This is a genomic window from Nonomuraea sp. LPB2021202275-12-8 (assembly GCF_037044575.1).
In the GTDB taxonomy this organism is placed as follows: Bacteria; Actinomycetota; Actinomycetes; order Streptosporangiales; family Streptosporangiaceae; genus Nonomuraea.
In genome coordinates this window covers 54,860-103,978 of sequence record NZ_JBAHWD010000031.1, presented here as the reverse complement: position 1 = coordinate 103,978, position 49,119 = coordinate 54,860, and the positions used below count along the sequence as shown (strand labels likewise).

Sequence of the window (49,119 nt, the reverse complement as noted above, 5' to 3'; positions counted from 1 at the left end):
GCGCGGCCAGAGCTCCGGTCATGTAACGCGATAACATCCATAAGACGTTACGCCAGTCGTACCTGTCCGGAGCCGTCCGGAGGTGTGACGCGCCGAGGCGGGGGCAGTGGGGCGTCCGGCGGGAAAGGGACGCCGGACACGAGAGCCCGTGGGGCTGGTCGGGTGTCCGGTCCATGCGGACTGCGTGCCGCGCGGACCGGACGTCCCTCCGGCCCCACGGGCGTCCGCTCGCTTCGGGGATCTCCAGAGGCGAAGTGCCCTCGGGGATGACCGGTCCGCCTCACGTGCGGGCTCGCCGGACGACGACGGCTCCGCGAGTCGTGTCGTGTGGACGCCCCACGCCTCCCGGTCCGTACGGCGACGCGTCGTACGGACCGGGGGCGTTGTCAGGCGGAGCTGGTGATGACCGCGAAGCGGGCGCCGTGCGGGTCGTTGACGAAGGCCAGGCGGCCCACGTCTTCGATGTCCATCGGCGGGGCCAGTGCCGTGCCGCCGAGCTGCTGGCTCTTGGCGACGGCGGCGTCGCAGTCGGACACCTCGAAGAAGGACAGCCAGTGGGGGTGGTCGCCGGGCTGGAGCTCGGCGAGGCCGGCCATCGAGGTCTCCTCCTGGTCGCCTTCGGCCGGTGAGACCACCGGGTAGACGAAGTCGTCCCCCATGGGCACGTCCTGGATCCTCCAGCCGAACACCGACTGGTAGAACTCGCGGACGGCGGCGGGGTCGGGGACGTAGAGCTCGGCCCAGGCCAGCGAGCGGGGGGCGGTGACCAGGTCGAGGCCGGCGTTGCCGCCGGGCTGCCAGACGGCGAACTCGGCGCCCGCCGGGTCGGTGAACTGGGCCAGCCGGCCCTGCCCTTCGATCTCCATCGGCTGGACGCGCACGGTGCCGCCCGCGAGCTCGACGGCCTTGGTGGTGGCGTCGCAGTCGGGTGACTGGAAGTAGAGCATCCAGGCCGGCTTGGCGCCTTCGTCGGTGCTCGAGCCGATCGCGGCCACCGTCTTGCCGTCGGCCTTGAACAGGCCGTAGTCGGGGGCCATGGACTCGAACCGCCAGTCGAACACGCCGGTGTAGAACCGTGCCGAGGCTTCGAGGTCGTGGCTGCCGAGGTCGATCCAGCACGGGGTGCCGGGCAGGAACTGAGTGGTGAGCATGATGTGCTCCTTCGTCACGAAGTGGTGGGTGGCCCGTCCCTGGTGCGGCCTGAGGCGACGCCACTCGTTTCCGTTGACTCCGAGCCTCGCACGGACCACCGGCAAAAGCAGCACGACACGCACAGTCGAATGTGTGTTTGAACGATGACATATACTCGAAGGCATGACGGCTGTATTCCAAGCGTCTTTGCTGGGGCTTGACGAGGAGCTCGGCGTCGGCGCGCTCGGCTCGACGGTCCGGAGGACGACCCTGGACCGTGGCGCGTGGCTCGATGTGCGCCCCGGCTGGCTGTCCGGGGCCGATGTGCTGTTCGAGCGGCTGGCCGAGGTGGTGCCGTGGCGGGCGGAGCGGCGCAGGATGTACGACAGGGTGGTCGACGTGCCGAGGCTGCTGAAGTTCTACGACGAGGGCGAGAGCCTGCCGGATCCGGTGCTCGACGACGCCCTGCGCGCTCTCGACGGCCATTACGCCGAGGAGCTCGGCGAGCCGTTCCGCACCGCGGGCCTGTGCCTCTACCGCGACGGCCGCGACAGCGTGGCCTGGCACGGCGACACGATGGGGCGGGGCAGCGCCGAGGACACCATGGTGGCGATCATCTCGGTCGGCTGCCCGCGCCCGCTGCTGCTGCGCCCGCGCGGCGGCGGGCCGTCGATCCGCCACGACCTGGGCCACGGCGACCTGATCGTGATGGGCGGCAGTTGCCAGCGCACCTGGGAGCACGCGATCCCCAAGACGGCCCGCCCGGCCGGGCCGCGGATCAGCATCCAGTTCCGCCCCAGGGGCGTGCGCTAGCGGTGCCTGAAGGTGAGGCGGGCCAGGCGGCCTTGCTCGCCGGAGGCCCAGCAGGACAGATCCGGCGTGCATGACACCGTGTCGAACGAGCCGGTGTCGAAGGTCTGCCACGCCTTCCCGCTCGTGTAGGTGACGTCGCTGCCGGACGGCCCGACGGCGATCGCGGCGAACGGCAGATACGGAATCCAGGTCACGCCCGACCGGTAGGCCGGAGGCGGCGCGGCGGCGGCCTGCCAGGTGGTGCCGCCGTCCCTGGACAGGGCGGCCGCGCTGGGCGACGGCTGGTCGGGCCGGTAGTCGCCGCCCACCGCGACGCCGTGGCGCGGGTCGCGGAAGGCCACCGCGAAGACGCCGCGCGCCGGGTCGGCGGCCGGGATCGGCGTGTCGGCGACCGTCCAGGTGCGGCCCCGGTCACCCGAGTGGAACACCCGCGAGCGCTCGGCCCCGCCGCTGGCCAGCCAGACGTCCCGCCTGCCGGAGGTGACCAGGCACTGCCCGCTCGCCGCGAACCCGGCCTCGCCGGGCAGCGCGTCGGGCATGCCGTCGGCGGGCAGCACCTGCCAGCTCTGCCCGCCGTCCTCGGTGGCGAGGATCCTGAACCTGCCGTCCACCGGGTCGCTCATCGCCAGCCCGTGCCGCCTGTCGAAGAACGCCACGCAGTCGTAGAAGGCTCTCGGCTCGTCGTTCCTGAAGGTCTCGGTCCAGGTACGGCCGCCGTCCTCGGTCCGGTAGATCCGCGAGTCGGCGCCCTCGCCGATGGACAGCACCACGGCCCGGCGCGAGTCGAACGCCGCCACGTCGCGGAACTGCAGGGCCGCGGTGCCGGGCGGGGAGACGTTCTGCCAGGTCCGCCCGCCGTCGACGGTGCGGACCACGGTGCCTTCCGACCCGGAGGCCCACACCACGTCGCGGCTGACCGGTGACAGGCCCCGCAGCCGCGCGGTCACCCCGGTCTCCTTCAGCTCCCAGCCGAGAGCCGGGGTGGTGGCGTGGGCGGTCAGCGGGGTGGCGGCGACCAGGCAGGCCGCCGACAGGACGCTCAGCGCGAATCGAAGCCTCATGCCGGGCAAACTAACCCAAAGGATCAGTACCGTCCATGGCCCACCTCTTCAGGGAGTGGTGGTCCGCACGAGATGCTCCAGCACCCGCCGCGTCTTGGTCTCCTGGGTGAGGTCGAGCTCGACGCCGTGCCGCCGGACGAGATCCTCCAGCGCGGTCTTGGCTTCCGCCGCGCTTTCCGGGCCGACCCGGAGCGACAACTCCAGGAAGTCCAGGGCGTCGTCGACGGTCCAGCGCTCGGCCATGACGGTGAGTTTCCGGTCCTCGGCGGGCAGCTCCATCGGTCCCCAGCGGGTCGCCGCGACGGGCGGGAGCAGTTTGAGGGTGCGCAGGTTGACGTGCAGGGCCGCGCAGGTCTTGAGGAAGCGTTCCTGCTTGTCCGTGAAGAGGCCCTTGATCGGCCGGCCGCCGGAGTAGACGGTCTGGATGCGTTCGGAGGATCGGAGTGCGGTGCAGGAGGCGGTGAGCAATTTGCGGTCGCCGGACCAGTCGGCCTCGAGCGCGAACTCCCAGCCGTCACCGTGCGTGGCGCCGAGCCAGTAGTCGTTGAGCTGTGAGCGCCGGCAGGGGCGCAGCTTGATCGTGGAGTCGCTCTTACGGTCTCCGAGGTCGCGGGCACGTAAGATCACGCCCGCGTCCAGAAGGGGTGTGCTGGGGGCGAGGCCGTCCGCCACGTCCTCACAGAAGTAGATCTTCAGCTCGTGGCCGTCTTCCGGCGTCAGCGCCAGGGCCCGCATGACCGCCGCCACGTGCGGGCCGTCGACAGTTACCTTGATCTCCACCGCGTTGGGTCGCATGGGTGCCACGTCCCCCTTTCTTCGGCCGATCACACCGCCGAAGAGGGACAACGAAAAAGCCCCATGCTGTGAGCTGGGGCTTTGTTCGTGGTGGACGATACTGGGATTGAACCAGTGACCTCTTCCGTGTCAGGGAAGCGCTCTCCCGCTGAGCTAATCGTCCTTGGAGGTGGAGACGGGATTCGAACCCGTGTGGACGGCTTTGCAGGCCGCTGCCTCGCCTCTCGGCCACTCCACCAGGAGACTCAGAGCGGAAGACGGGATTCGAACCCGCGACCCTCACCTTGGCAAGGTGATGCTCTACCACTGAGCCACTTCCGCGTTGCCCACCAACTCTAGCGGGTTTCGCGACCGGATGCTTACTTGCGGAGCTGGCGGGCCACACTTCGCTCGGTCGCGGGCAGGCTGAGAAAGATCTCCAGGATGCGGGTGAGGCGGTGCACCTCGATGCGATGGAAGGCGGGGCCTTCGGAGCGGGCCAGCAGGAGCGTGAGGGCGAGCGGCGGCAGCGGGGCGTGGATGACGTGCAGGCCGCCTTCGAGCGTGCTGGCCGTCGGGCGGGCGGGGACCGGCTGCGGCAGCGGCACCTGCGACGGGGCGCGCCAGCTCGCGTAGACGACGCCGCGCTCGGCCGCCGTGGCCGCCCAGTCGGCGCTGAACAGCACCGGCAGCGAGTCGACGAGCGTGGTCAGCGCCCGGTCGCCCGCGGTCGTGATGTATTTGAGTATCTCCAGCTCGGGGTAGGTGCCGGGCGCCTCGCGGGTGCTCCAGACGCCCTCGACCGTGACCTCCGCCACGCTCTCCAGCCGCTCGCGCAGCGCCTGCTTGGACAGCTCGTCGGGGCAGTAGACCGTCAGGTCGTCCACGGCCCGGCCGGCGCCTCTTTCGAGGACGGTGACCTGAGTGATGTCGGTTCCGGCGGCGCCGAGCACCTTGGTGATCTGCGCCAGCGATCCTGGCTTGTCGGGCAGCGCGACGCGCACGCGAAGAAGCATCCATCCCCTCCCGAGCGAGATGCCAGTTCACAGACTATCCGGCGAATACCGCTCCGGGCTCGACCTGCGCTACAACTGACGGGGTGAAGATTGGGCCGATCGGGGTGTGGCCGCCCGTGGTGCTGGCGCCGATGGCGGGCATCACGAACGCGCCGTTCAGGGTGCTCTGCCGCGAGCAGGGCGGCGGGTTGTTCGTGTGCGAGATGATCACCACGCGGGCTCTGGTGGAGCGCAATCCGAAGACGTTCAGGATGATCAGGTTCGCCGAGTCGGAGAAGCCCAGGAGCATCCAGCTCTACGGCGTGGACCCCGCCGTCGTGGGCCGCGCGGTCAAGATGATCGTCGAGGAGGACCTGGCCGATCACGTCGACCTCAACTTCGGCTGCCCGGTGCCCAAGGTGACCAGGCGCGGGGGCGGATCCGCGCTGCCGTACAAGCGCAACCTGCTGCGGCGGATCCTGCGCGAGGCCGTCGCCAACGCCGGCTCCCTGCCTGTGACGATGAAGATGCGCAAGGGCATCGACGACGACCATCTCACCTACCTCGACGCCGGACGCATCGCGGCCGAGGAGGGGGTGGCGGCGATCGCGCTGCACGCCCGCACCGCGCGCCAGCACTACGGCGGGGTCGCCGACTGGGAGGCGATCGCGCGACTCAAGGAGGCGGTGCCGGACGTCCCGGTGCTGGGCAACGGCGACATCTGGTGCGCCGACGACGCGCTGCGCATGGTGGCGCGTACGGGGTGCGACGGCGTGGTCGTGGGGCGAGGCTGCCTGGGGCGGCCGTGGCTGTTCAAGGACCTGGCCAACGCGTTCGACGGCGACCCCGAGCGGGCCAGGCCGACGCTCGGCGAGGTGGCGGCGGTGATGGCCAGGCACGCCGAAGGGCTCGCCGAGTGCTTCGACATCGAGCGCTACGCGGTGGCCGACTTCCGCAAGCACGTGGGGTGGTATCTCAAGGGGTTCACCGTCGGCGCCGAGCTGCGCCGCGAGCTGGGCACCGCCGAGTCGCTCGACGGGCTGCGCGAGAGCCTGGCCAAGCTGGACCACGACCAGCCGTGGCCCGCCAACACCGACACGCCGCGCGGCAAGTCGGGCGAACGGACCAAGGTGCACCTGCCGGACGGATGGCTGGACGACCCGTGGGACTGCGTCGTCCCGCAGGACGCGGAGTCGGACATCTCCGGCGGCTAATGCGGGCCGACGGCCTCGGTCCCGCACGGTCCGCCTCCGACGGCGGGCTCCAGCCGTACGGGTGCGCCCGACATGGTGAGCGTGGGGTAGTAGGCGGCGATGCGCTCCGCCGAGCGGCCCACGTAGTGGCAGATGAAGCTGCGCCTGAAGCGGTCGGCCGTGCTGTTGGGCTCCGAGCCGTGGACCAGGCTGCCGTTGAAGAACAGCACGTCGCCGGGGTTCATGTCGACCGGCACCCGGTCGAGGCCGGGCGGCGGCGGCACGTACTCGCGGGTGAAGGAGAGGTCGAGGTCGGCCTCCTCCGGGCAGAACAGGTCCATCAGGTGCGTGCCCGGCACCACTTCCAGGCCGCCGTTGGCCCGGTCCACCCGGTCCAGCGCCACCCAAGCCGCCACGCAGGTGCCGGGCTCGACCCGCAGGTAGAAGTTGTCCTGGTGCAGCGCCTGCCCCCTGGCTCCCGGCGGCTTGAAGTAGAACATGCTCTGGGCTGCTATCGGCTCCTCTCCGAGCAGGTCCTCGACGATGGCGCCGATCCGGGAGTCGAGCAGATAGCGCAGTGCGACGTCGTTCACCCGGTGGGGGTGCATGATGCGCGGGTAGTCGCGCAGGATGTCGTACGGCCGGTCGGGCTCCTGCGGCTGGGGGGTGAAATGGCCGGGGATGGGACCGCCGGCGTGCAGCGCCATGAACTCCTCGCGCAGGTCGGCCACCTCGTCCGAGGTCAGCAGGCCGGGGGCCAGGACGTAGCCGCGGTCGTGGAAGTCGGTGAGCTTCATGCCGTTCACGCTAGGCGGCGGGCCCGTGCGAGGGTATGACCGTGACCGCTGAGGACATGTCCGTTCCTGCTGCCGAGCTCACGATCGTGGGGCACTACGACCAGCCGTCCGGCTACGCCACCCGGCGCGCGGCGGGGTCGCCGAGCTGGCTGCTCGGTCGCCTCGCTCGCGCGGGCGGTGGCGCTGTCGCCGTCGCGCTTCGCGCATCTGTTCGCCGCCGAGACCGGCCGTACCCCGATGCGGGCCGTGCGGGAGGCCCGGATGCGGCACGCGGCCACCCTTCTGGAGGCGACGGACCTGGACATCGGGCGGGTCGCCGCCGCGTCCGGCTTCGTCAGCCCGTTCCACTTCAGCCGCGCCTTCAGGCGGGAGTACGGCGTGCCGCCCCGCGACTACCGGGCCCGCGGCAGGATCGGCGGGTGATGGGCGTCCTGCGCCGCTAGACGTCCACCGGCCCGCCGCTGCGCCAGTAGACGTTGTTCTCCCTGGACAGCAGGCACTCGTCGATGAGGTAGCGGCGCAGGGCGGCGTAGTCGTCGTGGAAGGCCCGCAGGCTCACGTTCACGTCCTTCTCCGCATAGCGCACGCCGGGCTCGAACACCCGCACGATGTAGCGCAGCACCACCAGGCGCTTGTCACGCTTCATCGGCATCGTCCGCAGCCGCCCGTCCACGAGGTAGTTGCGCAGCAGCCGGTCCTCCTCGTTCAGCTCGGGCGCGGGCCCGGCCTGCGCCCGCAGCAGCTCGCGGAACCGCTCGGGCCTGGCCCGCCACGACCCGTCCTCGTCCTGAACCGCCAGGCCGCCGCTGACCAGCCGGTCGAGCACCTTGGTCGGGACGTCTCCGGTGTCGCCGAGCACCAACGAGGCGAACGCCCGCAAGGTGTCGTCCTGGGACAGCAAGCCGAGCACTCGCCTGATCTCCACGTCAGTCATTCGTATCATTTTGGACCATGGTCTCAATTTTGCTGTTATCCGCCGCTCTCGCCACCTCGGCCACCGTCGGGATCCCCAACGGGTTCATGCTGTACGAGAAGGCGGCGGCCAAGAAGGACGACAACCCGGAGCACAGCTGGCGGGTGAGCGCCAAGAAGAGCGCCGCACTCGTCGTCAACCCCTGCCAGAAGCGCGGGCTCGGCCAGAGCGGGCGCAAGGCGGCCAAGACCCTCGTCTACACCGCGGTCCCGGACTACTCCAAGTCCGAGCAGGTCATCCTCTACTCCTCCCGGTCGGCGGCCAAGAAGGCGCTGCGCGACCTGCACAAGGCCGCGCGTGTCTGCGGCACGTCCGACTACCGCTACTCCAGCCGCGCCGTGCGGCTCGGCGACGAGGCGCTGGCCGTCACCGGCCAGGCCTACCAGGCCAGGCGGCCGGCCATCGGCGGCGAGCGCGGCCTCGTCACCCGCCGCGGCAACGCGCTGCTGGTCTACACCGTGGCGGGAGAGTGGGGCAAGCCCGCCACCGCCGACTTCAAGCAGCAGACGAAGGACAGCAAGCGGATGCTGGACAAGATCTGCCGCATCGCCGCCTGCTGATCAGGCGCCGGGCGAATGTCTCGATCTTGGGACATTGTCATGACGCTACGCCGAACTTCCTGACGGGAAACTGAAGGAACAGGCGTGTGCCGGGGCGCCCTTGCCAGTCCGTTCCGGCACACGGCTTACTCATGTCTAGAGCCTGTTGAGCCCGACGACGTGGACGACCGCCCGGCCCTCCTCGTCGGAGGCGGCCAGGTCGATCTGCGCGTCGATGCCCCAGTCGCCGTCGCCCGCCGGATCCTTGATCGTCTGGCGGATCTTCCACAGGCCGCTCTCCTCCTCGACGCGCAGCAGCGCGGGCCCCCGCGCGTCGGCGTCGGTGAGGATCTCCTCGTGCTCGTCGTAGTAGGCGTCCAGCGCCGCGCCCCAGTCGACGTCCGGCGCCAGCTCCGCCAGCTCCGCCTCCTTCTCCAGCGAGCAGAGCTCCACCAGCCGGAACATCGCGTTGCGCACCAGCACCCGGAACGCCCGCGGGTTGCCGGTCACCGGGCGGACCTTGGTCTCCAGCGCCTGGCGCTGCTCCAGCGCCTCGTCCGGGTTGGCCAGCTTCTCCCACTCGTCGATCAGGCTGGAGTCGACCTGGCGGACCAGCTCGCCGAGCCACTCGATCAGGTCGACCAGGTCCTCGGTCTTGAGGTGCTCGGGCACCGTCCGCGAGAGCGTGCGGTAGGCGTCGGCCAGGTAGCGCAGCACCGTGCCCTCCGACCTGGCCAGCTCGTAGAACTGGATGTACTCGCCGAACGTCATCGCCCGCTCGTACATGTCCCGCACCACCGACTTGGGGCTGACCGTGTAGTCGCCCACCCACGGATGGCCCCGCCGGTAGGTCTCGTACGCGCCGAGCAGCAGGTCGTCAAGCGGCATCGGGTACATCACCTCGGCGAGCGCCTCCATGCGCTCCTCGTACTCGATGCCGTCGGCCTTCATCTGCCCGATCGCCTCGCCCCTGGCCTTCTTGAGCTGGGCCGACAGGATCTGGCGCGGGTCGTCCAGGATGGACTCCACGATCGAGACCATGTCCAGCGCGTAGGCCGGCGACTCCCTGTCGAGCAGGTCGAAGGCGGCCAGCGCGAACGTGGACAGCGCCTGGTTGAGGGCGAAGTCCTCCTGCAGGTCGATCGTCAGCCTGGCCCGCCTGCCCTGCTCGTCGGGCTCGGCGAGCTGCTCGACCACGCCGCCCGCCAGCAGCGACCGGTAGATGGCGATGGCCTGGCTGATGTGCCGCCGCTGCCACTTGCGGTCCTCGTGGTTGTCGGTCAGCAGGTGCTTCATCGCCTGGAAGCAGTCGCCCGGCCGGTTGATCACCGCCAGCAGCATCGCGTTGCTCACCTTGAACCGCGAGTTGAGCGGCTCGGGCTCGGCGCTCTGCAGCTTCTCGAAGGTCTCCTGGCTCCAGCCGACGAAGCCCTCCGGCGGCTTCTTGCGGGCATAGCCGCGCCGCCGCTTGGGGTCGTCGCCGATCTTCGCCAGCGCCTTGGCGTTCTCGACGTCGTGCTCGGGCGCCTGGCAGGAGACGTAGCCGATCGTGTCGAAGCCCGCCCGGCCGGCCCGGCCGGCGATCTGGTGGAACTCGCGGGCGCGCAGCCGGCGCACCTTGTTGCCGTCGTACTTCGACAGCGCGGTGAACAGCACCGTCCTGATCGGCACGTTGACGCCCACCCCGAGCGTGTCGGTGCCGCAGATGACCTTCAGCAGCCCGGCCTGCGCCAGCCGCTCGACCAGCCGCCGGTATTTGGGCAGCATCCCGGCGTGGTGCACGCCGATGCCGTGGCGCACCAGCCGCGACAGCGCCCGGCCGAAGCGGGTGGTGAACCGGAAGCCGCCGATCATCGCGGAGATGGCCTCCTTCTCCGCCTTCGTCGCGATGTTGATGCTCATCAGCGACTGCGCCCGCTCCATCGCCGCGGCCTGGGTGAAGTGCACCACGTAGACGGGCGCCTGGCCGGTGCTGAGCATCTCCTCGAGCGTCTCGTGCAGCGGGGTCATCCGGTAGGAGTAGACCAGCGGCACCGGCCGCTCGGCGTGCTTGACCACCGCGGTCGGCCGCCCGGTGCGCCTGGTCAGGTCGCGCTCGAACATCGACACCTCGCCGAGCGTCGCCGACATCAGGACGAACTGCACGTTCGGCAGCTCCAGCAGCGGCACCTGCCACGCCCAGCCGCGGTCGGGCTCGGCGTAGAAGTGGAACTCGTCCATCACCACCTGGCCGATGTCGGCCGTCGCGCCGTCGCGCAGCGCCACGTTGGCGAGGATCTCGGCGGTGCAGCAGATGATCGGCGCGCCCGGGTTGACGCTGGCGTCGCCGGTCATCATGCCGACGTTCGCGGTGCCGAAGACCGCGCAGAGGTCGAAGAACTTCTCCGACACCAGCGCCTTGATCGGAGCGGTGTAGAAGGTACGGATGTCCCTGGTCAGGGCGGCGAAGTGGGCGCCCTGGGCGACGAGGCTCTTGCCCGATCCGGTGGGTGTGGCCAGGATCAGGTTGCTCCCGGACACGACCTCGATCAGCGCCTCCTCCTGGGCCGGATAGAGGGTGAGCCCCCGTTCGGAGTTCCACGAAACGAACGCGTCGAAGATGGCGTCGGGATCGGCATCGATCTCTTCGGGCAGGCGGTCAACGAGAAGGCTCACACACCTATCCTGCCGAAGTTCACCGCGTGGTCGAACCGGTCTTACCGTCTCAGGTCGAGTTGGAGCAGAACGGTGTCGATCCACCGGCCGTGTTTGAACCCCACATTCCGCAGCCGGCCGGCCTCGGCGAACCCGAAGGCCGCGTGCAGTTTCCGCGATGTCTCCTCGCCGCCGTCGGCGATCACCGCGACGATCTGCCGTGCCTCGGTCCGCGAGACGGCGGCGATCAGCTCGCCCAGCAGCAGCCGCCCCAGCCCCCGCCCGGTCGCCTCCGGCGCCAGGTAGATGCTGTCCTCCAGGGTGTGCCGGTAGGCGGGTTTGGGCCGGTACTGGGCGGCGTAGGCGTAGCCCAGCACCTGGCCGCCGCTCTCGGCGACGATGAAAGGCAGGCCCGCCGCCGCGATCGCGTCCGCCTTCGCCCGCCAGTCCTCCGGCGACGGCGGCGTCTCGTCGAAGGTGACCACGCTGTCGGTCACGTAGTGGGCGTAGATCGCGGCCACAGCGGGCAGATCGGCATCCGAAATCTGGCGAATAGTCGTCATAGCGGGGCATTCTCTCGGATGCTCACAGCTGGGCGCGCGGCCCCGTCACCAGCAGCCCGCCCAGGATCGCCAGCAGCGCCAGGATCGGCGTGAGGCCGGGCGCGAACCCCGCGACCGTCAGCGCCAGCAGCCCGCCCGCGACCAGCCCGGTCGCGGCCAGCGCACCGCCCCAGGTGGCCTTCCCGTACGGCAGTGCGGGCGGCTCCTCGAACCGGGCGAAGCCCTTGAGCAGCGGCCACATCGCCAGGCCGAGCAGCGCCAGCCAGACCGGCCAGCCGGCGAGCCAGAAGGCGCCGCCGGGAACGGGTGTGTCGAGGCGGAGTCCGACCACGACCACGCCGGTCGCCGCGAACAGCGCCGGCATGTGCCACAGGTACGCCGTCATGATCCGCGGTCCCGCCCAGGTCAGCACCCGCTGGAATGGCAGGCGCAGGATCCACGGCCGCAGCAGCGCCGCCAGCCCGATCTGCCCGAACGCGACCGCCAGCATCGCCAGCGTGGGCGGCGCCATGTTCGACACCTCGGCCCCCGGCAGGCCGATCATGCTGCCCGGGTAGGGGCCGAACGCCACGAGCAGCACCGCCGCGCCGAAGCCGCCGGCCGCCATCAGCCACGGCGCCGGGCCGCGCCGGCTCAGCCGTCCCTCGGCGTACAGGAAGCCGAGCTGGTGGACCGCCAGCCAGACGAACACGATGTTCAGATAGCCGAGCGCGTCGAACCCGGTCGAGAAGCGCAGCACGTCCGTCAGCACCGCCCCGGCCGCCAGCGCCGCCGGCACCCGCATGCCGTACCGGCCGTGCAGCCGCAGCATGTACGGCGTGGCCGCGACGGCGATCAGGTAGACCGCCAGGAACCACAGGAGCTGGCCGGTGAGCTTGGCCCCCACCTCCAGCGGCTGCGCGGGGACGCCGAGCGCGAGCAGCACGTGGGGGAGCGGGATCCACACCGCCGCCAGCGGGAGCAACGGCCAGGCCAGCCGCCGCAGCCGGGTGACCAGCCACTGCGGGCCGCCGTGCGCGGCGCGGCCGAAGCTGATCGCGTTGGCCGCGCCGCCCGCGAAGAACACCAGCGGCATCACCTGGCTGATCCACGTGACCACCCACACGCCGGGCGTCGACAGCGCGTTGCCCGTCGTCAACCGGCTGCCGTCGAAGGCCAGCACCGGGATCGTCCAGTGCTGCAACACCACCAGCGCCATGCCGAACACCCGCAGGACGTCGATGAACGGGTCCCTGACCGGCGCCGGGGACGCCGTGCGGACCGGTGCGGGCCGTTCCAGCAGGACGGTCATGGGGGCCTCGATTCGGTGGGGGAGCAGTGACCCAAGGCTCCCGCCGGGCCCGCTCCGGCACACTGCCGCGAGCCGCCGTCTTCCGGTCGCCTTCGCACCACCCGCCCCGGTAGGGCTGGCCCTACCCCGGAAGACGGGTACGCCGGGTCGAAAAGGGAACCGGAGAGCTCTAGCGTGTGGGACATGCGCTCCCTGACGAGGCGTGTCCTGCTGGACACCCGCTACACGCTGGTGGGGTTCCCCACGACCGTCATCACCTTCGTGCTCATGATCGCCGGTGTGGCCGCCGGTGTGGGCACCGCCGTCGTGTGGATCGGCGTGCCGCTGCTCGCCGGCACCCTCATGGTCGCGCGTGGCTTCGCCGACGCGGAGCGCGGCTGGCTCTCCGACGTGCTCAAGCGCCCGCCCGTGCGGCCCCGCTACAGGCCCGCCCCGGCGGGCGCGGGCCGCTTCCGCAGATTGATCAACCCGCTCACCAGCGGGCAGTCATGGCTCGACCTGCTGCACGGCATCCTGAACTTCCCGCTGGCGCTCGTCGCGTTCGTGCTCACGGTGGTCTTCTGGGCGGTGCCGCTCGCCGGGCTGACCTATCCGATCTACGGGATCGTCACCTCGCGCATCCCCGGCAGCGTGGAACTGCCCGAGCTGCTGGGCTTCGGCACCGGCTACCTGACGAACTCGATCTTCTACGTGTGCCTCGGCCTGTTCTTCGTGCTCGTCATGCCGTTCGCGGTGCGCGGCGCGGCGCTGCTGCGGGCCGCGCTCGGCAGGGCGCTGCTGACCGGCGTCGCCGAGTTGCACGAGCGCATCGACGACCTGGCGGAAGGGCGGGCCGCCGCCGTGTCCGCCGAGGCCAACGCGCTGCGCAAGCTGGAGCGCGACATCCACGACGGCCCGCAGCAGCGACTGGTGTCGCTGGCCATGGAGCTGTCCAGGGCACAGCGCCAGATGCAGAAGGACCCCCAGGCGGCGCAGGCCACGATCGGCTCCGCGATCACCGCCACCCGCGAGACGCTCGACGAGCTGCGCGCCCTGTCCCGCGGCATCGCCCCGCCCGTGCTGTCCGACCGGGGCCTGGCCCCCGCTCTGGCGGCCCTCGCCGGGCGCTGCACCGTGCCGGTCGACCTGGACGTGCAGGGCGGCGAGCGTTACGAGGCCGCGATCGAGAACGCCATCTACTTCGTCGTCGCCGAGACCCTGACGAACGTGGCCAAGCACAGCAAGGCCAGCGTCTGCACCATCCAGCTCATCAGCACCGGTAGCTCACTGATGCTCACCATCGGGGATGATGGGGTCGGCGGCGCACACGTCGCCAAGGGACACGGTCTCGCCGGGCTGGCCGACCGGCTCCGCGCCGTCGACGGGGAGCTCATGGTGCGCTCGCCCGACGGAGGCCCGACAGTGATCTTTGCGGAGGTGCCGTGCGCGTAGTCGTGGCCGATGACGCGGTTCTGATCAGGGAGGGCCTGGTCAGGCTGCTGGAAGAGTTCGGCTGCGAGGTGGTCGCCACCGTCGGGGACGGCGACGGCCTCGTCGAGGCGGTCGCCGAGCACCGGCCCGACGTGTCGGTGGTGGACGTGCGGATGCCGCCGTCCTTCACCGACGAGGGGCTGCGGGCCGCCGTCGAGGCGCGGCGCCGGGTGCCCGGGGCGCCCGTGCTGATCCTGTCGCAGTACGTCGAGGTGTCCTACGCCGACGACCTGCTCGCCGACGCCAGAGGCGCGGTGGGCTATCTGCTCAAGGACCGCGTCGTCGACGTGGACGAGTTCCTGGAGGGCCTGCGGCGGGTCGCCGCGGGCGGGACCGTGTTCGACCCGCAGGTGGTGTCGCAGTTGATGGTGCGCAGGCGCAGGGACGATCCGCTCGCCCAGCTGACGCCCCGCGAGCGCGAGGTGCTCGGGCTGATGGCGGAGGGCAAGTCCAATCCCGCCATCGGCAGGCAGCTCGTGATCAGCGACGGGGCGGTGGAGAAGCACATCAGGAGCATCTTCAGCAAGCTCGGCCTCTACGCGGACGACAGCGACCAGCATCGCCGAGTGCTCGCCGTGCTGGCCTACCTGCGCTCCTAGCGGTCCTCGCCCCGGAAGCCTCGGCCTGGCGCCCGGGCCCTGGTGGGCCACGCGGCCCTCGCCGGTCCGCTGGGCCGAGCTCGTGTGCCTGTGGTGACCGCCGGCCTACCCCGGCGTCAGCCGGAGTAGCTGGCGCGCCAACGGTCGCGCGGCCGGAGCCTGGCCCGCTCACAGGCGGTGGGGTCCGCCTGCCAGCCCCTCCTCGGCCCGCTGTCCGGCCCGCACTTCACGGGTTCGGGGTGCTGGCCGGTCCGCGCGGCACTGCGCGCGGACCTGGCCGCCCGGCATCAGCCGAGCGCGTCGACCAGCTTCTTGCGCTGCTGGGCGCCCAGGCCGCCGAGGCGGCGCTTCTCGTCGACGCCCGCCTCCTCCATCAGCGCGGTGGCCTTGGCCGGTCCGACGCCCTTGACGGCGCGCAGGGCCTGCGACACCTTGATCTTCTTGGCGATGTCGTCATCGCGCTCGAGCAACTGGGAGAAGCTCAGTTCGCCGGCCTTGACCTTGGCGAGCAGGGCGGTGCGGGCGGCGCGTGCCTCCGCGGCCTTCTCCAGCGCTGCCTTGCGCTGCTCTGGGGTGAGAGTGGGAAGTGCCATCTTGTGTTCTCTCCTCGGGGAGTTAACGATCGGGGATTCCTGTTACCCGTAGTGCAGTGGCTAATCATGGCGGATACCAGCGGTTCGTGTTGCGGAAAGCGCCGCTCAACGTGTCCGCCAGACCGAGGCGGCCGCTTCGGCGCACGCCTCGTCCTGCTCGGGCGTGCCGCCGCTGACCCCTACGCCGCCGGCCACGCGTTCTCCCTCACCGTAGTCCGCCCAGAGCGGGAGTCCACCTCCAACGCCCGCGAAACGGTCATGCCGCCCCTCGTCGCCGTAGGGGGGCGGAGACGCCAGTTCGGCCGTCGGCCTGCGGTGGGCCGCCGCGGTGCACGCCCTGCCCGGCGCCAGGGACGCTCCGGCGAAGCCCGCACCCTCCATACGCTGGAAAGACACCAGATGTCCGCCCGAGTCGACCACGGCCACGGAGATCGCCGCGCCTTCGCGCGCCGCCTGCTTCAGCGCCGCCTCGCACATGCGCAACGCGAGTTCCAGATCCACGCACGACTCCCCGGCTCCAGGTCTTCCGTCCCCCGCCCGACGCCTCATGCGTACCGTCCGGGCATCGGCTGCGCAAGATCGCCGCGTTCCCCCGTACGGCACGCGTACCGGATGGGGCTTTTCGGCCCTTGCGCGTGGTATGCGTCACATCGTGCGCTCGGGCGTGTCGCGCCTCAGGATCGCACCGAAAGCCAGGTCGCGAGGCCCTCCGGGGTGAGGAAGGCGTCGAAGACCGACTCCATGGCGCCCAGCAGGGAGCCGCGCCGGCCCAGGGCCGAAGGGATGATCCGGGGCGGGCGGTCGCGGCGGATGGTCATCAGGCCGTCCTCGAACGCCCGGGAGAGCGCGGGCGCGGCCCGGTCGTGCAGGTCGGGGGCGAGGCCGGAGAGCGTGACCACCTCGGGATCGTGCGCGTTGACCAGCGCGGCGATCCCCCTCCCGAGCGCGCGGGAGTTGGCCGTGACGGCGGCCGAGGCCGCCTCCTCGCCCGCCGCGGCCCGGGCGAGCAGGAGCCGGGCCTGGTCGCGGCCCCTGCCGCCGCCGTAGGCCAGGCCCAGGTGACGCAGCAGGGCGTTCGCCCCGACCTCCAGGGCCCAGCAGCCGTGCGCCCCGCACATGCACGGCTCGCTGCCGCCGGTGAGCGGCATGTGGCCGAACTCGGCGCCCATCCCGCTCGCCCCGCCCAGCGGGTGGCCGCCGACGACCAGCACGCCACCCAGGTCGAAGTCGACGTGCAGGTGCAACGCCACCTGTACGCCGCGCAGCAGCCCCCGGCGGGCCTCGGCGAGCCCGGCGAGCGCGGTGTCGTTGCCCACCCGCACCCAGCCGTCCGGCAGGCCGAGCAGCTCCGGCACGTTCACCGAACGCCAGCGCAGGTGCGGCACGTCCACCAGCCCGCCCGCGCGCACCGGCCCCGCCACCGCCACGCCGGCCCCGACCACCCGCCCACGCGGCGATCCGCGCTGGGCGCGGATCGCCGCGCCCAGCGGCAGGAGCGCGCCCTCCGGGGTCCCGTCGTGATCCTGCTCGGCCAGCACGGTGACCCGCCCGCCCAGCTCGCAGGCCGCCAGCTCCCAGGCGTCCTCCCGAAGGTCGGCGGCCAGGACGAGCGGGCCCCTCGGGTGCGGCCCGGGCACCAGCGTGGGGCGTCCGCGGGGGTGCTCGGGCGCCGGCTTCTCATGCAGCAGCTCGTCCTCGACCAGGCCGCCGACCAGGACCGAGGCCGTGCCCCTGGCGAGATCCAGGCCGCGGGTGAGCCGCGACCTGGTCAGGGTCGCGCCGCAGTCGTGGACGGCGCGCAGCAACCGCACCCGGTTGTGCGCGCGGAGCTCGCCGCTTGTCGTCGCCATATTCCCAGACATCGTGACACTCATTATGCTCTAGCCGTGAACAAAAAACTTGCTGATGCCGAACGTGCCCGTGTCGGAGTGTTCGTCTTCTTCTTCCTGTGCGGGCTGGTGATGGGCCTGTGGGCGGCGGGGCTGCCCTCGCTGAACGACCGGCTGGATCTGGGGCCGGCCCGGCTCGGCAGCGTCCTCCTGCTCATCTCGGGCGGCGCTCTGGTGTCGATGCTGGCGGCCGGGCCCCTGGTGGACAGGTGGTCGAGCCGGGCCGTCTGCTGGTTCGCGGGCCCGTTCTCGGCGGTGGTCCTGCTCGGTCCCGCCCTCGCGCCGAACTATCCTGCGCTGGCCGTGCTGGCCGTCGTCTTCGGTCTCGGGCTGGGGGTGACCGAGGTCGCCATGAACGCCCACTCCGTCGAGGTCGAGCGCCGTTACGCCCGGCCGATCATCTCCGCCTTCCACGGCACGTGGAGCCTCGGCGGCGCGGCGGGCGGCGCCGTGACCGCGCTCGTCCTGCAGGCCGGGCTGGATGCCCAGACATTGCTGGTGGTGGCCGCGATCGTGGTGCCGTTCCTGTACCTCCCGGCGGCGAGGCTGCTGCTGCCCGGCCCGCCCCGGCACGCGGCGGCGGACTCGCCCGCCGGCCAGAACCGGTCCGCCACCTCCCTGAAGTGGGGGCTGATCGCGCTGCTGGGCGCCGCCGCGTTCGCCGGGCATCTGGCCGAGGGCGCGGCCATCGACTGGGCCGCCCTGCACGCCCGCTGGGTGCTCGACGCCGACCCGGCCGCCGCGCCGCTGGCCTACACGGTCTTCGCGGTCGCCATGACCACCATCCGGCTGCTCGGTGACCCCATCCGGGCCCGCCTCGGCTCGGTGCGCACGATCCATCTCGCGGGCCTGCTGGCCACCTGCGGCTACGGTCTCGTCCTGCTGGCCCCCCTGGCGGACGCCCTGGCCATCGTGTGCGCCTGGACCGGCTGGGCGCTGGCGGGAGTCGGGCTCGCCACCGTGGTGCCGGTCATCTTCAGCGCGGTCGGCGCCGCCGGCGGTCCCGTCGGCCGCGCGCTGGCGCTGGTGACCGCGTTCGGCTACAGCGGCCTGCTGGTCGGGCCCGCCGTGCTCGGGTACGTCGCGGAGGCGTCGTCGCTGCCCGTCGCCCTGATCGTGCCCGCGGTCCTGGCCGCCGCCGTGGCCCTCACGGGCGCTCCCGCCATCCGCGCCCTCGACGGGGTTCGGGCGCCGCTTGAACCCGCCGGGGCCGGCGCGCGGGACTGACGTGACCATAGGCCCGCTGACCAGGCGTTATGTGATCGTGACTTGACCCTGGGGTTACATCAATGTTTCATGTCCCAAACGCCGTAAACGTTTACAGAGTGTGCTCTGAAATCGTTTACGTTCCTGGAAGGACAGCCTTGGCCGACGGACCCACGATCACCACGATCGCCGAGCGCGCCGGTGTCTCCATCGCCTCGGTCTCGCGGGTGCTGAACGGCCTGCCCACCAGGCAGGACACCGTGCGCAAGGTTATGGCGGCCGCCGACGAGCTCGGGTATGTGCGCAATGCCGTCGCCCGCTCCCTCAAGTCGCGCCGCACCCACCAGGTCGCCTTCGCCATGGCCGACGTCGGCAACCCAGCGTACCTGGCCATGTTGCGCCAGATTCAGCCCGTTCTCAAGGCCGCCGGGTACCGGCTGGTGCTGCACTCCACCGACGCGGTCGTCGCCGACGAGATCGACGTGCTGCACAGCCTCGGCGAGCGCTACGTGGACGGGCTGATCATGAGCCCGCTGCGGGTCACCGGCCAGCACCTGGAGATGCTGGCAGCGGCCAGGGCTCCGGTGGTGATCATCGGTTCGGTGCCCGAGGGGACGCGCGTCGACAACGTGCGCGCCGACTCCCGCACCGGCGTCAAGCTGGCGATCGACCACCTGCACAGCCTGGGCCGCCGCAGGATCGGGATGGTCAACGGCCCGCCGGACACCGTTCCGGGCGCCGCTCGCGGCGCCGCCTACGTGGAGGCGCTCGGAGCACTCGGCCTGCCCTACGACGAGGAGCTCGTCCAGATCGGCGACTTCTACCGCGCCGAAGGCGGCAGGGCCGTCGCGGCGCTGCTCGACCGGGTGCCCGACCTGGACGCGCTGATGTGCGCCAACGACCTGATCGCGCTCGGCGCGCTGGACGTGCTGCGCGCCGCCGGCCGGCGGGTGCCGCAGGACGTGGCCGTGGTCGGCATGGACGACACCGACCTGGCCGCGGCCTCCTGGCCGTCGCTCACCAGCGTCTCGCTGGGCTCGGCCGAGCGCGGCAAGGCCGCCGCCGAGCTGCTGCTCGACCGGCTCCAGCACGGCGAGCGCGAGCCGCGGCTGGTGACCGTGCCACCACGCCTCGTGGTGCGCGCCTCGACCAGCGCCTCGGCCACCGGCCCGGCGGCCGTGCCGTACGACATGACCGGACGTACCGACAAGGAGGGGGGCAGGTCGTGACGGCCACCGCGACCAGACCGGCGCCGCCCGCGCGGCACGCGCGAAACGGCGGCGGATCCCGGCGCAACCGCGAGATGTGGGTGCTCATGCTGCCCGCGCTCGTGCCCGTGCTGCTGTTCAGCGTGGGCCCGCTGCTGTACGGGATCGGGCTGGCGTTCACCGACGCCGAGTCCGGCAAGAACCACGTCACCGGCTTCGTCGGCCTGGAGAACTTCGGCGACCTGCTCGCCGACGAGAACTTCTGGTCCTCCATGCAGGTCGGCCTGATCTGGGCCGTGACGGTGACGGTGCTGCAGTTCCTCGCCTCGCTCGGGCTCGCGATGCTGCTCAACCAGAAGCTCTGGCTCAGAGGGCTGGCCCGGGTGCTCACCGTGGTGCCCTGGGCGATGCCCCCGGTGGTCATCGGCCTGATGTGGCGGCTGGTCTACCACCCGGACGCCGGCATCGTGAACAGCACGCTCGGCACCGACATCAACTGGCTGGCCGACTTCAGCTGGGCGCTGCCCGCCGTCATCGTCATGGGCGTGTGGAGCGGCATGCCGCAGACCACGATCGTCCTGCTGGCCGGCCTGCAGACCATCCCCAAGGAGCTGTACGAGGCGGGCGAGATGGACGGGGCCGGCACCTGGCGCCGGTTCTGGAGCATCACGCTGCCGCAGCTTCGCCCCATCATCGTCACCATCACCTCGCTCGACTTCGTGTGGAACGTCAACCAGTTCAGCCTGGTCTACGTGCTCACGCAGGGCGGTCCCGGCGGGCGGACCAGGCTGCCGATGCTCTTCGCCTATGAGGAGGCGTTCCGCTACGGCTTCTTCGGCTACGCGGCCGCGCTCGGCGTCAGCATCGTGATCGTCGTGCTCGCCCTGCTCGGCGTCTATCTGTGGCGGCAACTGAGGGAGGCGTCATGAGAAAGATCCCCCAGTACGTCGCGCTGCTGGCGTACATGGTGTTCCTGGCCTTCCCGCTGGTGTGGCTGCTGTCCACGTCGCTGAAGACGCCGCAGGAGATGGCGAGCCTGGATCCGGCCTGGATCCCGGCCGCGCCCACGCTGTCCAACTTCGCCGACGCGTTCGGCGAGCAGGACCTGGTCGGCGCGGGCATGCGCAGCCTGGTCGTGGCTCTGGCGAGCTCGCTGCTGACGGTCACCGTCGCGCTGCCGGCCTCCTACGCGCTGGCCCGCTACCGCGGCACGCTCAAGCAGATCGCCCTCGGCTGGGTGCTGGTCAGCCAGGTGTTCCCGTTCATCCTGATCATCATCCCGCTGTTCATGGTGCTGCGGCAGCTCGACCTGACCAACACGCTGACGGGCCTGGTGGTCGTGCACGTGACGTTCACGCTGCCGTTCGCGCTGTGGATGCTCCAGGGATACGTGCGGTCGGTGCCGCGCGAGCTGGAGGAGGCCGCGGCCGTGGACGGCGCCACCCGCATCCGGTCGATCATCAGCGTCGTGGCGCCGCTGCTGGCGCCCGGCGTGGTGGCGACCCTGCTCTTCTCGTTCATCTCTTCCTGGAACGAGTTCCTGTTCGCGCTGGTGGTCCTCAAGGACCCCGACGTGATGACGCTCCCGCTCACGCTGGTGAGGTTCACCGGCCCCGAGGGGGTGTCGAGGCTCGGCCCGCTGGCCGCGGCGTCGCTGATGGCGACGATCCCGAGCCTGATCTTTTTCGCAATCATCCAGCGACGGCTGAGGTCCGGCCTGATGGCCGGCGCTGTGAAGGGCTAGGAGGCTCTCATGCGTATCAAATCCGCGTTGGCGGCGGCGGCTGTCGTCGCCTTGGCCGCCGGTTGCGGCGGCGGGGGCGGTGCGGACGGCGGGTCCGCGGCCGACCCCAGCGAGCCGGTCAAGCTCAACTTCCTCAGCCTCGCCTGGCAGAAGGAGTCGGTGGCGGCCAACAAGCAGCTCGTCGAGGAGTGGAACAAGGCCAACCCGAACGTCCAGGTCACCTACGTCCAGGGCAGCTGGGACAACGTCAACGACCAGCTCGTCACCTCCTTCGAGGGCGGCGACGCGCCGGACGTCATCCACGACGACTCCCCGGCGCTGTCCGGCTTCGCCTCCAAGGGCTACCTGCTGGACCTGAAGGACAAGGTGCCGGCCGAGCTCAAGAGCGACATCCCGCAGACCGCCTGGGACACCGTCACCTTCGACGACGGCAAGGGCAACCAGGGCGTGTACGGCGTGCCGTTCCTGCAGGAGTCGCAGGTCATCATCGCCAACAAGAAGCTGCTGGACGCCGCCAAGGTGCGCATCCCCACCGCGGCGGAGCCGTGGACGTGGGACGAGTTCGCCACCATCAGCAAGAAGCTCACCAAGGGCGACACCTACGGCGTGGCCTGGCCGATGAAGTCGCCGGTCAACAAGACGCTGAACCTCGCGCTGAACTTCGGCGGCACCTTCTTCCAGACCGGGGCCGACGGCAAGACCACGGTCAAGGTCGGCCCCGAGGAGAAGGAGGTCCTGCAGCGCATCCACGACCAGCTCTACAAGGACAAGTCCGCCGACACCTCGGCGCTCGGCATGGGCACCGCCGACCCGCTGCCCGGTTTCTTCGCCGACAAGTACGCGATGCTGCCCGTCGGCGTCTACCTGCGCCAGCAGGTGGCCGAGCAGGCGCCCGACGGCTTCGAGTGGGTGACGCTCCCGCCGCTCAAGGGCACCAGCTCCGAGCAGGGCGCCGTCTCCCAGACGTTGTCGGTCGCCGCGGACAGCAAGCACCCGGACGAGGCGCTGAAGTTCATCGCCTTCTTCCTGAACGGCCCCAACCAGGCCAAGCTCGCCAAGGGTGACTGGCTGCTGCCGACCTCGCAGAAGGCCGCCGCCGACCCCGCGATCACCACCGAGGAGGACGGCTGGGACGTGGCCACCGCCTCCGCCAAGAGCCTCGTCGTGGCGCCGTTCCTCAAGGTGAACGGGTTCGACGAGTGGAAGAGCAAGGTGGCGACGCCGGCGCTGCAGGAGTTCTTCGCCAACAAGATCAGCATCGACGAGGCGGCCAAGAAGCTCGTCGAGGACGGCAACGAGGTCCTGGAGCGGTACCAGCGGTGACATATCGGGACAGAGCCCGGGGGTGTCTGCTCGGCCTCGCGGCCGGCGACGCCCTCGGGGCACCCGCCGAAAACCTCTCACCGGCGCAGATCCGCCAGAAGTGGGGGCGCCTCACCGAGATCGAGGGCGGCGGCACGGACGACACCGAGTACGCCATCTTCGCCGCCTCCCTGCTGGTCGCGCACGGGCACGAGCTGACCTCGGCCCTGGTGGCCGCCGCCTACCGGGAGCAGATCATCCCGCTGGTCGACGGGCCGATGCGCGGGGCCGGCTTCTCCGAACTTGGCACGGTCCAGGCGCTGCGGCGGGGGCTGGAGCCGCCGCTGAGCGGCCTGGCGCACCAGCACGGCTGGTCCGACGGACTGGCCATGCGGGCCGCGCCGTACGGGATCTTCTGTCCCGGCGATCCGGGCGAGGCGGCCCGGCTCGTGGCGGAGGACGGGCAGGTGAGCGGGTCCGGCGAGGGCATTCTCGGCGGTCGCGCGATCGCGGGGGCAGTGGCCGCCGCCATCGCGGGCGCCGCGCCGCCGGACGTGGTCGAGGCCGCGCTGTCGGTGGTGCCCGCCGACTCGTGGACGGCCAGGAACATCGCACGGGTCCGCGACGTGGTCGCCGGGCCCGCCGCCCATGAGGAGCTCGTCGAGGCGCTGCACGAGGCCGTCGTGGTGAGGCACTACCCGTGGACCGACGTGGCGCCCGAGGCCGTCGCGCTGGCGCTGGCCGCCTACCTGGCCGGCCGGGGCGACGTCGAGGCGTCCGTGACGTTCGGGGTGAGCCTGGGCAGGGACGCCGACACCATCGGCGCCATCGCCGGCGCCGTCGCCGGGGCGGGACAGGGCGAGCGCGGCGTGCCCGAGCGATGGGCCGCGCGCATCGGGCCGGTCACCGGCAAGTGCCTGCCCTTCGTCGCGGGAAGACATGTGCTCGACGTCGCGGACGAGCTGGCGTCCAGACCGGTGGAAGGACTGTAGGAAACGATGTCGGGGGACAGGATCACGGGAGCCTTCATCGGGCTCGCCGTGGGAGACGCCGCGGGCTGGCCCGCCACCAGGCACCGATCGGCGCTGCACGCGCCGTGGAGCAGGCGGCTGCACCGCGAGCTGGACGCGTTCGCCGAGGAGCACCGGCTCACCACGCTGCCGGTGCCGTTCGCGCTCAACCAGCCGCCCGCGCCGCTGGCCGTCGGCCCGTCCGACGACGCCGAGTGGCTCGCCTGGACGCTGCTCACCATCGACCGGCCGCGGGCCGAGGCGTTCCGGAGCCTGGCCGGGCGCGAGGACATCAGGGCGCGCGTCTCGGTGGCGACCGCGCTGGACAACCTGGCCCGAGGGCTCGAACCGCCGGCCAGCGGGCACGACAACCCGCACCACTTCGACGACGCCGCCGCCATCAGGGCCGTCGCCTTCGGCGCCCTCGGCAGGGACTCGGACCAGGACGCCCAGGTGACCAACTCGGGCGACGGCGTTCTTGGCGCGCGGGCCGTCGCGGCGGCCGTGGCCGAGGCGGTGGCGACCGGCTCCGCGGCCGGCGCGGTGCGGGCGGCGCTGGCCGTGCTGCCCGAGGACACCGCCATCGGGCACAACGCGCGGCTGGCGCTTGACGTCGCGCGCACCGCGGGCGACCCGTTCGGCGCCGTGCCCGCGCTCGACGCCGCGCTGCTCGACCACGTCTACAGCTACGGCGTGGGCGCCGCGCAGACGGTGCCCGTCGCGCTGGCACTGACCGAGGTGTCACAGGGCTCGCTCGGCCTGGCCGTGCCGGCGGCGGCCTGCCTGGCCGCGCTGGCCGACTCCGCGCCGGCACTCACCGGCGCGCTGACCGGAGCCTGCGGCGGGTACGGTGCGATCCCGGAGGGGTGGATCGCACCGGCCCGCACGCTCGCCGGTTGCTGCCTGCCCGAACTGGCAGGCTTGGATCTCATGGACATGACGGAGGGACTTTCATGACGACGCCGCTTGAAGACAGGGCGATCGGCTGCGTGGCGGGGGCGGCGGTCGGTGACGCGCTGGGCGGCGCCACCGAGGGCTGGACCCCCGAACAGATCGTGGAGCGCTACGACGGCCAGGTGGAAGGCATCGTGCCGCCGTTCAACGAGGACTGGCGCAACGCCCGCCCCATCGCGCCGTACCACAAGGGCGACGGCCACATCACCGACGACACCCTGATGACGCACGCGCTGATCCGCGTCTACGAGAAGGTGGGCGACCACCTCGGCGCGTACGCGATGGCCGAGCACATGGTGCCCGAGCTGATGGGGGAGCGGCAGTGGATCCCCGAGCTGGAGGCCGACGCGCTGCCGCTGCAGCGGATCTTCCTGGCGGAGAAGTGGATCGTCGCCCGCCTGCACTACGGGCACGTCGACCCGCGCGAGGCCGGGGTCGGCAACATCGTCAACTGCGGCGCGGCCATGTACGTGGCGCCCATCGGCATCGTGAACGCCGCCGACCCCGACGCCGCCTACGCCGAGGCCATCGACCTGACCGGCGCGCACCAGTCCAGCTACGGCCGGGAGGCGGCCGGTGTGATGGCCGCGGCCGTGGCGGAGGCCATGCGGCCGGGCGCCACCGCCGACTCCGTGGTGTCGGCCTGCCTCAGGCTCGCCAAGGACGGCACCAGGGCGGCCATCGAGTCGGTGTGCGAGGCCGCCCGCGGCCTGGGCCACTGGGACGGCTCGTTCGCCGCGCTCCGCGCCGCCGTCCGGCCCTACGACACGGTCGCCGACACCTACCGTGACCAGGGGCTCGGCGCTCGCCGCCCGAGCCGGACGCACAGCATCGAGGAGCTGCCGCTGGCGCTGGCCTTCCTGGTGATCGCCAAGGGCGACTTCCGGGAAACGGTGCTGGGCGGGGTGAACTACGGCCGCGACGCCGACTCGATCGCCTCCATGGGCGGCGCCATCGCCGGCGCGCTCGGCGGCCTGGCCGCGGTGCCGGGCGAGTGGGTCGAGCAGGTGGGCACGGCCAGCCGCACCGACCTGGTGGCGCCCGGCCGGGCGATCGCCGAGGTGGCGCGGCGCGTGCACGCCGGTGACGTGACGCGCCGCCGCGCCCACGAAGCCGCGTTCGCCGGCCTCCTGGAGGCCTGATGATCCGCCTCACCTGGGTGCAGCCGGAAGACCTGGTCGGGCACGAGCTCCGCCAGGCCGCCGAGGACGGCAGGGACGGCGGGCGGATCGCCGCCGTCGCCGAGCGGTGGCACGCCGCGGGCGGCCATGACGCCCCGCCCCGCGCCGGGGCTTCCGAGCCGGGCGCGCAGAAGCTGCGGCCGCTGGCCGAGCAGCTCCTCGACGAGCTGGACGCGATCGGCTCGCCGCTCGACGAGCCGACGGACCTGATCGCGATCATCGCCGCCTGCCCCGGCTGGCCGCAGCCGCGCCCCGGCCACGTCGCCTCCCGCGACCGCGTGCTGGGCGGCTGGGTCGGCCGGGCCGCCGGGTGCGTGCTGGGCAAGCCCGTCGAGAAGATCCCGCGCGAGGGCATCAGGCAGCTCGCCGAGGCCACCGGCAACTGGCCCATCCGCGGCTGGTTCACCGCCGAGGGCCTGCCGGGCGAGCTCGCCGAGCGCTGGCCGTGGAACCGCCGCAGCGCCGTCAACTCCCTCGCCGAGAACATCGACGGCATCCCCGAGGACGACGACCTCAACTTCCCGCTGCTCGCCCTGTCCGTGCTGGAGCGGCACGGCCGGGGCTTCACCACCGACGACGTGGCCAGGCTCTGGCTGGACGAGCTGCCCGCCGGGCGCACGTTCACCGCCGAGCGGGTCGCCTACCGCAACCTGCTGGCGGGGGTCGAGCCGCCGGAGACGGCGACGCGCCACAACCCGTTCAGGGAGTGGATCGGCGCGCTGATCAGAGCGGACGTGTACGGGTGGATCAATCCCGGCGATCCTGGCACCGCAGCCGAGTACGCCTGGCGTGACGCCCGGCTCACCCACACGGCGAACGGTGTCTACGGGGCGATGTTCGTCGCCGCCATGTGCGCAGCCTCGATGGTCGCCGACTCCGTGGAAGAGGTGGTCGAGGCCGGCCTGTCCGTGGTGCCGCCACGCTCCCGGCTGCACCTTGCGGTCCGGCGGGCGGTCGAGGACGCGGCTCGCGAACCGGACTTCGAGCGTGTCATCGACCTGCTGCACGAGCGCCATGGCAGCCTGCACTGGGTGCACACGATCAACAACGCGGCTCTGATCGCCGCCACGCTGATCCACGGCCGCGGCGACTTCACCGCTTCCATCGCGGGAGCGGTCGCCGGCGGCTGGGACACCGACTCCGCCGGCGCCACGGCCGGCTCCATCGCCGGGGCACTGAACGGCGGCGTCCCCGCGCAGTGGACCATGCGCGACAGCCTGGCCAGCAGCCTCACCGGCTTCGACGGCATCGCGCTGGAGGAGCTGGCCCGCCGCACGCAGGAGTTGATGCATCCATGATCTCGGTCTTCGGCAGCGCGAACATGGACCTCGTGGCCTACGTCTCCGAGGCTCCCCGACGGGGCGAGACGGTCACCGGGCGCGAGTTCCGCACCGTTCCCGGCGGCAAGGGCGCGAACCAGGCCATCGCCGCCGCCAGAGCCGGGGCGCAGGTGGCGTTCCTGGGCGCGGTGGGCGACGACGCCTTCGGCGCCGAGATCCGCGACACCCTCGCCGCCGCCGGCGTGGACGTCAAGCTGCTGCGCCAGGCGCCCGGCATGAGCGGGATCGCGCACATCGTGGTGGACGACGCGGGCGGCAACTCGATCATCGTGGTCCCCGGCGCGAACGGCACCATCGGCGGCCCGACCGGCGACGAGCGCGCCGTCATCGCCGCCTCGCAGGCCCTGCTGCTGCAGCTCGAACTGCCGATGGAGGCGGTCATCGCCGCCGCCAGGGCGGCCCGCGAGGCCGCCGTGCCCGTCATCCTGACCCCGGCCCCCGCGCAGCCGCTGCCCGGCGCCCTGCTGGACGCGGTCACGCTGCTGCTCCCCAACGAGCACGAGGCCGCCGGCATCACCGGCGCCGCCACCCCGGAGGCGGCGCTCGACGCGCTGTTGGAGCGGGTCGACGAGGCCGTCATCACGCTGGGGTCGCAGGGCGCGCTGTACGGGTCGGGCTCGGGCGAACGGATCCGGGTGCCGGCCGTCAAGGTCAAGGCCGTGGACACGACCGCGGCCGGCGACACCTTCGCCGGAGCCTTCGCGGTGGCCCGTGCCGAAGGGCGGGAGGCGGAGGACGCGCTGCGGTTCGCCTCGGCGGCGGCGGCGCTGTCGGTGCGGTGCGAGGGGGCCAGCACGTCGATGCCCACCCGGGCGGAGATCGACGCGTCGCTGTCGTGACGGATGACCTCGGTGTGAGGCCGCTCTGATGAAAGCCCCTGGTACGGAAGCCTCCCGAACGGGAGGCTTCCGGGTGGAAGCGCCCCGGGACATCGACCTGCCCGCCGCGGTGCCGCTGGATCCGGACGCCGACCTCACCGGCCTGGACCGGGCCAAGATCCTCGCGGCCCCGGACGACCCCGCCGACCGCGGCGCCTGGCGCGCCGCGCTCACCCGCTGGCGCGACGGCGCCCGCGAGCGTCACTCGGCCGTACGGAATCCGTACCCGGACACGCCGTGGACGCGGGGATGCTTCTCCGTGTGCGTCGCGTGGCTGTGGGACGAGCTGCTCTGGAACGGGCGGGAGTTCACTCCCGGCGCCTTCCTGGAGCACGGGCGGCGCGAGTTCGGCGGGTACGACGCGGTGGTGCTGTGGCACGCGTACCCGGTGATCGGCATCGGCGAGCGCAACCAGTTCGACCTCTACCGCGACGTGCCCGGCCTCGACGAGCTGGTCGGCGAGCTCAGGGCCGCGGGCGTACGGGTGATCTTCGACTACAACCCGTGGGACCACGGCACCCGGCCCGAGGACCATCGGGCCGGGCTGTCCGGAGTGGTGCGGAAATTTCGGCCGGACGGGCTGTTCCTGGACACGCTCAAGGCGGGCGAGGCCTGGATCGGCGAGCTGGGTCCCGCGCTGGAGAGCGAGTCCGCGGTGCCGCTGGAGCGGGTGGGCGACCACGCCATGTCGTGGGCGCAGTGGTTCGCCGACTCCGCGTGGCCGGGCGTCATCAAGACGAAGTGGTACGAGCGGCGGCACATGCTGCACCACACCCGCCGCTGGCACCGCGACCACTCCGAGGAGCTGCACTCCGCCTGGATGAACGGCTGCGGCGTGCTCGTCTGGGAGAACGTGTTCGGCTCCTGGGCCGGCTGGAACGCGCGCGATCGGGCCATCCTGCGCGCCATGCTGCCGGTGCAGCGCGCGCACGCCGAGCTGTTCGCCTCGGGCGAGTGGACGCCGCTGGTGGACGAGGCCGGGCCGCAGGTGCCCGCCTCCCGATGGGAGGGCGACGAGGTCACCTTGTGGACCATCGTCAACAGGTCCGCCAGTTCGTACAGCGGGTCGTTGCTGGGCATCCCGGTGGATCGGGACATGCGCTATTTCGACGCTGTCCACGGCACCGAACTGCCCGGCGACCTGCGAGGAACGATCCCGGCCAGGGGAGTGGGCGCCGTCCTCGCCGTACGGAGGGACGTGGCGGACGCCGTGCGGGCCCACCGCGCGGACGTGACGTGGAGTGATGACACCGCCTTTCCGGCACGGCTGCCGCGCCGTGCCCGCCCGCTGCGAGGCGAGCCCGCGACGGTGGACATCACCTACCGCGTCCGGGAGTGCGGGTTCGACGGCGAGGCGCCCTTCGTGGACGCGTGGAAGCCGCTGCCGCCCCGCCTGCACGCCATGAGGACGGAGACCCGGCGGGTACGGCAGGCGGGCGGGTGCGCCGAGCGGGAGGTGACGAACGGGGAGTACGCCCGGTTCGACCCCGGCCATCCGTGGCTGGGCGAGGACACCGGCGCGCCCGTCACGCACGTGACCCTGGAGGAGGCCCGCGCCTACGCCGAGTGGGCGGGGGCCAGACTGCCGACCGAGTACGAGTGGCGGGGACCCGCCGCGCTGTGGAACCTGACGGAGAGCGAGCACTCCGACGGCCGTACCAGGTTCGTGATCCTCAAGGGGCCCGGGCCTGTGGCGGTGGGCTCGGAGTGGTACGTCGCGGCCGACGACACGGTCAAGCTGCTCCGCACCCATCCGGATCTGGAACGCTCACCCCACGTCGGCTTCAGAATCGCCCGCTGAGACCCGGTCCCGCGGGGCGGGGAAGCCCGCACGACCTTTCTGGCAGATGGGGCGTACGTTCCGCATCAGACGGCGCGCGCGGGGCACAGGCAGGGGATGAGCGAGAGACCCGACGAGCCGCCGGAGGCGGCGAACGGCCTGGGCGGGGAGAGCGACGTGGTCGCGGAGCGCTCGGGGGCCAGTACGGAGCGAGCCCGCCGCCCGATCCCCGCCGACCCCCCGGAGGCGAGGGACGACCCCGCCGCGGACGACGAGGCCAGCGACGAGGCCAGCGACGAGGACGAGAGCGCGGAAGAAGACGAGGAGCGGGACGGCGGGGACGCGGGCGAGGAGACGCGCCCCGACGTCGGCCCCACGGGGTGATCGGCGGTCACGACGACAGGTGGTGGGCGCACTCGCTCTGGTAGTGCCGGACCTGGTCACGCAGCTTGGCGGGATCCGACAGGACGGCCCGGGACACCGACGGGACGACCGCCTGCCGTACGGGCGCGAACAGGCGGCCCACGTCGGCGGGAGAGGCGCCCTGCGCGCCCACCCCTGGCGCCAGGATCGGGCCGTTGAGCTGCTGGAGCGGGTAGCCGGGCGAGGTCACGGTGGCGCCCACGACCACGCCGATCGAGCCCAGCGGGACCTGGCCCTCGTTGGCCGCCCGGACGCCCGCGTAGACCTCGCCGGACACCGCGCTCTGCAGGTCGCCGGCCTCGGGGTTGGAGGTGCGGGCGAGCACGAAGACGCCGGCGTCACTGGCGACGGCCGAGGTGATGGCCCCCCGCAGGCTGCCGAAGCCCAGGTAGGGGCTCAGGGTCACCGCGTCCGCGGCCAGCGGGCTGCCCCGGTCGAGGTACGCCTCGGCGTAGGCGGCCATGGTGCTGCCGATGTCGCCTCGCTTGACGTCCAGCAGGACGAGCGTGCCCGCGTCGCGCAGGTCGGCGATCACCCGTTCGAGCACCGCGACGCCGCGGCTGCCCCAGCGTTCGTAGAAGGCCGACTGCGGTTTCGCGATCCCCACCAGGTCGCTCACCGTGTCCACCACCGTGCGGCTGAACCGCTCCAGGGCGGCGGGGGAGTCGTCCAGTCCCCACGCGTGCAGCAGTTGCGGGCTCGGGTCGATCCCCACGCAGAGCGGTCCGTACTTGTCGAGCCTCGCCCGCAACCGCGTCCCGAACGACTCGTTCATCCTGGGCCCCCTCACGACCTAGGCAGACTAGTGCGCGGAAGCCACACGTATGGGGTTTTGACGGCTGATATATGGGGCTCCCACCCCGTCAATGATTCGTTATGTCCGGCATGTCCGCCAGAGTGGAGGGTCCAATCGGTCTTTCGGGGGCGTCGGCGAGGGTAGTCAGCAGGCATGTACGAGATCGCCCGGCGGACGCTGACGTTGTGCACCGAGCCGATGGGGGAGGTGACCGTCACGATCGGGCTGCCGTACGAGGAACCCACGGGAGAGTGGTCGTGCCCGTACCGGGTAGACGGGCTCGCCGGCTGGGAGCACGAGCGGAAGGTGACCGGCGTCGACTCGCTGGCGGCGGTGGAGCTCGCGGTGGCGACCGTGCGTGCCGCGCTCACCGGCTCGCACGAGGCCAAGGAGGGCCTGCTGAGCTGGGACGACGAGCCGGTGGGCAGGCGGCCGCAGATCGTGTACGTGAACTGGGACAAGGACCACGACATCGCCTATATCGCGATGAAGCACGAAATAGTCCCCGGTGACGCGGTACGACAGACGGTGGCGGAGGAGGTCGTGCTCGACTTCGCGTCCTCCGGCGAGCTGCTGGGCATGGAGCTGGTCAACGCCGCGACCCTGCTGCCGTCGGAGATGCGCATCTAGTGCCGTGACCGCATGGGTTCGCCGGATCGCGGCCGGGCTGGGTGGTGCCCGTGCCGGTTGAATCGCGACAGTCTCAGCGGCAGATGGAGGCGCGGTTCCCGAGCCCCCGGCCGGTGCGCTCACAGCGTTAGCCTCATGGTGTGATTACCTGTGTGGTGGAGTACGTGATCGACCCGGCGGAGATCGAGTCATTCGAGCGCTTCGGACGCCGCTGGATGGAACTGGTCAACCGGCACGGTGGCACGCACCACGGGTACTTCCTGCCGGGGGAGGGCGCCAGCGACAAGGCGCTCGCCCTGTTCAGCTTTCCCAGCCTCGCTGCGTACGAGGAGTACCGGACGCTGTTCGGCCGGGATCGCGACTTCATCGAGGCGGATCGCATCAGGGACGAGAGCGGCTGCGTACTGCGCTACGAGCGCACCTTCATGCGTCCGTTGCTGCCCGACACACCCTAGTGGCCGGCGCGGTGTCCACAGGAGCGTCCAGTCCCTGGAAGCTGATCCGAGACTGGATCACTCAGTGGAACGACAACCCACGCCCATTCGTAGGGAAGAAGACCGCAAACGAGATCCTCGAATCCCTCGCCCGGTATCGCCGGCGAATCTCAGACGCAGGACACTAGCGGCTCAGCAGCCAGCGCCAGCGGGGCAGCTCCAGCACCACCGTGACGGCGGCCAGCACGGAGACGACGGCCGCGGCCACCGGATGCCACGCGATCCACGCCGCCACCACGGCCACGGCCAGTTGCAGCAGCACGAGGGAGATCGTCACGAAGCCCGGCACGGGGACGAGCACCTGCTTCTTGTCGCCCGGAGTGGCGAAGACCGTCGGCAGGCCGATCAGCACCACCACCGACAGCACGGCCAGTGGCACCGAATGAGGGACCAGCGCCCACGGCGCGGAGACCCAGGCGACCAGCTCGGTGGCGAACCGGAACGCCGACGAGACCCGGTCGTCCGGGCGGGGGGAGGAAGCCACGGCCGAACCCTACAGTTCCGGCTGATCCGGGTGACCGGCAGGGGAGGGGGCGACCTGCTGTGACCGTGTGCGGGAAGCGGGGGACTCGACGGCCGGGCGGCGAGGCCGGGCGTCGATAATCGGGGCGTGACTCCTCCTCGCATCGTGGCCACGGACCTGGACGGCACCCTCCTGCGCACCGACGGCTCGGTGTCCGAGCGCACCCGGCGGGCGCTCCGCCTGGCCCGCCGGTCCGGCGCCGAGATCGTGTTCGTCACCGCCCGCCCGCCCCGCGCCCTCGAACCGATCGCCAGGCAGACCGGCGAGCTGGGCCTGGCTGTCTGCAGCAACGGCGCCGTCGTGTACGACGTGTCCGCCGACGAGATCGTCACCACCTCCCCGATCGCCCCGGCGGCGGCCGCGAAGGTCCTCGGCGCGCTCGCCGAGGCGCTGCCCGGCGTGGCGTTCGCGGCGGAGACCGGCAGGGGCGTGCTGTTCCAGCCGGGCTACCGCAATCACCTGCCCGTCGACCTGCCCTTCTGGCGTCCGGTGCCCGACGTGTGCGCGGAGGGCGAGCCCATCGTCAAGCTGCTCGTCTGGTCGGACTCGCACCCGCTGGACGACATGTTCACCGCCGCCGTGGCCGCGATCGAGGGGCAGGCCGAGGTGACCCACTCGGGCGTCCAGGGGTTGCTGGAGATCAGCGCCGCGGAGGTGACGAAAGCCGGCACGCTGGCGGCGCTGTGCGAGCGGATGGGCGTGGCGGCGGCGCAGGTGGTGGCGTTCGGGGACATGCCGAACGACTTGGCGATGCTCACCTTCGCCGGGGCGGGTTACGCGATGGCCAACGCGCACCCGATGGTGGTGGAGGCGGTGGAGCGCCGGACGCTGTCCAACGACGAGGACGGGGTGGCCGCCGTCCTGGAGCGGATCTTCGCCTGATCACAGTCACGTAACGTGGCGGTGCCCGGAACTGGGTGTTGGCCTGATAATACGAATTATCCCAGGTCGTCCTGTCGGCGTGGTTCAACAATGACTCGCTAATGCGCATTATCACCAGGACGGGATGACACGTACTGTGACTGTTTCAGGTCGGCGCCTCACGCAGCAGGACATCGCGCGGATGGCCGGAGTGAGCCAGACGACGGTGTCGCTGGTGCTCAACGGGCGGGCGGACGGCGAGGTCAGGATCTCCCTGGAGACCCGCGACCGGGTGCTGCAGGTGATCAGGGAGACCGGTTACGTCGCCGACCCCGTCGCCAGGCGGCTGGCCGACCGGCGCAACCGCATCCTCGGCGTGTTCACCTACGAGGCGGTGTTCCCGGCCGAGAGCGCCGACTTCTACCACCCCTTCCTCGTCGGCATCGAGGAGTGCGCCGAGGAGGCGGGCTGCGACCTGCTGCTGTTCACCAGCGCCAAGGTGGTGGAGGGGGAGCGGCGGCGGATATTCAGCTCGGAGAGCCGGATCCGGCTGGCCGACGGCTGCGTGCTGCTCGGCCGCACGGTCGACCGCGGCGACCTGGCCAGGCTGCTGTCCGAGAACGTCCCGTTCGTGTCGGTGGGCCGCCGCGACGACGCGGGCGGGCCGGTGCCGTACGTCGGCGCCGACTACCCGCGGGCGGTCCGCGCGCTCGTCGAGCGGGCCGCGGCCCTCGGCCACCGGCGCATCGCCTACGTCGGCGCCGGACTGGGCGCCGAGTCGCTCGCCGACCGGCTGCGCGGGTTCACCGAAGGCGTGGCGGCGACCGGCGCCGAAGGGGTGCGCCTGCCTTCGGCCGACGGGCTGTTCGACTCCGGCGCGACCGCGGTCCTGACCGAGGAGCTGGCCGACGGCGTGGCGATCGTGCAGGCCGCCCGCGAACGCGGTCTGGCCGTGCCGGACGAGCTGTCGGTGCTCGTCCTCGGCGCGAACACCACGCCGGTGCACACCGACATCGACTTCACCGGGTTCCACATCCCCCGGCGCGAGATGGGGCGCAGGGCCGTCGAGCTGCTGACGCAGGTACTGGAGAGCGGCGGCGCCCCGCGGGAACTCCTGCCGTGCGAGCTGATCGAGGGATCGACGCTCGCACCCGTACAGAACGAGGAAAGGTAATCCCCCACGTGGTTGAGATATCGGCAGACGCGGTCGTCGTCGGCGGCGGGCTGGGCGGCGTGGCCGCCGCGCTGGCCCTGCTGCGGGCGGGCCGCACGGTGATCCTCACCGAGGAGTACGACTGGCTGGGCGGCCAGCTCACCAGCCAGGCGGTGCCGCCGGACGAGCACACCTGGGTGGAGCGGTTCGGCGTCACCGCGAGCTACCGGGCGCTGCGCGACGGCATCCGCCGCTACTACCGCGACCACTACCCGCTCACCGAGCGGGCGCGCGCCTGGCAGGAGCTGAACCCGGGCGCCGGTCACGTGAGCCGGCTCTGCCACGAGCCCAGGGTCGCGGTCGCGGTGATCGAGGCGATGCTCGCGCCGTACCGGGGCGCGGGGCGGTTGCGGGTGCTGCAGCCGTACCGGCCCGTCGAGGCGCAGGTGGACGGCGACAGGGTGAGCGCGGTGCGGCTCGCGCACCGCGACGGCGGCCAGGACGTCACCGCGTACGCCGCCTACGTGCTGGACGCCACCGAGACCGGCGAGCTGCTGCCGCTGGCCGGAGCCGAGTACGTGACCTGAAAGGCTGACGCCTGCCCGCCCGCCTCGGCGGGCATGCGCGTCATCATGATCTTTCAGGCGTCTCGTCCTGCGCGGCCATGACCTCGTCGGCATGGTCGAAGGCCCACTCGCCCAGCGTCCCGATCGGCTCCAGCAGCGTCCGGCCCAGGTCCGTCAGCTCGTACTCCACCCGCGGTGGCGCCTGCGCGTAGGACTGCCGCGTCACCAGGCCGTTGGCCTCCAGGCGGCGCAGGGTCTCGGTCAGGACCTTGGGGCTGATGCCGCCGATCCGCGTACGCAGATCGCCCGGCCGGCGGGGGCCGTGACGCAGCGACCAGATGACGACCGCGTTCCAGGTGTTGGACATCAGGTCGAAGGCGAGCCGGGCCTGGCAGTCGGCGAGAAACAACGGGGGCCTCCGTTAGGCACCGGATGGTGCGTGACGACATTCCTACAGTCCTCCTCAAGGTACTCAAACGCGGAGGAAGAACATGCGGATCGCAATCCTGGGCGCGGGCAACATGGCCGACGCCCTCGGCACCCAGTGGCTCCGGGCGGGCCACGACGTCATGATCAGCGGCCGGGATCTGGCGAGGAGCACCGCACTGGCCCAGCGGATGACGGCCACCGCCGCGCTCCCCACCGATGCCGCCTCGTCCCGGGCCGGCGTCGTCGCGCCCCGGCCGGGGGTCGCCCTGGCGGGGACGTGGGCGGAGGCGGCCGGTTATGGCGAGGTCGTGATGGTGGCCGTCATGGAAACCGGCCTGCACGACGTGCTGCGAGCAGTTGAGCCGGCGTTGCGGGGAAAGCCGGTGATCGATGTGACGAACGCCGTCAGTCCCGACGCCTATGACGTATCGCGCTCGCTGGCCGAGCTGATCGCCGAGCTCACCGGCGGGCACGTGGTGAAGGCGTTCAACCTGTGCCACGTGGACGTGTGGCGCATGACGCCGCCCGTCTTCGACGGCCGGCCGCTGGCCGTGCCCCTGTGCGGTGACGAGGAGCACGCGCTGGCGACCGCCCGCACGCTGGTCACCGACCTGGGCTGCACACCGGTGTACGGCGGCGGTCTTGGCCGGGCGAAGCTCCTGGAGGCGACGGCTGCCTTCATGATCGGCCTCTGGATCGGAGGCGCGGACGCCCAGGCGGTCCTGCCGCCGCTCGAACGCTCGGGGGCCCATCCCACCGCCTGAGGGCCGCCCTCGGGGAGAACCGGCGGCGCTCCCGCACGTCCATCGCCCCTGTCTTCCGACGCGCGGGGGCTGACGTACGACCGGGGGTGTAGTGCGGGAGACGACCAGCGGTGGATGCCCGCCGGGCGGCGGTGCAAGATCCTGATCTCCTCACCCATCGAAGGAGAGTCCAGTGGTCACCCAGGTCGCCAGGGCAAGCGGATTCCTGACCGCGTTCAAGGCAGCCGCGCTGCTCAACATGGTGGCGGTGCTCGTGCAGGCCGTGACGGCCGGGCAGTTGATGAGCGGTGCGGCGGGAGGGATGCACGGGGCGGGCGCGGGGGCCGTCCACCTGCTCGGGCTGGTGCAGCTCGTCGTCGCCGTGCTGCTGTGGCGGCCGGGGCGCGGCGCGGCGTGGCCCGCCCTGGTCAGCCTGGCGGTGCTGCTGCTCGGCTTCGTCCAGTCCATGCTGGGCGGATCCGGCGCCGTGGCGGCGCACGTACCGCTCGGGATGGCGCTGTTCGGGCTGAGCGTCTGGCTCGTCGTCTGGTCCTGGCGCCGCTGAACCGGCCGGTGGGTCCTGGCGGCGGTGGCGGGCCGGTCAGTCGCCGTGCCTGGCCAGGTGGTCGGCGCGGCGGACGGGCTCGGGGATCCGGTAGCGGGGCGACAGGCGCAGGACCTGGTCGGTGGCCGTCTCCAGGGTGACGCGGTGGCCCTGGGAGACGTACACCGGCTTGGTGCCGGATCGCGTCCGGAGGGCGCGGCCGACCGTGGAGCCGTCGAGGACGATGGGGGACCACGAGCCGCGGGCCGGGGCGGGGGTGTCGCTGGTGCCGACGAACGGCGTCTTGCCGACGCCCAGCGACGGCAGGCCGGTCAGCACGCCCAGGTGGCAGGCCAGGCCGAACCCGCGCGGGTGCGCGAGGCCGTAACCGTCGCAGACCAGCAGGTCGGGGGTGACGGTGAGGCGTTCGAGCGCCTCCACCAGAGCGGGGAGCTCGCGGAAGGCGAACAGGCCTGGCACGTACGGGAACGCGGCCTTGCCGTGCACGAGCACCTGCTCGACCTCGGCGAGGGTGTCGGCGGCGAGCACCACCACGGCGGCGGACAGCGCGTCGTCGCCGTGGTAGTGCACGTCCAGTCCCGCCACCGTGGTGAAGGTGGTGGGGCCGGACAGCTCTACGTGGAGCCGGAGACGTTCCTGGATGGCCTCGGCCTCGGGGACACTCGCCGGCCAGGGGTGAAGCTGGTTCACATGCACCCGGCCTAACCTAACGCGCAGCCGAGGGGACAGCGCCGCCGAGGGGACAGCGCCGAGGGCGGCGCGGGCCGTGGGCTGCCGCGCTGCCGCTTCCACGACCTCGTCCGCGTCTACGTCAGGGAACATGCGTCGTGGTCGGTCGTCAGAGCTCCGGTTCTTGCCTCTCGCGTCTTCATCGCGTTTACAAGGTCGAGTATGGGCCCAGGCGGGGGAAATGCTGGGTAGTGTCGGGATTCATGAGCGATGTCCTGGTGCTGGTCGGCCCCGGGCTGGCCGCAGACGAGGCCCTGCTGGGCGAGCTCGCCGAGCGCGAGTTCGCCGCACTGGGCGTGCGAGGCGTGATCACCCACGTCCGCGACGCGGCGGACGTCCTGTCGCGTACGCAGGCGCGACGCGGCACGAACACCCCGGGCGGGGAGGGAGCCGCGGCGCGGGAGAACGCGCGCGAACCGGCAGGCACTGGCGGTGGCCTGGAGCGGCGCGATGCCGAGGGCCGGGTGACCGTGATCATCCCGGGGCCCGAAAAGGACATCAGGCGGCTGATGGGGGAGCCGCTCGGCCCGGTCGTCTGGCTGGACATCTGGCGTGCCGACGGCATCGAGGTGGGGGAGGACGCGACCCACATCCACGGCCGCGGGCTCGGCGGCCTGACCTGGGCCATCCGGCACGCCGTCCACCGCCTGCGTCACCCGTACCGGCGCATTCCGTACGGCCAGCACCGCGAGCAGTGGGCGGACCTGTACCTCCCGGCAGCCGGCGCGGAGACCGGCGCGGCGGCTGGTACGACGGCGGGTACGGAGACCGGCACGGAGGCTGGCGGCACAGACGGGGCGGTGGGGTCGGATCCGCTGGACAGCGCGGTTTCGGCGGAGCGTGCGGCCACCGCGGCCGCCCCGGCCACCGCGGCCGCCCCGGCCACTGCGGGGGCGAGGCTGCCGGTGGTGGTGCTCGTCCACGGCGGCTACTGGCGGTCCATCTGGGCGGCCGACCTCATGGACGCCCTCTGCGAGGACCTCGTGGCGCGCGGCTTCGCCGTGTGGAATCTGGAGTACCGCCGTCCCGACCTGCACGGATGGGAGGCGGCCACGGCTGATGTGGCCACCGGCCTGGACGCGCTGGCCGCGGTGGACGCACCGCTGGACCTGGCGCGGGTCGCGGTGGCGGGACATTCCGCGGGGGGACAGCTCGCGCTGCGGGCTGCGGCCGACGGGGCCCGCGTCTCGCTGGCGGTGTCGCTGGCAGGGGTGCTGGATCTGGTGGAGGGCGACCGGCGGTGGCTCAGCTCGGGGGCCGTGGCCGCGGCGCTCGGGACGGCCGCGGTGCACATGCCGGACATCGCGGGTGACGTACCCGAGAGTGTGCGGCAGCCGGCGGGTGGCGAGCGCGGGGTGGCGGAGAGTGTGTACGGCGCGGCCAGCCCGATGCTCAGGCTGCCGTTGGGGGTGCGCCAGCTGATCGTGCAGGGGTCGGGGGACGATCTGGACCTCCTCGACTTCGGGCGGAGGTATGCGAAAGCCGCCCACGATGCCGGTGATGATGTGACATATCTGGAAATGGTGGGCGATCACTTCGCGGTGATCGCCCCCGACAGTCCCATCTGGGACGCCACCGCCCAGGCCGTCGCCGACGCCCTGGCGTAGAGGCCCCCGCTGGCCCCCGCGCCGCCGCGCCGGAGGCGATCGGGGCTGGCGGGAAGGCCCGTCCCGGCTGACACTGTGGGCATGCTGTCGTACTCCAGTGCCACCGCGCAGACCCCGCTCCTGGGCGAGACCATCGGCGAGAACTTCGAGCGGACGGTGTCACGCTTCCCCGACCGTGAGGCCCTGGTCGACGTGCCCTCCGGCCGAAGGTGGACGTATGCGGAGCTGGACCGCGCGGTCGACGGTCTGGCCCTGTCCCTGCTGGCCAGGGGCATCGCGAAGGGAGACCGGGTCGGCATCTGGGCGCCCAACCGCGCCGAGTGGGTGATCGTGCAGTACGCAACCGCCAAGATCGGCGCGATCCTGGTCAACGTCAACCCGGCCTACCGCAGCCACGAGCTCGCCTACGTGGTCGAGCAGTCGGGGATGCGGCTGCTGATCAGCGCCCTGTCCCACAAGGGCAGCGACTACCGGGCCATGGTGCGGGAGATCGGCTTCGCGGACACCGTGTACCTGGACGACCCGAGCTGGGAGGCGCTGCTGGCCGAGGCGGCGGAGCCGGGCGCGCTGCGGCGGCGCATGTCCGAGCTCGCCTTCGACGACCCGATCAACATCCAGTACACCTCCGGGACCACCGGCTTCCCCAAGGGCGCGACGCTCTCGCACCACAACATCCTCAACAACGGCTTCTTCGTGGGCGAGCTCCTCCACTACACCGAGGCGGACCGGGTCTGCCTGCCGGTGCCGTTCTACCACTGCTTCGGCATGGTCATGGGCAACCTCGGCGCGACCTCGCACGGCTCCTGCGTGGTGATCCCGTCGCCCGGCTTCGACCCGGAGGCGACACTGCGCGCCGTCGAGCAGGAGAGGTGCACGTCGCTGTACGGGGTGCCGACGATGTTCATCGCCGAGCTGGGCCTGGTCGGCGGCTTCGACCTGGCCACGCTGCGGACGGGCATCATGGCCGGCTCGCCGTGCCCGGTGGAGGTGATGAAGCGGGTCGTCAGCGAGATGAACATGCGCGAGGTCGCCATCTGCTACGGCATGACCGAGACCTCCCCGGTGTCCACCATGACCAGGCCCGACGACGACCTGGCGCGCAGGACCGAGACGGTCGGCCGGGTGATGCCGCACGTCGAGGTGAAGATCGTGCACCCGGAGACGGGACTGACGGTGCCGCGCGGCGAGCCGGGGGAGCTGTGCACGCGCGGCTACTCGGTCATGCTCGGTTACTGGGACCAGCCGGACAGGACCGCCGAGGCCGTCGACGCCGCGCGGTGGATGCGCACCGGCGACCTGGCCACCATGGACGACGACGGCTACGTGAACGTGGTCGGCCGGATCAAGGACATGATCATCAGGGGCGGCGAGAACGTCTACCCGCGCGAGATCGAGGAGTTCCTCTACCGCCACCCCGACATCAGCGATGTGCAGGTGATCGGCGTCCCGGACGAGAAGTACGGCGAGGAGCTGATGGCCTGGCTCATCATGCGCCAGGGGACCGAGCCGCTGACGGCCGAGGCGGTCAGGGAGTTCTGCGCGGGGCGGCTGGCCCACTACAAGATCCCCCGGTACGTGCACGTGGTGGACTCGTTCCCGATCACGGTGACGGGCAAGATCCGCAAGGTGGAGATGCGGTCACAGGCGCTCGACCTGCTCGGGCTGCGGGCCGCCGCCGAGGTCCGGAACGCCTGAGACACCCGGTGAGCCGGGCAAAACGGGCAAGCTCTAGCATGTCCCCGTGATCGTCGGCGAGGTGCTCGGCCTGCTCGGTGTGGGGGTGGCGGCCGGGGTGGTCAGCACCGTGGTGAGCCTCGCCTCCATCGTGTCCTACCCGGCACTGCTGGCCTTCGGCCTGCCACCGCTCACCGCGAACGTCACCAACACCGTCGCGCTGCTCTTCACCGGCCTCGGCGCGGCCTTCGGCTCCCGGCCGGAGCTGGCGGGCCAGGGGCCACGCGTGCTCAGGCTGGGCTGGCTGACCGCTCTGGGCGGGGCGACCGGAGCCTTCCTGCTGCTGGTGACGCCGTCGGAGACGTTCGAGCAGATCGCCCCCTGGCTGATCGGCGCGGCCTCGCTCCTGCTGGTGCGCCCGCCGAGAGGCGAGCTGCACAGCGAGCACGGGCTGCTGATGCGGTGCGCGCTGTTCGCCGTGGCCATCTACGTCGGCTACTTCGGCGCCGCGGGCGGCATCCTGATGTTCGCCGTGCTCTCCGCCATGCTGGAAGGCGGTCCCGCCAAGCTCAACGCGCTGAAGAACGTGCTGTCGGGGCTGGCCAACGCGGTGGCGGCACTCGGATTCGCGCTGTTCGGCCCGGTCGACTGGGGAGCCGCGGCCCCCCTGGCGGCGGGCTTCCTGGTGGGCGGCTGGCTCGGGCCGAAGATCGCCAGGCGGCTGCCGGGCCAGAGCCTGCGCTACCTCGCCGCAGCCTGCGGCCTGGCGGTCGCGATCAAACTCGGGTACGACGCGTACACGACCTGAGCCTGTCGGCCACGCCGGGGCGGCGCTCAGACGAGCTTGGCGAAGCGCAGGGCCACCTCCCGCCAGATCGGCGTCGAGACCGGCTCGTCGGCCACCGCGGTCGCGTACACCTCGTCCGGATCGAACCCGTCCACCCGCCACTCGCGGATGCGCTCCGGCAGCACCTCGGGGTGGAACTGGACCCCCCACGCCTGCTCGCCCACCCGGAACGCCTGGTAGGGGCACCGCTCGGTCTGCGCCAGCCAGACGGCGCCCGGCGGCAGCGCGGTGATGGCGTCGACGTGGTGCTCGATCGCGGGCACCACCTCGGGCAGGTCGCGGAAGAGGGCGTCGTCCGCCGCCTCCGGCCTGATCGTGACCGGGAGGCTGCCGTTCTCCGGCGCGCCCACGTGGCCGGTCACCTCGCCGCCGGCCACCTCCGCGATCATCTGTCCGCCCAGGCAGATGCCGAACAGCGGCACCCCGCCCGCCAGCGCCTGGCCCACCAGCCTCCTGGTCGGCGCCAGCCACGGAGCCCGGTCGTCCTCGCTGGGCAGGTAGCCCCCGCCCAGCATGATCATGGCGTCGTGCTCCAGCCGGTCGGGCACCGGCGCGCCGTCGTAGGCGTGCACCACGTCCAGTCGCAGCCCGGCCTCCTCCAGCCAGCCGCCGAACCGGCCGGGGCCACCGCTCCGGCTGTTCTGCACGATCAGGACGTCACCCATTGCCGGCCTCCACTCGTCGTACTCCCCTGTGCGGGCCGCCCGCACTGTCGAACCGGTGGGTCACGGCAGGTTCGCCGCCCGCGCGGTGTGACGCAGCAGCAGGGCGGTGGTCACCGGCCCGACGCCGCCCGGCACCGGCGTGACCGCCTCGGCCCTGCCCGCCACCGCCTCGAAGTCCACGTCACCGGCCAGACCGCCGTCGTCGGTCGGGTTGGTGCCGACATCGATGACGACCGCGCCGGGCGCCACGTGCTCGGCGCCGATCAGCCCGGCCCGGCCGACGGCCGCCACCAGCACCTCGGCGGTGGAGGTGACCGAGGGCAGGTCACGGGTGCGCGAGTGGCAGACGGTCACCGTGGCGTTCCGGTCGAGCAGCAGGTGGGCCAGCGGCTTGCCGACCACCGTCGAGCGGCCCACCACCACGGCACGCCTGCCCTCAAGCTCCACCCCGTAGTGGTCGAGCAGGGCCATCACCGCCGCCGCCGTGGCGGGCACGAACGCGGGCAGCCCCGCCGCCAGGCGGCCCAGGGAGAGCGGGTTGGCGCCGTCGACGTCCTTGCGCGGGTCGATGGCGGCGGCCAACTCCTGCGCCGAGGCCCCGGCGGGCAGCGGGGTCTGCAGCATCACGCCGTGCACGCCGGCGTCGGCGCTGAGCCGGGCCAGCGTCTCGCGGATCTGCTCCGGCCGCGCGCCCGGTCCGAGGTCGACGAGGTCGGCGGCGATGCCCACGCCCGCCGCCGCCTTCGCGATCGAGCGCACGTACCACAGGCTCGCCTCGTCGTCGGTGGCCACCACCACGGCCAGTCTCGGCTGCGGCCCACCGGCGACCTCCGCGGTGGTCTGCGTCTTGATGGCGGCGGCCAGCTCCCTGCCTGTCAGCTTCCTCATGAGCCCAGCCCCGCGCGCACCTCGGCGGTCACCCGCTCGGCCCTGGCCATCGTCTCGTCCACGTCCGCGAGCCGGGCGCGCAGCTTGTCGCGGGTCCCCTCGTCCCTGATCCCGCCGAGGTTGACCTCGACGTTCACTCTCGCCGTGGCGGCGGCGGCCCGCGCCGCCTCTGCCGCCGCGGCCACGTCGGTGAGCAGGTTGCGGTTGCCGATCGGCAGCAGCCGCTCGCAGAGCTCGACCAGCCGGGCGGCGGTCTCCGCCACCTGGGCGGGCGGTTCGGCCGCGGCCACGAGCGCCGCGGCGATGGCGGCCGTGCGCTCCTCGCCCTTCGGCAGCCGGTAGGCGGCGGTGACCGCGGTGAACGCCGCCGCGTCCTCCTCCGCCAGATCGAGCGAGCGCGCCGCCGCCGTGTCGGTCTCGGCGATCACGCCGGCGACCGCCTCCGCGTGCTCGGCGTGCTTCTCGCCGGTGGAGTAGCGGGCCACCATGCCGAGCAGCGCGGCGGCCTGTGCCGCGTGCAACGCGGCGGTGGCGCCGCCGCCCGGCGCGGGAACCCGGTCGGCCAGCGTGGACAGGAAGTCGACGATCGTTGTGTCACGCATGGCGGCATTCTGCCAGCCCGCGCACCGCTCACTCGCGGTGCATGGGCCTTGTGGTGTCCTCGTGCCGCCCGTCGGACGGCGGGCGCGGGTCGGACGGCTGCCACACGTCGGGCCGCTGGCGCGGGTCGGATGACGGTCGCGACTCCGAAGGCTGCCACACGTCGGTCGACGGCCGCGCGTCGGACACGTACGGTCCTGGCGAGTACGGCCCCCGCGGGTAGGGGTCGGAGCCGCCCTGCTGGCCGGAGGGATGGTAGGGCCCGGGCGCGGGCGCGCCGAGGGCCGGCCGGGCCCGCCAGCGGGACGGGAACAGCGACGCCACGATCAGCATGACGCCGATGGCCAGCAGGATCCCCTGATAGGCCAGGCCACGGAAGCCGACGTCGAGCAGGCCCGGCAGGATGTTCTGCGGCAGGATCCTCAGGCCGCTCAGCACCTCAAGCAGCGGCAGGCTGCCCAGCAGGGCGAACATCAGCCCGCCGAGAAGCGAGGCCACCGGCGACAGCCGCGAGCCCGCCAGGAAGGCCAGCGCGACGCCCGAGGCGACGAGCAGGCCGGCGCCTGTCCACGAGAAGGCGGAGGCCCGCTGCACGGTGACGGTGAGTTCGGCCACGCCGTAGATCAACCCTGCGGCGATCAGCGGTGGCAGGAGTAGTCCGGCGACGATTCCGAGTACATGGCGTACTCCGTTTGTCATGATCAACCCCGTTGTCCGGTAGTTGCCCCAAACTACCTCGTTGATTCCCGCACCACGAGATCCGGCTGGAACATGATCTGCTGGTGCGCGTGCGTGTCCGGGTTGTCGCACTCGTCCAGCAGCAACTCGGTGGCCACCCGGCCGAGCTGGTAGGTCGGCTGCCTGATCGAGGTCAGCGACACGGTCGAGGCCGAGGCGAAGTCGATGTCGTCGTAGCCGATCAGCGAGACGTCCTCGGGCACCCGGACCCCCGCCTGCAGCAGGCCGCGCAGCATGCCCACCGCGAGCAGGTCGTTGGCGCAGAACAGGGCGTCCGGCAGGAGGTCCTGCGCGAGCAGCTTCTCGGCGGCCTGCTGGCCGGCCGCGGCGGTCATCGCGGGCATGGACACCTCCCGCAGCTCCAGCGGGTCGCGGCCGCCGGCGGCCAGCGCACGCTCGGCCCCCCGCCGCCGGTCCTGGCACTGCCGGATCGCGGCCGGCCCGGTGACGTAGGCGATGCGCTCGAACCCGCCCGCCAGCAGGTGCTGGACGGCCATCGCGCCACCGGTCACGTCGTTGACCGCCACCGCGCACTGGTCGGGCCGCTCGGCCGGGTGGTCGACCAGCACCACCGCGATGCCACGGTCGCGCAGCATGTCGAGCCGGACCGGGTCCTCGTCCGAGGGCGTGATCAGCACCCCGCGCACCCGCTGCTCGGCGAAGACCAGCAGGTTGCGCTCCTCCTTGACCCGGCTGCCCGAGGAGTTGCCCAGGATGACCGCGTAGCCCCGCTCGCTCGCCAGGTCCTCCACCCCGGCGGCGACGTCGGTGAAGAACGGGTTGCCGATGTCGATCACCGACAGGCCCACCGTGCGGCTGTGCCCGGCGCGCAGCGTGGAGGCCGACCCGTGCCTGACGAACCCGAGCTCCCTGATCGCGCTCTCCACCCGGTCGCGGGTGCTGCCCGCCACCTTCTCGGGCCGGTTGAGCACGTTGGACACCGTGCCGGGCGACACCCCGGCCCTGGCCGCGACGTCCTTGATGCTCACCGTGCTCATCAGTGCCCCCGTGGCTCGTAGGTGCGCACGCCCGTGCTGCGCCGTACCAGATCCCGCATCTCGGCCAGGTCGCCCACCAGGCCGCGCGCCCTGGCCTGCACCAGCGCGTTGCCCAGCGCGGCCGCCTCGACGGGGCCGGCGACCACCGGCAGGCCGGTGGCGTCGGCAGTGAGCCGGCACAGCAGCGTGTTGAGCGAGCCGCCGCCCACCAGGTGCACGACCTCGACCGGGCGGCCGCTCAGCCGCACGGCGTCGGCGACGGCCCGCTGGTAGGCGAGTGCGAGGCTCTGCAGGATGCATCGTACGACCTGCGCGCGACCGTCCGGAGCCCGCTGCCCGGTGCGGGCGCAGTAGGCGGCGATGCGGGCGGGCATGTCGCCGGGCGGCAGGAACGACGGGTCGTCGGGGTCGATGACCGCGTCGGTTCCCGCGGTCTCGGCCTCGGCCAGCAGCGGCTCCAGGGCCGGCCCGCCCCATGCGCGCAGGCACTCCTGCAGGATCCACAGGCCCATGACGTTGCGCAGGTAGCGGGTGGTGCCGTCGATGCCCGCCTCGTTGGTGAAGTTGGCCAGGCGGCTCTCCTCGGTGAGCACCGGCGCGGGCAGTTCGACGCCCACCAGCGACCAGGTGCCGCAGGAGATGTAGGCGAAGCGGCCTGTCTCGGCGGGCACGGCGACCACGGCGGAGGCGGTGTCGTGGGAGGCGACCCGGGTGACGGCGGTGGTGTAGCCGATCTCCTCCGCCACGTCCGCCCGCAACGGAGTGGTTTCCTCCACAATTTCCGGAAAAATCCGGCGGGGCAGGCCGAGCTTGTCGACGAGCTCCCAGGCCCACTCCCGCCGCGTCACGTCGTACAGGCCGGTCGTGGAGGCGTTCGTCCGCTCGGCCCCGATCGCGCCGGTCAGCCAGTAGCCGAGCAGGTCCGGGATCAGCAGCATCGTCTCGGCCCGCTCCAGCCGCTCGGTGAGCAACTGGTTGACGGTGTTGAACTGCAGGAACTGCAGCCCGGTGACCGCGTAGGGGTCCACCCGCTCGGTGAAGCGGTTCGTGCGCGCGTCGCGGTAGTGCACGGGGTTGCCGATCAGCCTGCCCCCGCCGTCGAGCAGCCCGTAGTCGACCGCCCAGGAGTCGATGCCGACCGACTCGGCCGGTCCCGCCTTGCGCAGCCCGTCGAGCACTCCTTGGTGGAGGCCGAGGATGTCCCAGTGCAGCGTGCCCGCCGCGCGCACCGGCCGGTTGGGGAAGCGGTGCACCTCCGCGAGCTCGATCCGCCCGGCCGACACGCCGGCACTCATCACTCGACCGCTGGAGGCACCCAGATCAACTGCCGTGAATCGCACGTCATCGATTAAAACGTAACAATCACATCTGCGCCAGAGAGGTCGTCCAGGCATTGACGGCTGCGGGCAGAGCACCTAGATTCCGGAAACATCCCCTTAAAACGTTTGTTGCCCGGAGGACGCATGAGTGGTCCCCCCACCCTCGCGCTCGCGAACGTCAGCAAGTCGTTCGGAGCCGTCAGGGCGCTGCGCGACGTGTCGCTCGAACTGTTTCCCGGTGAGGCGCACGCGCTCGCAGGGGAGAACGGCGCGGGCAAGTCCACCCTCGTCAAGACGCTCGCCGGCGTCCACCGCCCGGACAGCGGCCAGGTGCTGCTCGGCGGCGAGCCGGTCACGTTCGCCGGCCCCGCCGACGCGCAGCAGGCCGGCGTTGCGGTCATCTACCAGGAGCCCACCCTCTTCCCCGACCTGTCCGTCGCCGAGAACATCTTCATGGGCCGCCAGCCCCGCACCACCCTGGGGCGCATCGACCGCAGGGCCGTGCGCGCGCAGGCCGGGGAGCTGTTCGACCGGCTCGGCGTCACCCTGGATCCCGAGCAGCCCGCCCGCGGGCTGTCCATCGCCGACCAGCAACTCGTCGAGATCGCCAAGGCCATCTCCCGGGACGCCCGCGTCCTGGTCATGGACGAGCCCACGGCCGCGCTGTCCGGCAACGAGGTGGCCCGGCTGTTCTCGGTCGTGGAGGCGCTGCGTGAGCACGGCTGCGCGATCCTGTTCATCTCGCACCGGCTGGACGAGATCTTCTCCCTGTGCCAGCGGGTCACGACGCTGCGCGACGGCGCCTGGATCGCCAGCGAGCCCGTCGCCGGCCTCACCCACGACGCGCTGATCCGCCGCATGGTGGGCCGCGACCTCGACGCCCTCTACCCCAAGCAGGACACCACCGCAGGCGACGTCGCCCTCCAGGTGGAGCGGCTGACCAGGGAGGGCTTCTTCACCGACGTCTCCTTCCAGGTGCGGCGCGGCGAGATCGTCGCCCTGGCCGGGCTGGTCGGCGCCGGGCGGAGCGAGGTGGCCAGGGCCGTGTTCGGCATCGACCGGTGGGACGCGGGCTCGGTCACCGTGGCCGGCCTGCCGCTGCCGGCAGGCAGCCCCACCGCCGCCATGAGCGCCGGACTGGCTCTGGTGCCCGAGGACCGGCGGCAGCAGGGGCTGGTCATGGAGTTGTCGATCGAGCGCAACATCGGCCTGACCGGGCTGCGCACGCTGCGCAGGGGAGTCACCATCTCCAGGACCGCCGAGCGGGACCGGGCCAGGGACTGGGCGCTGCGGCTCCAGCTCAGGTTCGCCCGGCTCACCGACGGGGTCGGCGTGCTGTCGGGCGGCAACCAGCAGAAGGTCGTGCTGGCCAAGTGGCTGGCGACCGAGCCGTCCGTGCTCATCGTGGACGAGCCCACGCGCGGCATCGACGTGGGCACCAAGGCGGAGGTGCACCGCCTGCTGTCCGAACTGGCCGGTCAGGGCATCGCGGTGCTCATGATCTCCTCCGACCTGCCGGAGGTGCTCGGCATGGCCGACCGGGTGCTGGTCATGCACGAGGGCCGGCTGACCGCCGAGATCCCGCGCGCCGAGGCGACCGAGGAGAGCGTCATGTCCGCCGCCACCGGGAGGGCCGCATGACCACCGCGACCGCCGAGCCGGCCGTGCGGGCCCGCAGCGCGCGCAACCTGGTCGACCTGGTGTTCAGGGCGCGCGAGCTGAGCCTGGTCATCGCCCTGGCCGCGCTCGTCGCCGTGACCGCCGGCGTCAACCCGAACTTCCTGTCCGGGCAGGGCATCGAGGACATCCTGCTCAACACCGCCATCCTGGCGCTGCTGGCCGTCGGCCAGTCGCTGGTGGTGATCACCCGCAACCTCGACCTCTCGGTCGGCTCCGTGGTGGGCCTGGTCGCGTTCGTCACCGGCGACGTGCTGGCGAGCGGCGGGGGGATCG

52 protein-coding genes and 3 tRNA genes (1 of these 55 running past the window's edge) are annotated in these 49,119 nt (G+C 72.0%); 30 read left to right on the top strand and 25 right to left on the bottom strand.

Features of this window, described 5'->3' with window-relative positions; genetic code table 11:
- Nucleotides 1-386 precede the first annotated feature (386 nt).
- Nucleotides 387-1,151 (bottom strand): VOC family protein, encoded by a 765-nt coding sequence (locus tag V5E28_RS37890; protein WP_336214301.1) that lies wholly within the window; start codon nt 1,149-1,151, stop codon nt 387-389.
- A 163-nt stretch (nt 1,152-1,314) separates the two neighbouring features.
- Here V5E28_RS37890 and V5E28_RS37885 point away from each other — a divergent pair, with 163 nt between their 5' ends.
- Nucleotides 1,315-1,944 (top strand): alpha-ketoglutarate-dependent dioxygenase AlkB, encoded by a 630-nt coding sequence (locus V5E28_RS37885; RefSeq protein WP_336214300.1) that lies wholly within the window; start codon nt 1,315-1,317, stop codon nt 1,942-1,944.
- On the opposite strand, the gene V5E28_RS37880 is transcribed toward V5E28_RS37885, so the two are convergent.
- From V5E28_RS37880 to V5E28_RS37855, 6 genes are all read right to left on the bottom strand, one after another.
- Complete coding sequence (locus V5E28_RS37880) at nt 1,941-3,005, bottom strand: WD40/YVTN/BNR-like repeat-containing protein (protein ID WP_336214298.1); 1,065 nt, start codon at nt 3,003-3,005, stop codon at nt 1,941-1,943. The two genes, V5E28_RS37885 and V5E28_RS37880, sit on opposite strands and share 4 nt — an antisense overlap.
- 48 nt (nt 3,006-3,053) lie before the next feature.
- Nucleotides 3,054-3,800, bottom strand: a complete 747-nt coding sequence (locus V5E28_RS37875) for a hypothetical protein (protein ID WP_336214296.1) — start codon at nt 3,798-3,800, stop codon at nt 3,054-3,056.
- Between the two features lie 88 nt (nt 3,801-3,888).
- Nucleotides 3,889-3,963, bottom strand: a tRNA-Val gene (locus V5E28_RS37870).
- 1 nt (nt 3,964) lies between these two features.
- Nucleotides 3,965-4,038: transfer RNA gene (locus V5E28_RS37865), tRNA-Cys, on the bottom strand.
- Between the two features lie 11 nt (nt 4,039-4,049).
- A tRNA-Gly gene (locus V5E28_RS37860) sits at nt 4,050-4,121 on the bottom strand.
- Nucleotides 4,122-4,159: 38 nt separating this feature from the next.
- Nucleotides 4,160-4,795: an ACT domain-containing protein gene (locus V5E28_RS37855; protein ID WP_336214294.1), complete on the bottom strand. Its 636-nt coding sequence runs from the start codon at nt 4,793-4,795 to the stop codon at nt 4,160-4,162.
- An 83-nt stretch (nt 4,796-4,878) separates the two neighbouring features.
- On the opposite strand from V5E28_RS37855, the gene dusB reads away from it, so the two are divergent.
- Nucleotides 4,879-5,988, top strand: coding sequence for a tRNA dihydrouridine synthase DusB (gene dusB / locus V5E28_RS37850; protein WP_336214292.1), 1,110 nt, complete (start codon nt 4,879-4,881; stop codon nt 5,986-5,988).
- Here the strand turns inward: dusB and V5E28_RS37845 are convergent.
- A complete protein-coding gene (locus V5E28_RS37845) occupies nt 5,985-6,764 on the bottom strand; it encodes a phytanoyl-CoA dioxygenase family protein (RefSeq protein ID WP_336214290.1) in 780 nt (259 codons plus the stop codon). The two genes, dusB and V5E28_RS37845, sit on opposite strands and share 4 nt — an antisense overlap.
- 177 nt (nt 6,765-6,941) lie before the next feature.
- Between V5E28_RS37845 and V5E28_RS37840 the strand changes: the two genes are divergently transcribed.
- The gene (locus tag V5E28_RS37840; RefSeq protein WP_336214289.1) at nt 6,942-7,187 is read left to right on the top strand and encodes a helix-turn-helix transcriptional regulator; all 246 of its coding nucleotides are present in this window, start codon (nt 6,942-6,944) and stop codon (nt 7,185-7,187) included.
- A gap of 16 nt (nt 7,188-7,203) precedes the next feature.
- Here V5E28_RS37840 and V5E28_RS37835 read toward each other — a convergent pair whose 3' ends face one another.
- A complete protein-coding gene (locus V5E28_RS37835) occupies nt 7,204-7,698 on the bottom strand; it encodes a DUF2087 domain-containing protein (protein WP_336214287.1) in 495 nt (164 codons plus the stop codon).
- A 17-nt stretch (nt 7,699-7,715) separates the two neighbouring features.
- Here V5E28_RS37835 and V5E28_RS37830 point away from each other — a divergent pair, with 17 nt between their 5' ends.
- Nucleotides 7,716-8,297 (top strand): hypothetical protein, encoded by a 582-nt coding sequence (locus V5E28_RS37830; protein WP_336214285.1) that lies wholly within the window; start codon nt 7,716-7,718, stop codon nt 8,295-8,297.
- 135 nt (nt 8,298-8,432) lie between these two features.
- Here the strand turns inward: V5E28_RS37830 and V5E28_RS37825 are convergent, their stop codons facing one another.
- Genes V5E28_RS37825 through V5E28_RS37815 form a run of 3 tightly spaced genes read right to left on the bottom strand, consistent with a single transcriptional unit; the run spans nt 8,433 to nt 12,764 of the window.
- Nucleotides 8,433-10,931, bottom strand: a complete 2,499-nt coding sequence (locus V5E28_RS37825; protein WP_336214284.1) for a DEAD/DEAH box helicase — start codon at nt 10,929-10,931, stop codon at nt 8,433-8,435.
- 41 nt (nt 10,932-10,972) lie between these two features.
- Entirely contained in the window at nt 10,973-11,473 is a 501-nt protein-coding gene (locus tag V5E28_RS37820; protein WP_336214282.1) for a GNAT family N-acetyltransferase, read from the bottom strand.
- Between the two features lie 22 nt (nt 11,474-11,495).
- A complete protein-coding gene (locus V5E28_RS37815) occupies nt 11,496-12,764 on the bottom strand; it encodes an acyltransferase (protein WP_336214281.1) in 1,269 nt (422 codons plus the stop codon).
- A 183-nt stretch (nt 12,765-12,947) separates the two neighbouring features.
- Here V5E28_RS37815 and V5E28_RS37810 point away from each other — a divergent pair, with 183 nt between their 5' ends.
- Entirely contained in the window at nt 12,948-14,195 is a 1,248-nt protein-coding gene (locus V5E28_RS37810; RefSeq protein WP_336214279.1) for a sensor histidine kinase, read from the top strand.
- Entirely contained in the window at nt 14,186-14,833 is a 648-nt protein-coding gene (locus V5E28_RS37805; protein ID WP_336214277.1) for a response regulator transcription factor, read from the top strand. Before V5E28_RS37810 ends, V5E28_RS37805 begins: the two co-directional genes overlap by 10 nt.
- A 287-nt stretch (nt 14,834-15,120) precedes the next feature.
- Here the strand turns inward: V5E28_RS37805 and mihF are convergent, their stop codons facing one another.
- The 3 genes from mihF to V5E28_RS37790 all read right to left on the bottom strand — a co-directional run bounded on the left by mihF (nt 15,121) and on the right by V5E28_RS37790 (nt 17,276).
- Nucleotides 15,121-15,426, bottom strand: a complete 306-nt coding sequence (gene mihF / locus V5E28_RS37800) for an integration host factor, actinobacterial type (RefSeq protein WP_336214275.1) — start codon at nt 15,424-15,426, stop codon at nt 15,121-15,123.
- A gap of 105 nt (nt 15,427-15,531) precedes the next feature.
- Nucleotides 15,532-15,927 carry a GlcG/HbpS family heme-binding protein gene (locus V5E28_RS37795; protein WP_336214274.1) on the bottom strand — a complete coding sequence of 132 codons (396 nt, stop codon included), beginning with the start codon at nt 15,925-15,927 and terminating at the stop codon, nt 15,532-15,534.
- A gap of 173 nt (nt 15,928-16,100) precedes the next feature.
- Entirely contained in the window at nt 16,101-17,276 is a 1,176-nt protein-coding gene (locus V5E28_RS37790) for an ROK family protein (protein ID WP_336214273.1), read from the bottom strand.
- Between the two features lie 36 nt (nt 17,277-17,312).
- Between V5E28_RS37790 and V5E28_RS37785 the strand changes: the two genes are divergently transcribed.
- The 12 genes from V5E28_RS37785 to V5E28_RS37730 all read left to right on the top strand — a co-directional run bounded on the left by V5E28_RS37785 (nt 17,313) and on the right by V5E28_RS37730 (nt 30,302).
- Nucleotides 17,313-18,542 (top strand): MFS transporter, encoded by a 1,230-nt coding sequence (locus V5E28_RS37785; protein WP_336214272.1) that lies wholly within the window; start codon nt 17,313-17,315, stop codon nt 18,540-18,542.
- A gap of 137 nt (nt 18,543-18,679) precedes the next feature.
- The gene (locus V5E28_RS37780; protein WP_336214270.1) at nt 18,680-19,750 is read left to right on the top strand and encodes a LacI family DNA-binding transcriptional regulator; all 1,071 of its coding nucleotides are present in this window, start codon (nt 18,680-18,682) and stop codon (nt 19,748-19,750) included.
- A complete protein-coding gene (locus V5E28_RS37775) occupies nt 19,747-20,658 on the top strand; it encodes a carbohydrate ABC transporter permease (protein WP_336214268.1) in 912 nt (303 codons plus the stop codon). Before V5E28_RS37780 ends, V5E28_RS37775 begins: the two co-directional genes overlap by 4 nt.
- Nucleotides 20,655-21,473 (top strand): carbohydrate ABC transporter permease, encoded by an 819-nt coding sequence (locus V5E28_RS37770; protein WP_336214266.1) that lies wholly within the window; start codon nt 20,655-20,657, stop codon nt 21,471-21,473. The genes V5E28_RS37775 and V5E28_RS37770 overlap by 4 nt, the downstream gene beginning before the upstream one ends.
- Nucleotides 21,474-21,482: 9 nt before the next feature.
- On the top strand, nt 21,483-22,796 hold the full coding sequence (locus tag V5E28_RS37765) for an ABC transporter substrate-binding protein (RefSeq protein ID WP_336214265.1): 1,314 nt from the start codon (nt 21,483-21,485) through the stop codon (nt 22,794-22,796).
- Nucleotides 22,793-23,767, top strand: coding sequence for an ADP-ribosylglycohydrolase family protein (locus V5E28_RS37760; RefSeq protein WP_336214263.1), 975 nt, complete (start codon nt 22,793-22,795; stop codon nt 23,765-23,767). Before V5E28_RS37765 ends, V5E28_RS37760 begins: the two co-directional genes overlap by 4 nt.
- A gap of 6 nt (nt 23,768-23,773) precedes the next feature.
- Nucleotides 23,774-24,742 (top strand): ADP-ribosylglycohydrolase family protein, encoded by a 969-nt coding sequence (locus V5E28_RS37755; protein WP_336214261.1) that lies wholly within the window; start codon nt 23,774-23,776, stop codon nt 24,740-24,742.
- Nucleotides 24,739-25,881 (top strand): ADP-ribosylglycohydrolase family protein, encoded by a 1,143-nt coding sequence (locus V5E28_RS37750; RefSeq protein WP_336214259.1) that lies wholly within the window; start codon nt 24,739-24,741, stop codon nt 25,879-25,881. The genes V5E28_RS37755 and V5E28_RS37750 overlap by 4 nt, the downstream gene beginning before the upstream one ends.
- The gene (locus V5E28_RS37745; RefSeq protein ID WP_336214257.1) at nt 25,881-27,218 is read left to right on the top strand and encodes an ADP-ribosylglycohydrolase family protein; all 1,338 of its coding nucleotides are present in this window, start codon (nt 25,881-25,883) and stop codon (nt 27,216-27,218) included. The genes V5E28_RS37750 and V5E28_RS37745 overlap by 1 nt, the downstream gene beginning before the upstream one ends.
- A complete protein-coding gene (rbsK, locus tag V5E28_RS37740; protein ID WP_336214256.1) occupies nt 27,215-28,099 on the top strand; it encodes a ribokinase in 885 nt (294 codons plus the stop codon). The genes V5E28_RS37745 and rbsK overlap by 4 nt, the downstream gene beginning before the upstream one ends.
- A 73-nt stretch (nt 28,100-28,172) precedes the next feature.
- Nucleotides 28,173-29,939, top strand: a complete 1,767-nt coding sequence (locus V5E28_RS37735; protein ID WP_336214255.1) for an SUMF1/EgtB/PvdO family nonheme iron enzyme — start codon at nt 28,173-28,175, stop codon at nt 29,937-29,939.
- Nucleotides 29,940-30,035: 96 nt separating this feature from the next.
- Entirely contained in the window at nt 30,036-30,302 is a 267-nt protein-coding gene (locus tag V5E28_RS37730) for a hypothetical protein (RefSeq protein ID WP_336214254.1), read from the top strand.
- 7 nt (nt 30,303-30,309) lie between these two features.
- On the opposite strand, the gene pyrF is transcribed toward V5E28_RS37730, so the two are convergent.
- The gene (gene pyrF, locus V5E28_RS37725; protein ID WP_336214253.1) at nt 30,310-31,116 is read right to left on the bottom strand and encodes an orotidine-5'-phosphate decarboxylase; all 807 of its coding nucleotides are present in this window, start codon (nt 31,114-31,116) and stop codon (nt 30,310-30,312) included.
- A gap of 174 nt (nt 31,117-31,290) precedes the next feature.
- Here pyrF and V5E28_RS37720 point away from each other — a divergent pair, with 174 nt between their 5' ends.
- Nucleotides 31,291-31,767, top strand: coding sequence for a DUF2283 domain-containing protein (locus V5E28_RS37720; RefSeq protein ID WP_336214251.1), 477 nt, complete (start codon nt 31,291-31,293; stop codon nt 31,765-31,767).
- 140 nt (nt 31,768-31,907) lie between these two features.
- Nucleotides 31,908-32,222 carry an NIPSNAP family protein gene (locus V5E28_RS37715; RefSeq protein ID WP_336214249.1) on the top strand — a complete coding sequence of 105 codons (315 nt, stop codon included), beginning with the start codon at nt 31,908-31,910 and terminating at the stop codon, nt 32,220-32,222.
- A gap of 163 nt (nt 32,223-32,385) precedes the next feature.
- On the opposite strand, the gene V5E28_RS37705 is transcribed toward V5E28_RS37715, so the two are convergent.
- Complete coding sequence (locus V5E28_RS37705) at nt 32,386-32,745, bottom strand: hypothetical protein (RefSeq protein ID WP_336214247.1); 360 nt, start codon at nt 32,743-32,745, stop codon at nt 32,386-32,388.
- 126 nt (nt 32,746-32,871) lie between these two features.
- Between V5E28_RS37705 and V5E28_RS37700 the strand changes: the two genes are divergently transcribed.
- From V5E28_RS37700 to V5E28_RS37690, 3 genes are all read left to right on the top strand, one after another.
- Nucleotides 32,872-33,666, top strand: coding sequence for an HAD family hydrolase (locus V5E28_RS37700; RefSeq protein WP_336214246.1), 795 nt, complete (start codon nt 32,872-32,874; stop codon nt 33,664-33,666).
- 136 nt (nt 33,667-33,802) lie between these two features.
- A complete protein-coding gene (locus V5E28_RS37695; RefSeq protein WP_336214245.1) occupies nt 33,803-34,819 on the top strand; it encodes a LacI family DNA-binding transcriptional regulator in 1,017 nt (338 codons plus the stop codon).
- Nucleotides 34,820-34,827: 8 nt separating this feature from the next.
- Nucleotides 34,828-35,385 carry an FAD-dependent oxidoreductase gene (locus tag V5E28_RS37690; RefSeq protein WP_336214243.1) on the top strand — a complete coding sequence of 186 codons (558 nt, stop codon included), beginning with the start codon at nt 34,828-34,830 and terminating at the stop codon, nt 35,383-35,385.
- 43 nt (nt 35,386-35,428) lie between these two features.
- On the opposite strand, the gene V5E28_RS37685 is transcribed toward V5E28_RS37690, so the two are convergent.
- Nucleotides 35,429-35,773, bottom strand: a complete 345-nt coding sequence (locus tag V5E28_RS37685) for a winged helix-turn-helix transcriptional regulator (protein WP_336214241.1) — start codon at nt 35,771-35,773, stop codon at nt 35,429-35,431.
- Between the two features lie 82 nt (nt 35,774-35,855).
- Between V5E28_RS37685 and V5E28_RS37680 the strand changes: the two genes are divergently transcribed.
- Entirely contained in the window at nt 35,856-36,557 is a 702-nt protein-coding gene (locus tag V5E28_RS37680) for an NADPH-dependent F420 reductase (RefSeq protein ID WP_336214239.1), read from the top strand.
- Nucleotides 36,558-36,729: 172 nt separating this feature from the next.
- Complete coding sequence (locus V5E28_RS37675; RefSeq protein ID WP_336214237.1) at nt 36,730-37,101, top strand: hypothetical protein; 372 nt, start codon at nt 36,730-36,732, stop codon at nt 37,099-37,101.
- 36 nt (nt 37,102-37,137) lie between these two features.
- Here the strand turns inward: V5E28_RS37675 and V5E28_RS37670 are convergent, their stop codons facing one another.
- On the bottom strand, nt 37,138-37,797 hold the full coding sequence (locus tag V5E28_RS37670) for an endonuclease V (RefSeq protein WP_336214236.1): 660 nt from the start codon (nt 37,795-37,797) through the stop codon (nt 37,138-37,140).
- A gap of 236 nt (nt 37,798-38,033) precedes the next feature.
- Here V5E28_RS37670 and V5E28_RS37665 point away from each other — a divergent pair, with 236 nt between their 5' ends.
- The 3 genes from V5E28_RS37665 to V5E28_RS37655 all read left to right on the top strand — a co-directional run bounded on the left by V5E28_RS37665 (nt 38,034) and on the right by V5E28_RS37655 (nt 41,919).
- Nucleotides 38,034-39,437: an alpha/beta hydrolase gene (locus V5E28_RS37665; RefSeq protein ID WP_336214235.1), complete on the top strand. Its 1,404-nt coding sequence runs from the start codon at nt 38,034-38,036 to the stop codon at nt 39,435-39,437.
- 81 nt (nt 39,438-39,518) lie between these two features.
- Entirely contained in the window at nt 39,519-41,132 is a 1,614-nt protein-coding gene (locus V5E28_RS37660; protein WP_336214234.1) for an AMP-binding protein, read from the top strand.
- 46 nt (nt 41,133-41,178) lie between these two features.
- Nucleotides 41,179-41,919 carry a sulfite exporter TauE/SafE family protein gene (locus V5E28_RS37655; RefSeq protein ID WP_336214232.1) on the top strand — a complete coding sequence of 247 codons (741 nt, stop codon included), beginning with the start codon at nt 41,179-41,181 and terminating at the stop codon, nt 41,917-41,919.
- Nucleotides 41,920-41,945: 26 nt separating this feature from the next.
- Here the strand turns inward: V5E28_RS37655 and V5E28_RS37650 are convergent, their stop codons facing one another.
- The 6 genes from V5E28_RS37650 to V5E28_RS37625 are packed head-to-tail and all read right to left on the bottom strand — an operon-like array spanning nt 41,946 to nt 47,142.
- Nucleotides 41,946-42,623, bottom strand: a complete 678-nt coding sequence (locus V5E28_RS37650) for a type 1 glutamine amidotransferase (protein ID WP_336214229.1) — start codon at nt 42,621-42,623, stop codon at nt 41,946-41,948.
- Between the two features lie 60 nt (nt 42,624-42,683).
- Nucleotides 42,684-43,511 carry a bifunctional 5,10-methylenetetrahydrofolate dehydrogenase/5,10-methenyltetrahydrofolate cyclohydrolase gene (locus V5E28_RS37645; RefSeq protein WP_336214227.1) on the bottom strand — a complete coding sequence of 276 codons (828 nt, stop codon included), beginning with the start codon at nt 43,509-43,511 and terminating at the stop codon, nt 42,684-42,686.
- The gene (locus V5E28_RS37640) at nt 43,508-44,113 is read right to left on the bottom strand and encodes a cyclodeaminase/cyclohydrolase family protein (RefSeq protein WP_336214225.1); all 606 of its coding nucleotides are present in this window, start codon (nt 44,111-44,113) and stop codon (nt 43,508-43,510) included. Before V5E28_RS37640 ends, V5E28_RS37645 begins: the two co-directional genes overlap by 4 nt.
- A 28-nt stretch (nt 44,114-44,141) precedes the next feature.
- Nucleotides 44,142-44,810, bottom strand: coding sequence for a hypothetical protein (locus tag V5E28_RS37635; protein ID WP_336214223.1), 669 nt, complete (start codon nt 44,808-44,810; stop codon nt 44,142-44,144).
- 32 nt (nt 44,811-44,842) lie between these two features.
- Nucleotides 44,843-45,847 (bottom strand): LacI family DNA-binding transcriptional regulator, encoded by a 1,005-nt coding sequence (locus V5E28_RS37630; protein WP_336214221.1) that lies wholly within the window; start codon nt 45,845-45,847, stop codon nt 44,843-44,845.
- On the bottom strand, nt 45,847-47,142 hold the full coding sequence (locus tag V5E28_RS37625; RefSeq protein WP_336214219.1) for a rhamnulokinase: 1,296 nt from the start codon (nt 47,140-47,142) through the stop codon (nt 45,847-45,849). Before V5E28_RS37625 ends, V5E28_RS37630 begins: the two co-directional genes overlap by 1 nt.
- A 168-nt stretch (nt 47,143-47,310) precedes the next feature.
- Between V5E28_RS37625 and V5E28_RS37620 the strand changes: the two genes are divergently transcribed.
- Together V5E28_RS37620 and V5E28_RS37615 are read left to right on the top strand one after the other, a co-directional pair.
- Nucleotides 47,311-48,807, top strand: coding sequence for a sugar ABC transporter ATP-binding protein (locus V5E28_RS37620; protein ID WP_336214218.1), 1,497 nt, complete (start codon nt 47,311-47,313; stop codon nt 48,805-48,807).
- Nucleotides 48,804-49,119: the 5' end (the start) of an ABC transporter permease gene (locus tag V5E28_RS37615; protein WP_336214216.1), read on the top strand. Its footprint extends 710 nt past the window's final position; 316 of the gene's 1,026 nt are visible here — the first part of the coding sequence; the start codon lies at nt 48,804-48,806; its stop codon lies off the right edge, out of view. Before V5E28_RS37620 ends, V5E28_RS37615 begins: the two co-directional genes overlap by 4 nt.

Bases quoted from the DNA above. Each gene is read 5' to 3' on its own strand.
- V5E28_RS37665 (WP_336214235.1), top strand. From the start codon at position 38,034: ATGAGCGATGTCCTGGTGCTGGTCGGCCCCGGGCTGGCCGCAGACGAG.
- V5E28_RS37790 (WP_336214273.1), bottom strand. From the start codon at position 17,276: ATGGCGACGACAAGCGGCGAGCTCCGCGCGCACAACCGGGTGCGGTTG.
- V5E28_RS37885 (WP_336214300.1), top strand. From the start codon at position 1,315: ATGACGGCTGTATTCCAAGCGTCTTTGCTGGGGCTTGACGAGGAGCTC.
- V5E28_RS37755 (WP_336214261.1), top strand. From the start codon at position 23,774: ATGTCGGGGGACAGGATCACGGGAGCCTTCATCGGGCTCGCCGTGGGA.
- pyrF (WP_336214253.1), bottom strand. From the start codon at position 31,116: ATGAACGAGTCGTTCGGGACGCGGTTGCGGGCGAGGCTCGACAAGTAC.
- V5E28_RS37640 (WP_336214225.1), bottom strand. From the start codon at position 44,113: ATGCGTGACACAACGATCGTCGACTTCCTGTCCACGCTGGCCGACCGG.
- V5E28_RS37875 (WP_336214296.1), bottom strand. From the start codon at position 3,800: ATGCGACCCAACGCGGTGGAGATCAAGGTAACTGTCGACGGCCCGCAC.
- V5E28_RS37635 (WP_336214223.1), bottom strand. From the start codon at position 44,810: ATGACAAACGGAGTACGCCATGTACTCGGAATCGTCGCCGGACTACTC.
- V5E28_RS37880 (WP_336214298.1), bottom strand. From the start codon at position 3,005: ATGAGGCTTCGATTCGCGCTGAGCGTCCTGTCGGCGGCCTGCCTGGTC.
- V5E28_RS37855 (WP_336214294.1), bottom strand. From the start codon at position 4,795: ATGCTTCTTCGCGTGCGCGTCGCGCTGCCCGACAAGCCAGGATCGCTG.
- V5E28_RS37765 (WP_336214265.1), top strand. From the start codon at position 21,483: ATGCGTATCAAATCCGCGTTGGCGGCGGCGGCTGTCGTCGCCTTGGCC.
- V5E28_RS37810 (WP_336214279.1), top strand. From the start codon at position 12,948: ATGCGCTCCCTGACGAGGCGTGTCCTGCTGGACACCCGCTACACGCTG.
- V5E28_RS37750 (WP_336214259.1), top strand. From the start codon at position 24,739: ATGACGACGCCGCTTGAAGACAGGGCGATCGGCTGCGTGGCGGGGGCG.
- V5E28_RS37820 (WP_336214282.1), bottom strand. From the start codon at position 11,473: ATGACGACTATTCGCCAGATTTCGGATGCCGATCTGCCCGCTGTGGCC.
- V5E28_RS37815 (WP_336214281.1), bottom strand. From the start codon at position 12,764: ATGACCGTCCTGCTGGAACGGCCCGCACCGGTCCGCACGGCGTCCCCG.
- V5E28_RS37845 (WP_336214290.1), bottom strand. From the start codon at position 6,764: ATGAAGCTCACCGACTTCCACGACCGCGGCTACGTCCTGGCCCCCGGC.
- mihF (WP_336214275.1), bottom strand. From the start codon at position 15,426: ATGGCACTTCCCACTCTCACCCCAGAGCAGCGCAAGGCAGCGCTGGAG.
- rbsK (WP_336214256.1), top strand. From the start codon at position 27,215: ATGATCTCGGTCTTCGGCAGCGCGAACATGGACCTCGTGGCCTACGTC.
- V5E28_RS37630 (WP_336214221.1), bottom strand. From the start codon at position 45,847: ATGAGCACGGTGAGCATCAAGGACGTCGCGGCCAGGGCCGGGGTGTCG.
- V5E28_RS37620 (WP_336214218.1), top strand. From the start codon at position 47,311: ATGAGTGGTCCCCCCACCCTCGCGCTCGCGAACGTCAGCAAGTCGTTC.
- V5E28_RS37745 (WP_336214257.1), top strand. From the start codon at position 25,881: ATGATCCGCCTCACCTGGGTGCAGCCGGAAGACCTGGTCGGGCACGAG.
- V5E28_RS37660 (WP_336214234.1), top strand. From the start codon at position 39,519: ATGCTGTCGTACTCCAGTGCCACCGCGCAGACCCCGCTCCTGGGCGAG.
- V5E28_RS37650 (WP_336214229.1), bottom strand. From the start codon at position 42,623: ATGGGTGACGTCCTGATCGTGCAGAACAGCCGGAGCGGTGGCCCCGGC.
- V5E28_RS37835 (WP_336214287.1), bottom strand. From the start codon at position 7,698: ATGACTGACGTGGAGATCAGGCGAGTGCTCGGCTTGCTGTCCCAGGAC.
- V5E28_RS37720 (WP_336214251.1), top strand. From the start codon at position 31,291: ATGTACGAGATCGCCCGGCGGACGCTGACGTTGTGCACCGAGCCGATG.
- V5E28_RS37730 (WP_336214254.1), top strand. From the start codon at position 30,036: ATGAGCGAGAGACCCGACGAGCCGCCGGAGGCGGCGAACGGCCTGGGC.
- V5E28_RS37770 (WP_336214266.1), top strand. From the start codon at position 20,655: ATGAGAAAGATCCCCCAGTACGTCGCGCTGCTGGCGTACATGGTGTTC.
- V5E28_RS37680 (WP_336214239.1), top strand. From the start codon at position 35,856: ATGCGGATCGCAATCCTGGGCGCGGGCAACATGGCCGACGCCCTCGGC.
- V5E28_RS37625 (WP_336214219.1), bottom strand. From the start codon at position 47,142: ATGAGTGCCGGCGTGTCGGCCGGGCGGATCGAGCTCGCGGAGGTGCAC.
- V5E28_RS37830 (WP_336214285.1), top strand. From the start codon at position 7,716: ATGGTCTCAATTTTGCTGTTATCCGCCGCTCTCGCCACCTCGGCCACC.
- V5E28_RS37645 (WP_336214227.1), bottom strand. From the start codon at position 43,511: ATGAGGAAGCTGACAGGCAGGGAGCTGGCCGCCGCCATCAAGACGCAG.
- V5E28_RS37890 (WP_336214301.1), bottom strand. From the start codon at position 1,151: ATGCTCACCACTCAGTTCCTGCCCGGCACCCCGTGCTGGATCGACCTC.